Raw genomic sequence first — 52935 nt, forward strand, 5'->3', positions numbered from 1 at the left:
ATCAAGGCCGGCCGATTCAAGGACGAGATTGTTCCGGTCACCGTAAAGGGGAGAAAGGGCGACGTGATTTTCGACACGGACGAGTGCCCCGTACCCACGGACTACGAGACGCTGGCTAGAATGAAGCCCGCCTTCAAGGAAGGGGGGACCGGCACCGCCGGGAACGCGTCCATTATCAGCGACGGTGGCGCGGCGGTCGTGCTCATGTCGCGCGAGAAGGCGAAGGAGCTCGGCTGCACGGTACGCGCGACGGTGTGCGCGCAGGCGTCCTATGGGATCGACATGAAGTACGTGCTGGTCGCCCCCATCTGGGCGATCCCGAAGTGCCTCAAGAAAGAAGGCATCTCGAAAGACGATGTGGATCTCTGGGAAGTGAACGAGGCGTTCAGCGGATCGAGCGTCGCCGTCATCAGGGAACTGGGCCTGGACCAGTCGAAGATCAACGTGAACGGCGGGGCAGTCGCGCTGGGACATCCCATAGGCGCAAGCGGCTGCCGCGTGCTTGTGACCCTCATCCACGAACTGGAGAAGCGCGACAAGCACACGGGCCTCGCGACGCTCTGCCTGGGCGGAGGAGAGGCGGTGGCGCTGATTGTGAGACGCTAACTAGAAAGACGTGTAAGAATTGGAGATGGGGAGAGGGATGAGATCGGGGGGATGTCAAGAATTTGATAATTTGGTAATTAAAATCAGCCCCCGGAGCAATTCCGAGGGCTTTTATTAATTTAAGCACCAGCGCTCTGCCGCGGCCTTTCGCGGTTTCTGCCGGTCGAATATTCTCTTACAAGAATGTCCGCCGGAATGGCGAATTTTTCGACCAGAGCCCTGATCATCGTGATCGAGAGCGGGCGTTTTTTGGTCATCACGTCATGAACGCGGTTGCGCGGGCCTATCACGCCCTCGAGGTCTTTATTGGTAAGACCGTTCTGTTCCAAATAAAACTTGATGGCGCTGATGGGATCCGGCGTTTCAATCGGGAAATGCTCGCTTTCATATTCCCCGATTAACAGCGCCAGGATTTTTAATTCATCGGATTCCGGCGTCCCCTTCTTCGCATCCATGAGGCTGCCAAGGCGCTCCAGGGCGGCTGCGTAATCGCGTTTATTGTGTATTGCTGTTATATTCATGGCTAAATCTCCTCGGCGTTAATCTTGTCGTACTCGGTATGAGTTCCTAAAAACCTTATCCAAACTATCCTATGCTCGTAATTAACCTTTATGACGAGTCGGTAGTTACCTCCACAGATATCAAACACCGCTCTGTTCCCCGACAGGATGCACGCCTTTGTAAATTGCTTCTTGATATCCTTTGGGCTCTTCCAGTCGGCCCGTTTCGCGAACCCAACCCATGCGCGTAACGGCTCTTCGGTCTCTTTGTGATTCGTCCAGTATTTGCGAAGCGTACCTGCGCTGATTATTCTCATCACTTACAAGTACGTGTTTCAGACGCTAAATGTCAAACCAAAAGTTACCATAATGGTAACATTGTAATGCATGGTTTTAACCCCCCCTCCCCCGCTCCTTACACATTTATCTCCCACCATTGCCCCTGGAAATTTTTCCCCGGGGTTGACCGTTCCACCGGATTTCCGTACTTTTTTTAACTGTGCAAGGGGAGGGGAAACGATGAAGCATAAAATAGTGACGTACATATGGTTCGACAACGGCGCCGAGGAGGCGGTGAAGTTTTACAAGAAGGTGTTCGGGGACAATTTGAAGGTCGGGGGCACTACACACTATACGACCGAGACCCCGAGCAATAAACCCATAGGAAGCGTATTGACCGTGGAGTTCGAGCTTTTCGGACAGCGGTTCGGGCTGTTGAACGGGGGACCGTATTTCAAGCCGAATGAAGCCGTTTCATTCCTGATAGAATGCGAGGACCAGAAGGAGATCGACAAGTACTGGAACGCGCTGTCTGCCGATCCGGGCTCCGAGATGTGCGGCTGGCTCAAGGACAAGTACGGGGTCTCATGGCAGGTCGCCCCGAAGGCCCTGGAAGCCATGATCGCTTCGAAGGATACGGAAGCCGCGGCGCGGGCCATGAAGGCCCTGCTCGGGATGAAAAAGCTCATCCTCGCGGATTTGGAGAAGGCGTTCAAGGGCCCGGGTCACAGGCTGTCTAAGGCCGGCTGATCCCTGGAGCCACGCGGGCTTAGTCCGCGTAGCCCCTCTCCGTCTCGCGCGCGATGACCATGCGCTGCACCTCGGAGGTGCCCTCGTAGATCGTCGTCACGCGCGCGTCGCGGTAGATGCGCTCGATTTTGTTGTCGCGGATATACCCGTAGCCGCCGAATACCTGGAGCGCCTTGTAGGCGGAGCGGTTCGCCGCTTCCGACGCGAAGAGCTTCGCGATGGACGCCTCGCGCGAAAAGGGGAGCTTCCGGTCCTTCATGGACGCCGCCGACCACGTGAGAAGCCGCGCGGCCTCGCTGTCCACGGAAATGTCCGCGATCATATTCTGGATCGACTGATGGCGGATAATGGCCCTTCCGAACTGCTTGCGCACCTGCGCATACTCGCTCGCCTCGTGCAGCGCCGCCGCGATCATGCCGGTCGCCTGCGAGGCGATGCCGATCCTCCCGCTGTCGAGCGCCCCGAGCGCGGTCTTGAGCCCCATGCCGGGCCCTCCGAGCATGTAGCGCTCCGGAACCTCGCAGTCCTCCAGAATGAGCTCCACGGTATTCGACGCGAGGAGCCCCATCTTGTGCTCCTCCTTGCCGATCTTCAATCCCTTCGTGCCGGCGGGAATGAGGAACGCCGACGTCCCGTTCCTGTCCGCGGAGGTGCGCGCCATCAGGATGAAAACGCCCGCGTACGCGCCGTTCGTGATGAACATCTTCGTCCCGTTCAGGATGTAGCTCTTGCCTTTCTTAACCGCGGAGGTTTTTAAAGACGAGGGGTCCGATCCTGCCTCCGGCTCGGTGAGCGCGAACGCGCCGACATGTTCGCCGGATGCAAGGGGAACCAGGAACTCCATTTTCTGTTCCTCGGTGCCATAGTTGAGGATGGGATCGGTGCAGAGGTTCGTCACCGAGAGCGTGACGGCCACCGATGCGCAGGAAAAGGCGATCTCCTGGAGCGCGAGGCTGTAGCTCACCGCGCCTGCGGCGGAGCCGCCATACTGCTCCGGGACCATCATGCCGAAAAGCCCGAGCCCCCCGAGCTTCGCGATGATATCTTTCGGGTATTCGCCGCGCAGGTTGTACTCCTGGGCGATCGGCTCGATCTCGCCGCGGGCGAACTCGCGGATCATGTCCCGTATCATTATCTGTTCGTCGGTAAGCGGAAGTTTCATCGTTCTCTCCTATGGCGTGTACAGGGTGACGATGAGTACGGTCTTCGCCTTCCCGGGGTTCCTGAGCGAGTGACGGACGCTGGAATCGAAATGGAGCGTAGTGTCCTTTTTGAGATGGTGCTCCTTCTGCCCCACCTTCACCATGACCTCGCCCTTGAGCACGTAGACGAACTCCTCGCCCTCGTGCTGGTAGCGCTGGCCCGGAAGCTCCGAGCGCGGGGGGATGGTCACGCGAAACGAGCGCAGATGGCCCTTCATCGCGTTAGGCGTGAGCACCTCGTACTCGTAGGCCTGCTCGCGGCTCTTGAAGCCGCGAATCCGGTCCTTCTCGCGCTCCCGGTCCTTGCCAGTGTCCTTTTTCAGGAGTTCGCCCGGGTCTATCGTGAGCGCCCGCGCGATTTTCAGGATATCGCCCACCGGGGCGAAATCGGTGCCGTCCTCGATCCGGGCGAGGTGCGCCTCGGCGAGCCCGGTTTTCGCGGCCAGTTCCCCGATGCTCATCTTGAGCTTGCTGCGCCTGGTCTTGAGCGCGCGCGCAAGCGCGCCTCCGTGCGGTGCGGGTGTTGAATGCATGCGTACCTCCGCGTTTTCTGTTTCAATATGGGTGCGAAAAAAAAGGTGTAAGAATGGGGGAGAGGGGGATGGGATGAGATTGAGGAGATATCAGAATTATTAATAGCTAAGGCGATAGAATGTTTCCCCGGTCGCCGCTTCCCGATTCTTACGAAACGTTTCGCAATAAATTAGTTTGATGGTAAAATTATGCAAGCAATAAACTGATAGGGTTGTCGTGCGGGTTGCCTTGGGAACGGCGGCAGGATACCTTATTCAAGATGACGTCTCGATCAATACCGGGGAATGCGGGAGGGTGCACGATGCGGAACATCACGCCACATCTATGGTTCGACAAGGAGGCCGCGGAGGCGGCCGTGTTTTATTGTTCGGTTTTCTCAAATTCGAGGATTACGGGGATCACTACCATCCACGAGGTCCCGAGCCCCACGGGGGACAGCGATATCGTCTCGTTCGAGCTCAGGGGCCTGCCCTTCATGGCGATCAACGCCGGTCCCCTTTTCACCTTCAACCCCTCGGTGTCGTTTTTGGTGAATTACGACCCGTCGCGGGAACGCGAAGCCTCCGAAAATATCGATGCGGCGTGGGAAATGCTTTTACCGGGCGGGACGGTCCTCATGCCCCTGCAGGAGTACCCGTGGAGCAGGCGATACGGCTGGATAAAGGACAAATACGGGCTTTCCTGGCAGGTGACTCCCACCATCATGGCCGAAATGATGGCGAAGGGCACACCCGAACAGGTCGCCCGCGTCACCAGGGCGTTCCTTCCCATGAAGAAGTTCGATCTGGGCGCGCTGCAGAAGGCGTACGAAGGGCCGTGACCGGCGTTCCCCGTAGAGACGCGATTAATCGCGTCTCTACGGGGAATTCACACCGCGTCTCTACAGGGAATTCACGCCGCGTCCCCACAGGGAATTCACACCGCACGCGTTTCTTTTTTCAAGCGGGCGGTGAACCGCTTGAGGAATTCACGCGCATCGTCCGTCACCACGTAGTCCGATATGCCGTTGATGGGCGCGGAGGCGTCGTTGTTGATCGATACGATTATCTCCGAATCTACAATGGACGCCGTGTGTTGTATCTGGCCCGATATCCCGAATCCCAGGTAGAGCCGCGGGCGTATGGTCTTTCCCGTCTGGCCGATCATGCGCTCCTCGCCGCACCACCGGTTGAATACCGGCACCCGCGTCGCGCCGACCTCGCCGCCCAGGACATCCGCGAGATCGAACAGGCAGTCGAAGCCCTTTTTCGTCCCCAAGCCGCGCCCGCCCGCGACGACGACCGGGGCCTGCTCCAGCGGAACGCGCGGCTTGTCCCAGCGTGTGGGATTTTCCAAATGCGTGATTTTATAGTTAGAGAGATCGTAGTCGAAGGGGACGCGCACGACCTCCGATTTATTGCCGGGGAGCTCTTTCTTGTCAAACACCCCCTGCTGGACGGTCGCCATTTGAGGGCGCGCGTGCGGGCAGATGACGGTCGCGATCGCGTTCCCGCTGTAGGCCGGGCGCTTCATCACGAGGAGCCCCTTCCCGTATTCGTCCGAGTCCATGATCGAGAGCCCCGTGCAGTGCGAGGTGAGCCCGGTGGAGAAGCGCTGCGCGAGACGGGGCGCGAGGTCCGTTCCCGCCTCCGTGGAGGGAAAGAGCATGATCGAAGGGGCGTGGGCGCGGATAAGCCTTTCGATCATGTCGGGGAATATGGCGCCGTCGTAATGCTTAAGGGCGCGGTCGCTCGCGCAAAAGATCGCGTCGGGACCGAACCTTTCGATTACGGGAAGGTACCGCTCGGCGTCGAGCGCGAAGACGAGCGCGCACAGCCGGGACCCGAGCGTATCGGCGAGCGCGCGGCCTATGGTCAACAGCTCGCAGGAGCCCTCCAGCACGCGCTCGTGGTCCTGGATCTCGGCGAACACCCAGACGTCTTTTCCGTTATGTGCCATTGGTTTCAATTTCTCAGTAGATTGTGTTTTTTCAGTTTGTGTATCAGACCCTCGATCTTTTCGTCAAGGGTGCCCGGGAGCGCCTCGCGCCCGCGCGCGTGCGTGAAGAGCTCGGTGCCGATCACCATGGTGGGCGACCCCGCGGCCCCGTACTCGTCAGCGCTCCCGCCGATATCGGACAACCCCATGACGGCGATCTCCCTGCCCGTGCAGTTCTTGAGGTCCGCGAGGCGCGGCGCGCGCACCCGGTTCGCGTTCCTGCCGGCCGATACGAGCAGGGGCAGGGCGACGCGTATCTTCTGGTATTCGTGCCCGTAGAGCCGCTCGACGATCGCGTGCCCGTCCTCGATCCGGATGTCGTGAACCTGCGTGACGTGCGGGATGCCCAAAAATTCAGAGAGCTGGTAGCCCACGTGCGCCGTGTTGCCGTCGATCGCCTCGAAGCCGGTCACGACGACGTCGAACGCGCCGAGCTTCGTAATGGCGCGCGCGAGTATCTTGCTCGTCACGAGCGAATCGGAACCGGCGAAACACGGACCGCTCACGAGCACGCAGCGGTCCACACCCAGGGCGTAGGCCTCCGCGAGCACGTCGGACGCCTGGGGTGGTCCCATGCTTATCGCCGTGACGCTCCCGCCGCACGCGTCGCGGAGGGCGAGCGCCGCCTCGATCGCGTGGAGATCGTCGGGGTTCGTTATGTTCTCCGCGGACGCGCGGTCGAGCACGCCCGTCTTCGGATCGAAGGACGCGCGGTGCGTGTCGGGAACCTGTTTGATGCAGACTATAATTGATAGCATGGTGGCTGTTTTTAAATCTTCGAAAATTCCTTCACGATCGCGTTGCCGATTATGATTTTCATGACCTCGGAGGTGCCTTCGTATATCTGGGTAATCTTCGCGTCGCGGAAGAAGCGTTCCACCGGGAGGTCTTTTACATAGCCGTAGCCGCCAAACACCTGGAGCGCCTCGGTGCACGTGCGCATGGCGACGCCCGACGCGTAGAGCTTGCACATGGCCGATTCCACGGAAAAGGGGAGCCCCTTGTCTTTTAAACATGCGGCGCGGTAGACGAGGAGCCGCGCCGCGTCGAGCTCCGTGCGCATCTCGGCGAGCTTGAATGAAATTCCCTGGAATGAACCGATAGGCCTTCCGAACTGGGCGCGCTCGGTCGCGTAGGTCGCGGCGGCCTCGTACGCCGCCATCCCGATCCCCAGCGCCTGCGCCGCAATACCGATGCGCCCGATGTCGAGCGTCTGCATCGAAATACTGAAACCGTCCTCGACGCGGCCCAGTACGTTTTCTTTCGGGACGCGCACGTTGCTGAAAAAAAGCTCGGAGACCATGTTGCCGCGCATGCCCATCATGTCTTCGATTTTCCCCACCTCGAAGCCGGGCATTGATTTCTCGACTATGAAGATGGCGATGCCGCCCGTCTTCTTTCCGGGGTCCACTGTCGCGCCCACGAGGAAGACCTCGCCGGTGCCGCCGTTGGTGACGAACGCCTTCTGGCCGTTCAGCACGTAGCCGTCCCCGTCGGGAACCGCGGTCGTACGGATGGAAGCGGCGTCGGAGCCCGCCTGCGGCTCGGTGATCGTGAAGCCGCCCAGTTTTTTCCCGCGGGCAAGATCCGGTGCGAGGCGCTCGACCTGTTCCGGCGTTCCGAATTTCAGTATCGGCGCGAGGCATACGGAGTTGTGCACGGTCACGCCCAGGCCCACGGCGGCGCTCACGCGCGAGAGCTCCTCGATTACGATCGCGTAGCTTACCGTGTCGAGGTCCGCGCCGCCGAACCTCTCCGGCGCCTGTATCCCCCACATGTTGAGGCGCCCCATCTCGCGCACGACCTCCGGGGGAAGCGGCTTCGAATCGCGGTCGAGCGTGTTCGCCCATTCGTCGAGCGTCCCGGTCGCGAACTTCCGCACACTCTTGCGGATCATGAGCTGGTGCCTGGCAAGGGTGAAATCCATGACGATAGATATGAAGGAAGCGCGCCCGGGTCTGTCAAGCAATGAATTATTTTTTTGGGGTTGGGGGCCGATGCGCACTACGGCGGGGAAGAGCGCCTGGGGAAGGAGTGATGACGACGAGGAGGACGGGTACCTGGCGGATCGATCATTTTAAAAAAGGGTTGTTTTATTAAGAGCAATATTAAAGTTTTGTACAATGGTGCAATCATAAAATCACATATATAAGAGGTGTTGTCATGAAAACGGCCCATGACTTTTTTCACTCTTACCTGTCCGAAAACATATCAGACGCCGACACCCTTGAGCGGATGCGCAACGTCATCTCCGAATTCTCAACACGCGCCCCAAAAATCATCGTAATGAAATGTATCGACGGCCGGGTCCATGGGAGCAAGGCCAAGGGCTATCCCCCCACCACCGTCCGGTTCGGGCGTACCGACGGCAACAAGGTATCGCTCGATATGAGCAATTTCTGGTACTGGAACCGTATTGACCGGGTCGTCAAGGACGCCCACTTCAATACCCCGGAAACGCCGGCCCTCTTCATAGCCTTCATGCACCATTCACCGAAAGGCCACGGCTGCGCCTCGCATAACAGTGACGATGCAGCGGCCCTTGTATCGGTGGAAGAGCAGGTCGCGGCGGTCCGCAAAACATACAAAGAATCCGAGCTCTACGTCATGGGCGGCGATACCAACACCGACATCATGGCCGAAACGCTCATCTTTCCCGGCAGTTACCGTATCGATACGGAAAACATCATTCAGTACTGCAATTTAAAAAAACCGCGCGACGTGTTCCACGAGGCGTTCCTGAAAAACAAAATCGACGATGTCGCTACCTCAAGAAATGTGGACCACAAGACGCCGGATGATCTGCTTAACGGGATCAATCCGGAGTATTTCACAAACTTCCAGACCTGCCTCAACATGGAAAACTATCTTCTTCGCGAGATTACCACGATGCTCAACAAGGACCGGGGCGATCTCAAGCGGCTCATCCGACCGGACATCCTGGACTATATCTTCGTAACCCTTGATCGGGTCAAAATACCTAAAACGCTCGTCGGCCCCATCCTCTACCAGGTAATATGGAATATCACGTATGCCCTGTACCAGATGAAGCTCGTAGACCACCTCTCGCCGGAAGAGCTGGAACGCCATCTCGATCATGCCGAGGAGCTGGTCTGCTACGGCGACGGGTTCGAGACGCTTCCGCGCAATAAGGCCGTGCTGGTCAAGACCGGACGGGGGGACGACGTCGATGCGCTTAATGTGTCGATGAATGTGCTTACGAAAAACCGCAAGCGTTATCAACAGGACCACAAGCTCCTTGTGCATATAAACATCGAGGTGATGGGCGAGATGATGTCCTGGGACGATTTTAACGATAACGTCGGCTCCCGCATTCTTACCATGCGACGGAACGTGGATTTTGTTTTCGGAAACGACGTGGCGATCCTCACATCGTATTCCTACCGCGATCAGAAGCGTTTTTACCCGGTCAAGATTTCCAAGGACGATGCCCGCATAGTGTACCCCGCGGACGTTATCTCGGAGATCAATTCCTCGCTCAAGTTCAGCAACATTTCGCTTAAGGCCCAGGAGGCCATCTATAAAGCGAGTTTTATCGGTAAACTTTAATGCCTGTTGCCTCATGAATGCGGTTCGGCGGGAAGGGCGACGCACACCTCCCTTCCCGCTGTGTGCCCGGGAGCAGCCGGGGTACGATCGTAGTTACCTTCCCATGAATTTTAAAAGTCCGTTCACCACCGTGAGCGGATGTACTGGACATCCGGGTATGTAGAGATCGATATGGTGTTTATCCAGAAATTCGCGATTGAGCGCCGCCGATCCCTGGAATACGCCGCCGGATATCGCGCAACTCCCTGCGAGAATCACCACCTTCGGGTCCGGTGTGCACATATAGGCATCCTCCAGGGCCGGGGCCATGTTTTCCGAAATTGGTCCTGTGATCAGGATTCCGTCCGCGTGACGCGGAGAGGCTACGAATTCTATCCCAAAGCGTCCCATATCGAAGTTCGGATTGCCGCAGGCATTAAGCTCCCACTCGCACCCATTGCATCCGGCGGCGGATACCTGGCGAAGTTTGAAGGAGGCGCCAAACAGCCGTTTTATCTCCTGCCTCGCTTCGATGGCGCCGGAGAGGTACTCTTCCGCGTTTTTTGCGCCGTCCACCACCAGGTAATCCCTCGACGTTGACGCGATCTTGTGAAAAGTCGAAAACGTGATCGATTTTTCCGGGCACTCCCGCGCGCAGTCGCCGCAGAAGACGCATTTCCCCAGGTCGATCGCAAGCGGCCGCGCCGAAATCGCCCCCACGGGGCAGACCTCACGGCACGCGTCACACCTGCCGCATTTCGATCCATCCACGGCGGGGAGCCCTCTGAAGGGAGGGCGTATCTCGGCCCTGGTCACGTCAGGAATCGCCTGTTCGCCCTGGTTTTTCCTTATTTTCAGCGTATTAATCATGGTGCGCTCCTTACAGGTCGTTGCCGCAATACGAAAGATTGAAGCTCTTATTACAGAGCGGAAAGTCGGAGATGCCATTCCCGCGCAGCGCATAGGCCAGCCCGTACCAGTTCTGCAGGGACGGGTCTTTTATCTTGTATCGGACGATCTTCCCCTTTTTCCCGGTTACGGCGCAGTGTACGATTTCGCCGCGCCATCCTTCCGTCATTGAAACGACCAGGCTGTCGGAGGGAAGTTTGTGAAGCGGCGAGATGAGCGGCTTATCGTCCGGAAGCCCGTCGAGCTGTTCAAAGATGAATTCGATCGATTGTTTTATCTCAATGTAGCGCATATAGGAGCGGGCGAAGACGTCGCCGCTGAGCATAGTGCGCTTGTGAACGGGATAAAACCGATATATGCCAAAGGGATGATCGGCCCGCACGTCGAGTGACACGCCAGAGGCGCGTCCCGCGGGTCCTACAAGGCCCATTTTCGTAGCGGCCTCAAAATCAACCGTACCGGTATGGTCCAGGCGAGAGAGAACGCTCGCCATCTCGAACATCGCCTCACCCATGAGCTCCACGTCCCTGGAAACCTTGGTGAGTTTTTCCTTGAATTCCCTGACGTGATCCGGCTTAAAATCGAAGGCGACGCCGCCCTCGCGCACGAGTCCCCTGCCGAAGCGGCTTCCCGTGAGGCTAAGGAGGGTGTTGATCACCAGGGTGCGGGTTACGCCGAAGACCGCATTACCCAGCAGATAGGCGACGTCGTTCGCGATCGCGCCGAGGTCCCCAATGTGGATGGCCGCGCGCTCCATTTCCAGCGCAATGGCGCGGATCGCCTGCGCCCGCCGGCTTATCTCAACGTTCGACAGCGCTTCAATGGCGTCCGCGTACGCGGTGGCGTGACCGATCACCGTATCTCCCGCGATCGACTCCGCGAGATGGATGCCCGACCGGTCATAACGCTCGACCATGAGGCGTTCCACACCGCGGTGCTGGTAACCGAGCTGTATCTCGAGATGGTGCACGTCCTCACCCTGGCACATGAAACGGAAATGCCCGGGCTCGATCACACCCGCATGCACGGGACCCACGGCTACCTCGTGCACCTCCTCTCCCTTCATGGTGAAGAACGGATAACTCTCCATCGTTTTCTCATGGTCGGCGCGGTCATGCCCGTAGCGCACCCCCTTGAGCCAGGGATGCCCCTCCGGCGTTATGCCCGTGTCCTCGTAGAACTCCCGCTCGAAGATATGGAAACGCGGCGCCTCGGGGGTAATTGCCTGGTAACGGCGTTCCCTGCCCATCGCGCCGGATGATATATAAAGCCGGTTTGCTTCGTCGTCGGCGAGTACCGCGTACACTGTCTCCGTCCTGCCGTTCGGCATTCCAAAGAATGCGACGACCCTTCTGCCCTCGCGGCATCGCCCGACGATCTGGGCGCGAAGTTCGTCCATTGTCATTTCCGGAATGTCGGCCAGCCTTACAGGCCGATTATTTTTCGTATATATCCATTTCATGATTTTACAATCCCCCTGTTAAAGTAACGCCGCGGCTTTCTGGAAAAGGGCCTGCACGAAGAATGGCATGGACACGCCCATGGAGAGCAGAAGCGCAAGGAAGGCGAACTGCGGCAGGTATGAAAGCACCCCCGCGCCGTGCGCCGCCGGGCCGTCGGTGGAGGCGCCAAAGCTCATCCGCAGCACCGCTTTGCCGATTCCTGCCATGTTGATCGTCAGTAAAAGGAGAAAGAGGACCATGTGGACGAACATCCCCGCGTCAAACATCGACTTCGCCGCAAGGAACTCGCTCAGGAATATGGGAAACGGCGGGATGCCCACGATGCCGGCGAAGCAAAGCATCCAGAGCCACCCCGTTGCGGGTTCGGACCGGAGCAGTCCCCGTACGTCCTCGATCTGCTTGGATTTAAAGCGGTGCAGGATATTCCCCGAGGTGAGAAAGAAAGCCGCCTTGGTCAGCGAGTGCGCCGCCAGGTGGAGCATGGCGGCGAAAAGGCCCGCCCCGCCGACCCCGAGGCAAATGGCGATGATCCCCATGTTCTCGATGGAAGAATAGGCGAGCATTCGCTTGTAGTTTTTGATATTGATGATGTATACCGCGGAAACGAAAATCGAGATGAAGCCGATCACGAGCAGAAGGTTGTCTGCATACCATCGCATTCCCGCCAGACTCATGAGCTTGTTAATACGCGCGATACCCAATAATGCCGCATTGAGAAGCGTCCCCGAGAGGAGTGCCGAAACCGGCGAGGGCGACTCCGAGTGTGCGTCGGGCAGCCAGGCGTGCACGGGGGCGAAACCCACCTTGGTGCCGAACCCCACGAGCATTAATGGAAAGGATAGCTTCAGCCAGTAGGGGGTAATATTCCGCGCTCCCGCGTAAAGGTCGTCAAAGAAAAGAGAGCCCGAATCTCCCAGCCCCATCGAAAGGACGATGATGCCGACGAATGCCAGGGCGATTCCGATCGAACAAATAAACAGGTATTTCCAGGTCGCCTCGAGCGAGGCCTCCGAATGGCTGAAATAAATAAGATACGAGCTCGAAAGCGTCGTGGCCTCAACGAAGACCCAGAGGAGCGCGAGGTGCGTGGAAAGAATCACCCCGGTCATGGAGGCGACGAAAACCAGGATATTCGCGGTAAAAAGCGACTGGCTCTTGGCCGGGGCTTCATTGTTTTTCAGGTAGTCGACAAGAAATACCGCCACCCCGAGGAAGACGACGGCCAGGACAAGAAGAAAAAGTACGTTAAGATCGTCGATTCTGAAATACGGGGTGAACGATGCCGGGTTGAAATACAACAAAATAGAGACAGCCATGAATGCCGCCGCATAGGACACCGTCACGATGATATTCAGCGCCTTGTTCCTCACAACGAGAACTACTATAGAAAGCGCTATCGGGAGAAATAGTAAAGTTTCTATCATGGCCTTAATCCTTTAATTTCGCGAGCGTGTTGATGTGGGTGTCGGAGTACGAATCCTGCACTTTATTGATGAATAGCCCGAGCAGGTACACGGCGATAAAGATGTCCAGGAGCACGCCCATCGCGACGATGAAGGGCATTTCGCGCGCAATGGAAAGCGCCAGGAGAAAAATGCCGTTTTCGAGCATCATGTATCCCATTACGTGGGTAATGATTTTTTTGCGCGAGATAATTATGAACAGTCCCGTTACAATAGTGGAGATGGAAATGCCGAAGTAGAAGGGTCTGATATTACTTACCGTCCCCGCGGACCAGTAGGCGATGTAGAAACCGGCAGCGAAAATCGCGGTCGTGATCGCGAGGGATGAATGATTTGTTACATAGGGATCAATCTCGCGGTAGATGCCGTTTTTGCGGATTACATACATGAGAAAGATCGGAATCGCTATGGCCTTGACGACGAGCGTTTCAAATGAAAGGAATATCAGGTTCGGAAGGTTGGTCGTTCCGTAATCGAACAATACCAGGAGAAACAGGATTACCCCCTGTGCCGCTATCGCCTTGACATAGCTTTCAATGCGCGTGGTGACTGAAACGTACAACATGGTGAGTCCGAAAAGTATTATTATGAATTGGATCATTTGATGCCTCCCGCAATAAAAAGCACAACGGTTGAAATGATGATGGCCGAAATCGCGGTCATGAAGAGGAGAAACTGCGGCACATGCGTCATGCGCAACCGCGCTGTGACCGATTCGATGGTACCGATGACGACGGCCAGGAGCGCCTGTACGGCGATCATTAGGCCCAGGGAAGCCCACAGGGGAAAGGCTGCCGGGATTACGAGGTTCGCAATGAGGGCGCCTATGACGACCATCTTCATGCCCGCCGCGTACATGATGAATCCCATGTCGGGGCCGGAATTGTCGAGGACCATCACCTCGTGTATCATAGTGAGTTCAAGGTGGGTATTCGGGTCGTCCACGGGCACGCGGCATCCCTCCGCAAGGAGCATGATGAAAAGTGCGATGATCCCCAGTGGCAATACGAGTATGGCCACATCGCCCCCCTTGGCGATTTCGAATATTCGTTCGAATGACAATCCCCCGGATATGAGGCCCAGCGAGGCGATGATGATGAAAAATGCCGGCTCCACCAGCGCGGCAAAAGTCACCTCGCGGCTTGCCCCCATTCCCTCGAAACTCGAACCGGTATCCAGCGCGCCTACGACGGTAAAGAATCTCCCAATCCCGAGAACATATGCGAAGAGGATAAAATCCGCCTCGAAGGATATGACCGATTTCCCTCCCGCCAGCGGCGCGATGAGCCCAGCCGTAATGACGGCGGCGAACGTTACCGACGGGGCCAGGCGAAAGACGAAGGATGAAGTAGAGCTTATCACTTCACCCTTTTTCATGAGCTTCATGAAGTCCCTGAAAGGCTGCATGATAGACGGGCCCTTCCGCCCTGCCCAGCGGGACTTTATTCGATTTATAAACCCAAGAAATAAAAAGGGCATTATAAGAAGCAATGCTATGTTAATGATCGTTATCATCATTTCAGACCACCATGATCCAGAGAGTAATCGAGATGAGGAATACCAGGCCGTACAGGATGTACTGCTGGGTACTCCCGCTTTGAATCCAGGTAAAGGCATTCATGGACCGTTCGATCATCGAAAGGACGGGGTTGATGATTCCCCGCTCAAAGCGATCCTCCGCGTGGCTTTCAAAACCGGCTTCCCCGGGAAATAGTCCCTGCGGTTTCGTAAAGTGTATCTTCCAGGAAAAGAGCGGGCGGAAAATTCTTAAGAACGGCGCTGCGTAGGAAGAGGCGGTATACTGCATCCGTACGTTTCCGGCCTGGTATCCGCAGTCCCATGTTTTATACGTGTAGACGCTCCGCTTTCTAAGAAGCAGGGCTCTCAAGAAAAAGATTGCGGCGAAGAGGCCTATGAAGACTGCCAGCCCTTTCGAAACGCCTCCGAGGGTTATAAGATAGGGTGATGTGTCCAACGCTTTACCGCCTTCAGGCATAAGCTGCTGCGCCACGAGGGCGACGCCGGACAGGGCGTATTGCGGAAGAACGCCGATCAGGACGATCAGCCCCATCTGGATGGCCATGGCGGCCTTCATCGAAAAAGAAACCTCGACCGGAGCTTCATGATACTCGCTTCGGGGGCTTCCCAGGAATACGACGCCAAAGACCTTGGTGAAGCACAACAACGCCATGGCGCCGATAAACGCAAGGGACGCGAATGAGAAAACCATTGCGATTGAAAGCAGGGTGTTCCCGGCTGTGAGACCTTTCAACATCCCCCAGTAAATAAAAAACTCGCTCACGAAGCCGTTGAATGGCGGGAGCCCGCAAATAGCGATCGAACCCACCAGGAAGGCTGTGGCCGTAAATGCCATGAACTTAACGATGCCGCCCAGCTTTTCGATATCGAGGAGGTGCGTTTTTTGATACACCCCGCCAGTGGCGAAAAAGAGCAGCGACTTGAAAATCGAATGGTTGAGCACGTGCAATATCCCGCCGGAATATCCGAGAAGCGCGAGCGGGACGTTCCCGTAAGCGGTTCCCAGCATGCCCAGTCCGATGCCAATCCCGATGATACCGATGTTTTCAACGCTGTGATAGGCCAGGAGCCGCTTGATGTTGTGCTGGGCGATGGCGTAGGCGACGCCAAGGATGCCCGATATCACCGAAATGATCAGGACGAAATAGGCGATTTCGAAGGCCGGCGTCTGTATCAGAAGCACGGTCCGGAGAATCCCGTATATCCCGGTTTTGATCATAATTCCCGACATGAGGCCGGAAATGTGGCTCGGTGCGGCGGGATGCGCCTTGGGAAGCCAGGTATGAAAGGGGACGAAACCCGCCTTCGTGCCGAAGCCTATGAACAAGAGCACGAAGACCAGGCTCGCCAGCCCGCGGTGCTCCTGGAATACGGTGGTGAATGAAGCAAAATCGAAACTGCCCGATTGAAACGCGGCGGCGAGGAACCCGACCATGAGGAAAAGAACCCCGATATGCATGGCGATCAGGTAGTTGATCGAAGCCTGATACACCTCCTCGCTCTCGTTTTCAAACGCCACGAGAAAGAAAGAAGAAAGCGACATGATCTCCCAGGCGATGAGGAAGGCAACCGCGTTCTGAAGGGCGATTACGGAAAGCATCGAGGCGATAAGGGCGGCAAGGAAGAAGAAGTGCGATGTTGTTCCGTTCTTTTTCCCATAGTACGGCTTCATATACCCGATTGCGTATACCGTTCCCAGGAAGCTGATCCCGGCGATGACAAGGGAAAAAAAAGCTGCGAGCTTATCGATCACCAGTCTTACCGTGCCGGTGGGGTACGAAAGGACATATGCCGCCGTGATCGGACTTTCCTCGAAAAGCGCGTTAAGCGAAACCCATGCGATCAGCGCCGCGCCGCAGCCGGTTCCCAAAGCCACGGCCCAGCTCTTCAGCCGCTCGGGGAGAACCATGGAAACGAGGCCCCCGGCAAGTATAATGCCGATACCGGCTATGAACAGGTCCATCATCTCCATGGCTTACCTCTCCCTCCATTCCTTTTCAGCCCGTTCTATATAGTAGAGAACCACCTCTTTCTTCGGGCGATCCCGAAGCGTTTTCAGAAAATCTTCCTGCTTGCAGAGAAAAGAAATCTTCGACAGGATTTCCAGGTGCCGTTTCGCGTTAGACGAAATAATGATGAAAAGAGCCTGCACCGGCTCGCCGTCCAGGGCCCTGTAGTCGACGGGGTTTTTCAAAAAACATATGGACACGGATTCGTCGTCGATGTCCGATATAATCGGATTGCGCGGATGCGGTAGGGCGATCCCCTTGCCCACGGCGGTCGTCATCATTTCTTCCCGCTGAAGAAGCGACGCGAGCACCGTGTCCTTGTCAATGCTTTTCGGCAGGGGGATCGTATTTACTACGCCGTCGATCACCCCCCGAACCGTTGCTCCCTCGATGCCGTAATGGATATCGCCCCGCTTGATGAGGTCGATAAGGGACACCGGCCTTGTCGTCAGGGTGAGGTCCAGTATCTTTTCGGATACGGCAATGTCGTTTCTCAAGATCCATTCGTTCACTTCCGCCTTGTTAAAGAAGTACTGGTTTTTGATCTTGTACGACGGCATCTTTTTCTCGTTGATCCACTGCAGAATGGTCTTCTCCGGCACGTCGAACAGGTCGACGACGTCCTTCATTTTTAAATCCATCGTGCTCCTCTTCTCGAATCGTTATTGCTTATTTTTAATGATGTCTTTGAATGGAATAATCTTCCGATATTCCTCTTCATTGTTTTTCTTAGCTTCCCAAAGCGAGATGTCCGACTGCATCCCCAGCCAATATTCCACGGTGGTGTCAAAAAACCGCGCGAGCCTGATTGCCGTATCGTGAGTGATGGCCCGTTTTCCCAGGACCACCTCGTTGATACGCACTCTCGTTATTCCCAGGTGGTCGGCGAGATCCTGCTGGGTGATCCCCAGCGGCTCAAGGTATACTGACTTTAATACTTCGCCCGGATGCCGCGGGCGCCGGTCATTGCCGGAATCCTGGTTTTCCCTGTTTTTTTTCATCCACTCCCCGCGCGATCAATTTTGAGCGAGAATGTGCGGACATGTATCGAGCAACGTTGCATATTGCAAGCAAAATATAATGGCCCTCTTAGGGAATAATCCGGCGGAAATGAAACGCAATTAGTGCTTGATGGCCGGCGGGAGCGAATTTATAGTTCGATAAAAGGAGAACGTGGATGCTAGTAAACCTGCGAATACCTGCATCGCTGATGCCTTTTCTTTCCATGATTTTGAGCGGGCGCTTTTTTCTGAAAGATGCCATGAATTCATAAACACCAATGGAGCCTGTCAATGAAAAAAAATGCCGTGGATGCTTCCCTTACCATCGAGGAGAAGGCCCTGCTTTCCGCAATAGTTAAGAACAAGTACGAGGGCGGCAATAATTACCCGCGCGCCGCATGGGTCGAAATAATCTGCCCGGACAGAAAAGGCAAGGCCGTGCTGAGAGGCCTCTGCGAAAAGGGACTGGCTGAGACCGGCATGGGTGGCACGGTGGCGGGCGACTTCTATACCGCCTGCTGGCTGACCGGCGAGGGAGAAGCAGTCTATCGCGGTCTTGAACGTGAAACAGCCGACTAAAAATATCTTGCAGATGAATCAACATCGAATAGAATGCAGATATTCTAACCGGAAAGGAGAATTCAAATGTGGGAAAAAATCAAGGGGGCGATCATTCCCCATCTTGTCGGATTAGCGCTCATGGCGGGGGGATGGTTTATCAGCATCACCTACGTGGGCTTCAGGAGATTTGAATCCGATATACTTTTTACGAACATGACCGGACTGGGATTGCTCATGATAATTGTCGGGGCGTATTTCCCGGATGTATATATCGGTCTCAGGGAGAAGTTCAGGAAATAATGAAAACGTGCTTCACCGCAGCGTTCTGAAACATCGCGTGCCCGGTTCAGCTCCGGGGATGCCCCGCGCCCCGCACTTTACCGCCATCCGCAACACGCTCATACTCATGGTGTTCATCGATGTGGCGGCATTTTCGATCATCTTCCCGATTATTCCGGATCTCATGGAGTATTATCTGACCAGGATATTCGCGGCCGGGGTTGACGATCTCAGGCGGGTAACCGTCGCGGGCATATCGCTTTCCCGCGACGATGTGGCGGTTATCCTGGGGGGCCTCCTCACCTCGATATGGGCGTTCCTCCAGTTTTTTTCCGCCCCGCTCTGGGGACGGCTTTCCGATAAAATCGGCAGGAAAAAAATTCTCATGCTCAGCGCGACCGGCCTTTCCCTCGCCCACGTGCTCTGGGGCTTCGCGACATCGCTGCCGGTTTTCTTCGCGTACCGGATGCTGGGCGGGATCATGGGCGGCCACATCGGCGTCGCCCATGCCGCCATGGCCGATATCACCGAAAAAAAAGACCGCACCCGCTACATGGGGATGCTCGGCGCGGCGGCCGGCTCCGGGATGATAATAGGTCCCGTGATGGGCGGCCTCCTGGGTCACCCCGCCATGCAGGGGGTTATTTCCGATATTCCTTTTTTCCATCCCTTTTCACTCTGCGCATTTGCGAGCGCCCTGCTCTTCGCCGTGAACGCGCTCTTTCTGATCCGCATGCCGGAGACGCGCAAAAATCATCGCATGGACGAGGCCGTGGAATATACGGGGCTCAACCTCCGGCTGGACGTGCCCATTCCCGGCTTCAGGCTCCTTGCGCTTCTTAATTTCATTTATTGCTTTTCGCTGGCGGGCGTGGAACTGCTCCTCCCGTATTTCTACAAGCAGCGGTACGATCTTCCGCCGTCATCGATCGGCATGGTTTTCCTTTTTATCGGCAGCGTGATGGTGGCCGCCCAGATCATGCTGATACCGTTTCTCCTGAGGCACATGTCCGAGAAAACCATGATACTCGCGGGGTTTATGATTATCCCGGTCCCGCTGGCGCTCTGCGTGAATGTTGCGCCCGAAATGGCGTATTCACTGGCGTACATATTTCCGGTCGCGCTCGGCGCATCGGTGATCGGTCCGGCCGTCATGGGGACGACTTCGCACCTGGTGCCGCCCGACAGGCAGGGGCATTCTCTTGGCATTCTCACCTCATACGGCTCGCTGGCATACGCCACCGGTCCGCTGATCACATCCGCCCTTTACGGCGCAACGGGACTTGACAGCGCCGCGATCATTTCTTCCTGCCTGTTTCTTCTGGGCGCGGGGCTCGCGACGAGAATCGGGGGAACGCAAAAATCGTCAACTGCATGACCGGTGGGCGAATCCGCGTTACAGGATGAAATCCGTGGACAGGAAGTTGGACTTCCTGTTGCGCACGATGTCCCGGATGATGTCGTTGTTAAGCTCGCCGCCCTTGGCCGCGACGACAGCCCTGATGGAGAACACCCTCAGCGCGTCCGTCACGGAGAGCGTTCCCTCGGCCGAATCCTTCCTGCCCCCGAAGGGGAACGTGTCCGGGCCCCGCTGGCACTGGCTGTTGATGTTCACGCGGCAGACCTGGTTCACCAGGGGGTCGATAAGCCTCGCCATCGTGTCGCTGTCCCTCCCGAAAATGGAAAGCTGCTGCCCAAAGAACGACCCGATGACGTACTCGATGGGATCTTCGATGTCGTCGAAGGGGACGATGGGCACTACCGGGCCGAATTGCTCCTCGTGGTACACCCGCATCGTTTCGTTTACCGGGTAGAGCGCCGCGGGACGGAAGAGTGTCCCGGCAAAAGTTCCCCCCGCGCCGTTGGCGATCTTTGCGCCTTGTTCGACAGCGTCGGCGACGAGCCCCGCCAGGTAGCCCGTCTTGCCGGGCTCCGGGAGCGGGGTGATCGAGACCCCTTCCTCCCAGGGCATGCCCGCCTTGAGCGAATCCAGCGCCGCGCAGTACCGCTTTAAATAGTCGTCGGCGATATCCCGGTGGACGAAGATGATCTTGAGCGCCGTGCAGCGCTGGCCGTTGAACGAGAGCGAACCGGTGATCGTTTCGCGCACCGCCAGGTCCAGGTCGGCGTCGGGGAGGAGGATCGCGGGATTTTTCGCCCCCATCCCGAGCGCGCACCTGAGACGGTGGGGTTTCGGATGCTGCGTCTTTAAAATATCGGCCACCCGGTGCGAGCCGATAAAGGCGAGCACGTCGATCCTGCCCGATTTCATGAGGGGGGTTACCACCGTGGCGCCGTCGCCGTAGATGACGTTGATAACACCGGGTGGAAACGAATCCCGGAAGGCCGTGAGCAGCGGCTCGTACAGGAGGACGCCGAACCGGGGCGGTTTTAGGATCAGGCTGTTTCCCATGATAAGGGCGGGGATGAGGGTCGTGAACGTCTCGTTGAGCGGATAATTGAAGGGCCCCATGCAGAGCACGACCCCCAGGGGCGCCCGGCGGATCTGGGCGACGATGCCCTCGGTTATGGTGAATCGGGACGATACCCGGTCCAGCTCCTTGAGCGCGTCTATCGTGTCGACGATATAGGCGACGGTCCGGTCGAATTCTTTGGCCGAATCGGCATGGCTTTTGCCGATCTCCCACATGAGGAGCCGTATAACCTCCTCCCTTTTTTCCTTCATCCTGTCCGCGAAGGCCTGGACGCAGCGTATCCGCTCTTCCACCGCCATGGTAGGCCACTGCCCGCGGCCGCTGTTGTACGCGAGGACCGCGGCGTCAAGCGCCTCCATGGATTCCTTCTCCGTGCAGGAGGGGAAGCTGCCGATAACACGCGGCTCGAGCGTCTTTCCGTTTCTCATGCACACTGGGGAACAGACCTCCTCGGCGGGTCCGTTCCAGGGTTTCAGCTCGCCGCCGCACAGGTAGTGCCGCTGGTGGAGCGGGGCGATGTCGTGCTTTTCCGGAACGTCCTCGATTCGGGGAAATAAATCGGCCAGGTCCATGGTATCCTCGTGGTGGTGGAATATGGTGCGCACTTCAAGTAATGAGGGCGGGGAGCGGCAATATCAAGAAAAATTACGCAGGTTACTATATCACCGAACCCCCCAAAATTATTTCCCTTGCTTTCGCCTCTAAATTATCCTATACATGCTTCACTACCATTCTGCAGGGAGGAACAATGAAACGATACCTTGGAGCCTTTGTCGTCGCATGCGCGATCTTTGTATGCGGGGATCTCTTCGCATGGGACAACCACATGATGTTTTCGAAGCTTATCTTCTCCCGCGACACCGGATTAAGCGAGAAGGTCAAGGCCGAAAGCCTCCAGGCGTTCATCGAGGCCGAGAAGAAGAATATCGCCGCGATGCTCGGGGAGGACGAGGCATGGCTGCGTGCCAACCTCGCATCCTACGCCCCGCTGCCCGATTCCCTCGTGTTCAAGGGATCTGCATCCGGTGAGGCCCTGCGCAGGGAATTCTTCCAGGCCCTGCGCATAAATCCCGGGCTTCCCTGCCCGCTGTACCTGCAGCTCATGCCCGGTGAGCGCCACACCCGCGCCGCGCTTCCCCATCGCGCGGTCGCGACCTATGACTTCGATATTCCCAACCCGCCGTTCGAGAAGCTGAACGAGGGGGAGATGCTCGGTTCCGTGGACGTGCTGGCGACCGCCACCGATGAACCGGACTACGGCCTGGACCTGGGCTTATACGAAGACAACAATACCGCGTGGGGAAAAACCTACGGGTTCGGAACCCAGCCCTTCGGGAATCCCGTCTATGCATTCGGGACGCAGGCGCCTTTTCACATGGCGTTTTACCATGAAAACTTCATCATCAACCTGGCGGCCTCGTTCATCAAGCGGGCAAGCGTCGAATACCGGTTCCACGAATTCAGTTCGCTTGCCGCACTGGCGTTCAAGACGGGGCACCCGTATTGGGGATACCGGTTCGCCGGCTGGGCCCTGCACTACGTTCAGGACGCGGCGCAATTGTATCACGCGGTCATGCTTCCCGGCATCTCCACGTACAGGCTCCTCAGGGCCGTCATCCTCAAGGACGACCAGGACAAGAATCTGCTTCTCTCCGAGGTATCCAACAAGCATGTCGTCTACGAGGACTACCAGTACGACGCCATGAAAGCACTTACCGGAAGCGGGGATTTCAAGAACTCGATCCTCGCCGCCCTGACGGACGTGAACCACGACAAGGAGGTTCCGGAATTTTACGAACAGTATATGAGGGATGTCGTGACCGCCGGGGTCGCGGGCAGAAGATCCCGTACCGATACCACCATCGTACGGTCGTTCCCGGCCCGTTACATCTCCGACCCGTCCTATATCTACGCCACCACGGAACCGGGCATCGACCTGTACGCGTTCCTTAAAGCAGCGCCCGAAAAGCAAAAAGAAATGGACGCGGAATTGAGCCTCGTCTTTCGCGACATGGGCTCCTATTCAAGGAAATATATTTCCTGGCTCAAAGCCGGTCGCCCCGCGGGCGGCGCGGGCGGCGGATCGCTGACATGGATGATCGGGGCCGCGGCGGTTCTTGTGCTCCTGGCGGCGTACCTCGTGATGCGCAGGCGGAAGGCCGCGTGAGATCGTACGGCGCCTCCTTCTGTTCGAAGCTACCCGTTACCCACATCATCAAAACCGCCTCCGGAGGCCCCCTAAATCCCCCGGAGGGGGACTTCAGCAACCTGCAGAAAATGCATTTTCCATCCTTGGCAGATGTCGTTGCCCCCCACCGGGGGGTATGGGGGGCGTTTTATTTTACTTGCGGGCAATGGGTAGCTGTTCGAAGGGGGAGGCGCCTGGCCGCATCGACGCCGCTAGGTAAAGTTATCGGACAGGCTGCTTATTAAAGAAGGTATGCCGAAGGAGGGACTTGAACCCTCATGGAGTTGCCCCCGGCGGATTTTGAGTCCGCTGCGTCTACCAGTTTCACCACTTCGGCGTTGGGTGTTTTCTATTCGGGTTGGGGGAGGTCGTCGACCTCGATGTACTTGCCCTTGGCGCGGGCGACGATCTTGCCCATCTCGTTCTCGATCTCCGCGCGATTTTCTATTATACGCTTGTTCTTCTTGACGTACCAGCCCCGGATATAGAGGTTTTCCTTGATGAAGGCCGGCTGGAGATAGCGGATGGTGAGCTCCCCCGTGAGTGTCATGATGTCCATGTACTTGTTCACGGTGATCATGGTCTCGTCCAGGAGCGAGGCTATGACGCCCGCGTGGATGATATTGGGCGGTCCCTCCAGGGTCTGGACGGCCGCATACTCCCCATACGCGGTTTTCGTGTCTTCATCGAATTTGAGTTTGAGCCTGAGGCCGCACTCGTTGTCGGCGCCGCAGCCGAAACATGTCTTATCTTCAAATTCAATCATAGCGCGCATCCTTAAATAATGGACTTTTTTTGTCAAATACTTTTTGACTACCGAGGGGGAGACGCACGGGCCCCGATTGTACGCGGCGCATGCCTTATTTCCCGGCGTTCTTGCTGCCAATCTTGGCGAGCAGCATATCGATCTCTTCCTGGTCGAGCCATTCGTCGACATGCGTGGGCTTGTTCCCGGTCACCATCAGGAACATCTCCATGGCCATGATGAGGTCTTCCTTCGTGAGGACCCCCGTCGTGACCAGGATCTCGCCGATAAGCCGCTCCGGGTTGTCTTTCTGCAATGCAAGCGCCTCGTCCAGCTGTCCCCTGGAGATGAGTCCGTTCTCCATGAGGAATTCGCCCACCCTGACGTCTTTATGCTGCCCGTTAGTTTCCATGGAACGCTCCGGTTGATCGTGTCCGGGACCGAGTTGCGTGACGCGCATGCACCGGCGCATGGCTGAGACCATAGACGCCGGCGGCTCCTGCTCACACAGACTGAAGTATATTCAGTCAATTTTCGAAAGTCAAGTTTAAAAATTATTGACTGATAACACATTATGGTCATATTTACACGAGGCTGTGAAGCGCGCATTTTCCCGGATTCGTGCGCGGGACAGGCCGGCAGGGGATATGAAGAATCGCATTCCAGGCTTACAACGTATGGCGCCGATGCTCGTGCTCGCGTGCGCTCTGCTCGCAGCAGGCGCGCATGCGGCGAGGGTGGAGCCCGCGTACGTGGGCACGCCGCGCTGCAAGGTCTGCCACGATTCCGAAAACATAGGAAACCAGTACCGCATCTGGGCGCTCTCCCCGCATTCGAAGGCCTACCAGATACTCGCCGGGGAGCGGGGCAAGGCGGTGGCGGCGCGGAACGGGGTCGAAAACGCGCAGGAAAACGCGGCCTGCCTCAAGTGCCACACGACGGGAGGCGGCGAGAGCGGGAAGACCATCCCCGAGGGCGTGGGCTGCGAGGCCTGCCACGGTCCCGGGAGCCTCTACAAGGATTTTTCGAGCCACGCGACCATGGGAAGCGGTGAGCGGCCCTACCAGAAGTCCGTGTACAGAAGGGCGATCGCGCTGGGAATGAAGCCCGTGCTGGGACCCGACGCGGTGAAGGCGCGCGAGAAGCTCTGCACCGCGTGCCATTCGATCGAGCGCCCCTGCGCCCCCGAGGACGGCGAGCTGCGCAAGCGCCAGCAACTCCCCCTGCAGGCCATCGCCGACATCCCGTTCAGCCACCCCGTCCGCAGGTAGGCTTTTTCTCCTGGTCGATCCCCATCCAGCGCAGGCCTTGGGCTCTCAGGAGCAGGGCCTGCAATTCCCGGTTAATGTCGCATAACGGAAGATAAGCCTCGTCGGACATCGCGTTTTCCATGGAGAACGCGTCCATCCCCATGGTATGGTATATCCGCGCGAGCGGCTCGCGCACGAGGTGGATGTTGCCGGTGAACTCGATCTCGCGGTTGAGGCGGTCGACGAGCACGAAGAGCTGCTTGCGGAAAAGCAGGTTCGCGAGGTATCCCAGTATCTCGCGAGGGGACATGACCGCGCGCGCGATCCGGTTGAGGCCCGATATCAGCTCGTGCACGTACAGGCCCTCGCGCATGTCCTTGTACGGGTAGAAGGGGACGCGTTTCGCGTCCCCGCCCGCGAGCGCCCTGCGGATGAACGATGCGAGGTCGAGGCCCGGCGCCCCCATACTCAACAGCACGCCCTGGAAATCCCGACCCTGGATGCGGGCGAAAAGATCATCGGCCCCCGCGCACACGACGGCCTCGCAGCCGAAGCGTTCGATCACCTCCGTGAGCACCCGTGCGAAGCAGGGGTCCGGTTCCAGGATCGCGAACGAGCCGCAGGCAGCGCCGGGTTTTTCTGCGATCGCGGCGAGAATATCGGCGAGGTTGGCGTCGGGTTGGGGACGCAGGAGGTCGGCGATGCCGTTCCGGAGCATGAACGCGCACAGGTCGTCGGCGGGAAGCGGGGAAAGGAGCACGGTCCGCGCCCCCGCTTCCCTCAAACGGCTTGCCGTGTCCTTGTGGGTGCCGGTCTCTTCCCGCATCTCGAAGAGCGCGAGAGAACCGGCGGGTAGCTCTCCGGGAACGGACGGCAGGTCGCCCGGCGCGGGGTCGAGCGCGGACACGGAGAAGCCCGCGCGGGAGAGGCGATCGCCCAGCGCGGGGTTGTTCCGGGTTATGAGCAGGATGTCTCTCATGTGCGGTACGCGCGCGCGCGAAGGATGTGAATTCGAAGCGATCCGCGGCGCCGGGTTTGCGTGCACCACGGGGGTGACTGCGCGGTGACGCCCTGCAATCCCCGAATGTGCGGCGGGCGTTTCACTTCCGGCAGACCCGCGCATCGGCGCCCGATATTTTTAAAATCACGTTCGATAACCGCGCGTTCCGGCAGTGCGGGAGAAGCGAGTGAAAAAACACGGCCTTATGCGGGTTATTCTCAACCACGATCCGGTCCCCTGCGCCGGTCACCGCGAAGGAAAAAACGCTCGGCATGGTGAATGATAGCATGGATGCGGTTCCTTTTTTTATTTTTCCGGGATGATCCACGTATCTATAGAGAGGAAAGCGCTATGTCAATGAGAAAATCGACCGGGCATCGAGGCTGCATGGCACGGTTTTCGAATTGACTTTCGCCGCGACATGCGTCCTCATGAGCGGCAGCACTACAGTGGAGGTTTATTCGTGGACAGCGTTAAAAAATATCTTTTCGTCGAGAAGCTTCTTCCCCGCGTCTCCCAGGCGGGATTTTTCATCACGGCGTTCGCCTGGTTCATGCGCGCAAGCGCCGTACTCACGGGCCTGGGCGTTCTCGCGGTGTGGGTTTTGCTCTGGGCCCGTATCGGGGACCTCGACTGGCTGGGGATTATCGGCGGCGTGCTGGGGCAGATACTCATCCTGGTGTTCGGGTATACGGCCGTGCACATCCAGCTCCTGCGCGCGCGGGACGTCGCGGCGCTCCCGCACGCGGCGGATTACCGGGTGATACCCATCGTCGTCATCTTCATGAAAACCTGCGGGGAGGTGCTGGCCGCCTTCTTTTTAATCGGAGGAATGGTCCTGGGAATCTTCGTATGGTGCGCGGGAATGATCCCGGCGCGCCTGCCGGGATTCGGGTATTCCGGCACCGGGGCGATGGGTGGTTTCATGTTCATACTGGTGGGCGTGGTCCAGGGTTTCCTGGTGCTGTTCTTCGCGCACTTCATCGCGGAGCAGACCGGTGTGTTCGTCGATATAGCGCGGAATACGAGGAAGGAGGACCGGCCATGACGGGAGCGGGCAGGCTGGGATCATTCGCGCTCAACTCGCTCGACAGCGCCCTCACCGCGCTCTCGGGCGCGGCGGGGGGACTCCTGCTCGTTCAGTTCCCCCAGTTCCTCGCACAGTACCTGCAGCGGCTGGGCGGCCATATCGACGAGGCGACCCTCTCTGCCGCGAAATTCAAGCTTCCCGAGCTCGCCGCCCGGGCCCAGGAGCTCAAGGCCGGGCTCGACGCGATATCGGACGCCCCGGTCTTATGGAAGCTTGCGTCTTTCATTTATCACGCCCAATGGGATATCGCGAAGGCAGCGTACAAGAATTTTACGCCCGGCATGACCTTCAACGACGCGGGCCTGCTCTACTTTCTGTGCGGCCTGGCCGCGGGGCTGGTCCTGTACGGCGCGCTCAAGGCGCTCGGGAAAAAAATGCTGGCGCCGGTATTCACCGGAAAAACGGCACGGGCGCGGGGCGCCGATTAGCCGGGTTTCCGGTATGTGCGCTTCAGCCTTGAATACGAGCTGCCCGCATTCCAATTATTTATTTGCTTTTTAAACCGGACGGGTATAAAAAACATTACCGATTCGGCTTCCCTTGACCCGGGGGCGCCGGGGATTCCGGCACAGGACCATGTCCATTACATCCCCCGCGCATGCCGTTCGCGGCCCGTGCGGGGAAAAAAATTCGACCAGGAGAAACCATCATGAAGCGAGGCATTCGACTCCTTATCCCCCTGTTCATCCTAATGCTGGCGGCAAGCGCCGGCCCCGTCACCGCCGCGGATATGTTCGTCAAGGACGTCGACCACGACGGCTTCCCGGACGACCTGGAGATCAAAACTAAGAACGATCCCAAGGTGAACGAGGCGCTTAAAAAAAGCACGGCGGGCGGGAAATGCGGTGTCATAAAAACGGACCTTTTAAAGATCGGCGCGGCGCAGAACGTGCTCTTGATAGTAGACGTATCGGGCAGCATGAACGAGGCCATGAGCGGCTCCACCCGCATGGAAATCGCGAAGAGGATCATGACCAAGTACGTTGACGCCCTCCCGGCTTCCATGAAGGCGGGCCTCATGACCTACGGCAACGCCGACTGCGGTGACGAGAGCATACAGCTCCTGGTTCCCCTTGCCCAGTACAACCACGACGCCCTCAAGGCGCAGATCGCGGCGCTCGAGCCGCGGGGCTCCACGCCCATAGCGCTTGCGATTGCGAAGGCCATGGAGTTCCTCAAGGGGCTCGAGCGAGAGAACAACAGCATGATTATCGTAAGCGACGGCCAGGAAAGCTGCGGCGGGGATCCCATCAAGGCGATCACCGACCTGAGGGAAAGCGGCGCGAGCCCGGAGGTCACGGTTATCGGTCTCGGGGTGGATGCGAACACGCGCAAGCAGCTCGCGAAGATCGCCGCGTCGTCGGAAGGCGTCTACGAGGACGTAAAGACCGAAGAAGACCTCGTGAAGGCGTTCGGCAATTTCTTCAAGAAGCTCTCGGGCATGTACAAGGATATCGTGTGTATCGTGCGCCAGTACAACGTTTACCTTTCCAACGAGACCGACCAGTTCAACACGAGCAAGAACTATATCCTGAAGGCCTCCACCATGTCCAAGGACGACACGCTCACGGCCGCTTTAAAAAATGTTCAGGCGCGCATAGAGCAGAACCATGCGGACCGGGTGGCCGCGCAGAACAAGCTGAACGAGATGATAAAGAACAAGCTCGACGAAATGGAACTGTCGACGAAGGCGTTCATCGGCACCAAATAAAGTTCCCGTGACGGGACGGGCGCCGCGCCGGGATGGGCGCTGCGAACGCACCGTGTTAATCTACGCGAATGGCCTTCGGCCGCGCTGAAACACGGCGCGGCCTTCCCATTTAAAAGATGTAACGTAATGAATATGCTTCCGCGGAGGCGTGCGAGAGATGGCGCTCGATCGATGGAAAACCCTGTCCACTAAGCTGGTAATAAGAAATCCCTGGTGGAGCTATATCTTGGATACCGTGCGGGGCGCGGGAGGACGAGAGGGAGAATACCATTTCGTCCGCACCCCCGGTTCCGTGATAATCGTTCCCGTGCGCGACGACGGCGCGATCGTCATGGTGCGCCAGTACCGGTACCTCATGGAGCGCGAGAGCCTGGAATTCCCCGCGGGCGGCATGAAGGAAGGGGAGGCCCCCGCGGAGCGCGCGCGCCGGGAACTGATTGAGGAAACGGGAATGGATGGGAGTATCGAATTCGTTGGAAGGTTCAATCCCTGCAAGGGAATTATCGATGAATGGTCCCACGTATTCATCGCACGGGACCTGATGCCGTCGAATGAATTCCACAAAGATGATTCCGAAGAGTTCGAGATCGACGCGCATCAACCAAGTGAAATCGATCGCATGATCCGGGAAAATGAAATCGCGGATGGAATGACTATGGCCGCATGGGCCATGGTCGCGGGAAAAGTGTAATAGGTTTACGCGTACTTTCTAAATACGCCTGCCAGCTTTCCCAAAATTTCCACTGTTTCCGGTATGATAGGTTTGTAAGCCTTATTTGCGGGCAGGAGTTGAATGGCGCCTGCCGTTTTTTTAAAAATTTTGAGTGTCGCCTCGTCTTCGAGGAGAGCAGCCACGATCTCCCCGTTCACCGCGGTATTCTGCTTCTTGATGATCGCGAAGTCGCCGTCGTGTATTCCTTCCTCGATCATCGAATCGCCCTTGATCTTGAGCGCGAAGAATTCCCCGGAGGTGAACATCGAGGCGGGAAAATCAAGGTATTGTTCGATATTTTCCTCCGCGATAATGGGCGAGCCGGCGGCGATCCGGCCAACGAGCGGTACCTGGATGGAATCTGGCACGATTACACGGGCCGGACCGGCAAGCTCGATTGCCCGGGACTTGTTCTGGGCGCAGTTGATGTATCCTTTCTTTTCGATGGCCTTGAGATGGTCATAGGCGCCTTTCACGGTTATGGAGAATCGGTCCCCGATCTCCCGTACCGTGGGAGGATACCCGGATTCCCTGATGCTCTGCTTAATAAAGGAAAGTATCTCGTCCTGGCGGTCGGTGAGCTCTTTCATGGGTATCCTCCTATAGTCTAACTAAACATTAAACTAGCATACACCGGTATAGATGTCAAGCAATTATTTCTCCGGGTCCGTGATTTTTTAACCCGGTAGTAACCCGGCGCGATCAATTGAATAATTCTTGCGAAAAAAAACAGATTGTGCGTATCCTTATTCGCGGCAAGGAACCCTGCCTTAAAATACATTATCGAGGTGTTGGAATGAGAAACAGGAAATTATTGTTTTTAATCGCGTCCTTCACGGTCTTCGCGTTCGTCGTTTCCTGCGGCGGCGTCAAGACGCTTCGTTCCATACCGCGGTCCGAACGCAAGGGACTGGCCGCCCTCAACTTCATGAACAACACGCAAAAGAGCCGCGCCGAGGAATTCCAGCCCTGGGAGGTGGGCCTCTCGTCAATGCTCACGACCGACATCGAATCGATCGGGATGTTCAACATCATCTCCAAGGAACGCATGAAGGACGTGATGAAGGAGCAGGAGATCCAGATGACCGGTCTCGTCGAGGAAAAGGACATTGTCAAGGTGGGCAAACTGGTAGGCGCCAGCTACATTCTCGCGGGCTCCTTCACCGAGATGAACGGGATGATGCGCATCGAATCGCAGGTGTACTCGGTGGAAAAGGGCATACAGCTTGGAACGGCTGCCGTGACCGGAAAGACGGGCGATTTCTTCGAGCTGGAGAAGCAGCTGGTCACGAAGGTCACCGATTTCCTCAACGTGATACTTACGGAAAGCGAACAGGTCATCATCAAGGCCAAGGTCGAGACGAAATCGGTCGAGGCCTCCCTCTCCAACTACAAGGGGGAGATTGAGCTCATGAAGGCGAAGGAGCTTGAGGACACAGGAAAAAAGGACGAGGCACTGAAACTCAAACAGGTGGCGAAGGAGGAGTTCCAGAAGGCCCTCAAGGAAGACCCCAACTATGAAAAGGCGAAGCAAAACCTCGCCAAGATCGTGAGCGCGATACCCGTTACGCTGTAACCGGTCCGGTCACATCCCGGCGTCCGGACCCCGTGGCGGTGCGCCGGGAAAAACCTGCTTCGCTGAATTTTGTATCCCTTCCATGAAACCGGCAATTCCCTGCTGGTGAAACCGGCCGGTGTGGTCGATAATCAAACGAGGGCGCGGGTCACACGAGCGGCGCGCGGGCGATTAATCTTGACTTTTGGCATTTTTGAGCCCACACTATAGCACTTATCGCATTATTCCGGGGGAAAGCCATGAAAATAGTGGTGCCGCTGGCCGAGGGCTTCGAGGAGATTGAGGGAGTGACCATTATCGACGTGCTGCGCAGGGCCGGGCTCGACGTCACCACAGCGCACGTGGGAAGCAACCCGGTGAAAGGCTCCCACGGAATTTCCGTTACGGCCGACAGGCCGTTGTCCGAGCTCAAGGCGGTCGACTTCAATTGCATCGTACTCCCGGGCGGAATGCCGGGAAGCGAGAATCTCAGGAAGAGCGATACGGTCATTTCTTTCATCAAGCATATATTCTCGAAGGGCGGAATAACAGCGGCCGTGTGCGCGGCCCCGATCGTGCTCGCCCGCGCGGGGGTGCTGTACGGAAAGAGGGCGACGTGCTTCCCCGGTTACGAGGCGGAGTGCGAGGGCGCGACCATGACGGGGGCCCCGGTCGAGCACGACGGTACCGTGATCACCGGGTGCGGGGCGGGCTGCGCGCTTCCCTTCGCGCTCGAGGTGGCGGGGGCGCTCGCGGGCGAAGCCGTAAAGAAAGAATTGATCGGCAGAATGCGCGTGTACTGGATGGAGTGAGCCGTGGCGGTTGTAGAATCGAAAAAAAGCGTTTTCAGGGCGGGGGCGTACGTCTACATCGAGGGTGATGAAGACAGCGATGAGATATTCATCGTGGAACGGGGCGAAATCGAGCTCAAGACCGCCGGCGAAAAGATAAAAAAATTCAACAGCGTCATCCGCCCGGGCGAGGTGTTCGGCTTCACTACCGCCCTGTGCCGGCGGCCGCGCATGGATTCGGCCAGGGCGCGGCGCGATTCGATCGTCATTGCCATACAGCGCGACAAGTTCATCGAGATGGTCCAGAGCAATCCCCCCGTCGCGCTTAAAATCGTGAATTACTTCGCAGGGGAACTGAGGGCGTACAACGAGATGATGTTCTCGCTGGACGACGAGGACCGCGACATCCTTCCCGACGAGACCCGCCTCTTCAACCTGTGCGAGTACTACTACGACAAAGCGGCCTACCAGTATGCGCAGTATTCCTGCCAGCGCTACCTTGAGCTTCACCCGGACGCGCCCAACTCCGCGTCGGCGCGCACGATGATCAAGCAGATCGAGCAGGTGGACAACCGCATGATGCTGGAGCCGGTGAAGACCGGCATCTACAAGCTCTACGCCGACAGGCAGATGATCTTCTCCGAGTACGAGCAGGGGAACGAGCTTTATATTATTAAAGAGGGGAAGGTCAAGATCATCAAGGTGAGCAGCGACGAGGAGATCATGCTTTCCGTGCTCAAGGAAGGCGATATTTTCGGCGAGCTTGCGATAGTCTCCAACAAGCCGCGCAACGCCTCCGCGATCGCGTGGGGGAAGACGACCCTGCTTCCCATAGCCAAGGAGACCCTCCCCGTACTTTTAAAGAAATCACCCGGGATGATCAACCGCATCTTCATGGCGATCAGCCAGCGAATCTGGTTCACCTACATACGGCTCGAATCGCGGGTATACTCGAAGCCCGTCACGCGCGTCTACGTATTCCTGGAAAACAAGCTTCTCGAGGAACACCACTCGCTCAAGGACACCCAGCCCGTCACGCTCAACTTCGGGATCGACGAACTTTTCCGCATGATGGGGATTTCCCCTTCCAATCCGGGGCCGGTCGTGAACCTGCTTATGGACGACAACAACCTGAATTTCAATTTCGGACAGATCACCATAGAGAACCCGACCGTGCTTTCCATGAAGGCGAAATTCCTGCGCTCCCGCGACCATATCGTCACGGGCGATGAGGGAGAGGAGCAGCCCAGGAACCAGCGCGCCCGCACCGAGCAATCCTCGTCAGGCGCGATGGAATCGGAGGGACTCGAAGCGACGTATGATGAGATCCTTCCGCCCGAGAAGCCCGCGAAAAGCACGCCTACCCCGCGCCCCGAACCGGTCGCGGAATTCGAACAGGAAGAGGATAAAAAGCCTGCTCCCGCGAAGAAGGAACAGGCTCCGCCGACCGGGGAAGCCGGAGACGAGCTTAAGCTTGTTTCGGATGAGATTTCTTTTGATATGTAAAAGGCCGTAATGAGGTCAGCGGGTCGGGGAAGAGAGCACGGTGATGTTCCTGATCATGCGCACGGTTCGGGAGTGCTTCCCGTCCGCGGTTTCGAGCTTTGTTTCGGTCATGTCCGCTTCGATTGCGATTAAGCCACCCTGCCGCGCCGAAAGCTGTTTCGCTTCCACGGGCGCCACTTCGTAGCTCGCGCCGTTCTCCGCCCTGAAAACGAGCTTCGCGAAGGGGGCGTTGCCCGCCATTGCAAAATGTCCCTTCAGTGAAACGCGCTCGCTGCCGGCCGGTTGCGCCGAGCAGCACGCGAGAATTAACGGCACGAGAAGCGCAAGCGCCGATATCAGCTTTGTTCCATGAAGGCGCATCAGGTTATTTCTCCGGTTCCTCTTCGGGGGAGGAATCTTCGTCGGCGAGCGGTGCGAAGAATAATGCGGGCCGGCGCGAATGCGGCGGAAGAAGATCGATCTTCCGGGGCTGTGCCGATATCGTGAACAGCCGGTCTCCAGCGAATTCTATGGCCTGTGCGCTTTCAATAAGTGAATCCTCTGAAAACACGATCGGCATGGACGATGTGCCGGAGGTTGCGGTTTCAGGGTAATAATTCCGATACGCGGCGACAAAACGGTAGCTTGCCGGGATATTGTCAGATACATTGAAATCTTCCCCTGTTCCGGCTGCGCCGACACCAAGATAAATGAAACCAGCAACTGCGCTACCTGAAGAAAATACACCCGCATTCTGTTTAATAGCGCCCGCTCCGCTTAACAGCCCACTTGCGCCGGAGGGCAGGCTTTGATTGATTCCACTCAATCTTCCATTGTATGAATAGAGTGTCCCTGCAACCCCGCTATTCGTCGCATACCACCGGAGTACCAGCCTGTTGAATCGTTCCTGATTGGTGGTCCCCCATGATGAACCCCCGAGCGTAGCGTCCTGGCCCATTGCGGTTTCAATTGCCCGGTAATCGACGTATTGATTATTGTATATCGCCTTGTAAATGTCATCGCCGCCGGCTGATTGCGCGTTCAGGAATTGAAAGAAGAGATAAGATTTGTCGTAGTTAGGAAGCGAATTGTCATAATCCCAATAAAAGAGGGGATGCCTGTTGATCGGGTGCGCCACGGTATCATAAGCGTTGTATTCGCCGATCCTGTCCGTCAAGGGCCCATAGCACAAATGGTTCGCCGCCTCCGCGAGTCCCTCGTCGATCCATGTGTCCATGAGGTCGGTTTTGTTGGCGTATGCATTCGCGAAGTTCACCATGTGCTGAAATTCATGCGCGATCGTGCCCTTCGCCTCGGTTTCAATGTCCTGCGGGTCGCAGTCGATGTACATGATCTCGCCCTGGTTCGAATGCATGGCGGGGTAGGCCTGCTGGACCGATTTATTGCTGTACTCGTCAATGCTGAAAAAATATCCGCCGATATACGAGCTGCTCAACATATAATAGTTCTCATCCCGGATATTATAAATCAGGAGCTTCATCTTGCCGTTGTGGTCGACGTCCATGGGTTCCGCGAAATAGGTCGTGACCTTGTCGTAGATATTATTCTCAAACTCATCCGCGAGCGCCTGAGCTTCGCTCATGCTTACACCGTTGACGCCGATCATTTCCTCGGTAACGTTCGTATCGACGAGCACAATCGCATGTGCGGTCTCCGCGTATTTTTCCGTAGTTATCGTGTACCAGGCGTTCGGATCGGTGTCGTAAGACATGGTCGTATCGAACACCCAGTAGACATTGTCGTCACCCTTGGAGGATTCCGGCTGGCAGGAAGCGAACAGCAGGGTTGCGGCAGAGAGCACTATGATCATTCGATGGGCGAATCGGCGCATAAATCTTTTCCTCTTTACTTGGCCATAAACCACGCGGGGCAGCCATACAGCCGCCCTGAGCGTATATAACAGTATACAGTGAAAACTGGCAAAGAGGTAATTATTTCCCTCTACCGCATAATCGCATTCGGATCAACCGCGGTCCCGCCCTTGCGGATCTCGAAGTGCAGGTGCGGGCCTGTCGAATAGCCCGTCGTGTCGACCATGCCGATCTGCTCGCCCTTGGCGACCTTCTGCCCCGGTTTCACGATGTACTTCTGGAGGTGGCCGTACAGCGATGTCACGTCCTTGTCATGCTGGATTATGATCATGTTGCCGTAGCCATACTGGTTGAACTCCGCCTGCAGCACCTCGCCCGCGGCGGTCGCGGTGACCTTGGTGCCGTTCGGGGCCGCGATATCGATCCCCGAGTGGAAGCTGTCGGCCTTTTTCGAAATGGGGTCCACGCGGTAGCCAAACGCGCTCGACTGGAATCCTGTGGTGGGCACCGCGTAATCGCCGGCGGTCACCTTGGTCCCGGCGGCGGGCTTGCCCGTCTCCTTGGGTTTTTCCGCGGGCTTCTCCTTGGATAGAAAGGCCCCGAACACCCACCCCTCGTCCTCGTTATCGTTGGCCCGGCGTACCATGTACCACGGCGCCGTCGCCCCGTCGATCGTCTCGGTATCGGTGGACTGGACGATCACCTCCACCTGCTCGGCGAAATCGAACATGCCGATTATCTTGCCGCTGGTGCTTCCGTCGGTGCGGAAGCGCACCTTCTCGTCGTTGACGAACGCGAACACGCGCGGGGGCACGACCTGGTTGGAGTGCACGTCCTCGGTCTTGGATATGTCGGTCACGTCGTCGATGTTTATCGGCGCATCGACCTTGACCTTGGTCTTCTTGAGCCTTCCGTTTATCTGTTTGATGTATTCGCGCATCTTGCGGAGGATCGCCTCCTTGCGCTCGATGTCCGATGCATACTGCTGCTTCACCATGGATTTCCCGGCCTTTTTCTGCTGCTCATACGCGTCGTCGGAGAGGCCGGGGAGCGTGGCGCAGAACAGTATGGTGACGGCGGCCAGTATTATCCTCTTCATGGTGTTCCTCCTGGATGCGTAAATTATTTGACGCCCGCGTGGAAGGGCGTACTATGCTGTAGTTCGAGCCGGGTATCGGGCTATCTGTTTTCTCCGGACTTCATGAAGCCGAAATGTATCGCAGGCGAAAAACATTGTCAACCTTTTCCGACAGGCGGGTAATCCCTTGAAAACGCGCGTGGTACTCCTCCTGGAGCAGGGGATCGGCTGCGCCGGCGATATCCAGGCGATCCTTGCGGCATGGTCCGATATCGCGGTCATCCGGGTCGGGAGCGTCGAGGAGGCAACGACGGCGGCGCGGGGGACCGATATCGGCCTCCTGGTGGCGCCCGCTTCCCTGCCGGACGGGATGACCGGTTGCCGGCTCGCGTCTCATCTCGGGGGAGGGCAACCGCTTCCCGCCATTCTCATCGCCGGTGAGGCGGATGATGACGCCCGCGGCGGCGCCGATGCGCCCTGCGAAACGATTCCGGGCTGCCCGCTCGACGAGGACAGGTTCCGCCGGGCGCTCGATTCCGCCCTCGCGCACGATACCCCCCGCCGCGCGCCGGATCACGATCCGGAGATGCTGATCAAAACCGCCGAATCGAGCCCGTTCCCCGTCATCGTACTGGACCGGGAAGGCCTTGTCGTCCACGCCAATTATCTCGCCCGGCGCCTGCTCGAGCTTCCGCATGACGGGCCAAAGGCGCGCCTTCATGAATCCCCCGGCTGGAAATTCATGGATTTCAACGGCAACCCGTTGGGCGACGAGATGCTGCCCTTCCTTGTCGCGGCGCGGGGCGTCCCGGTCTACGGCGCGCGGGTCGCGGTGGGAACCCCCGGGGGACGGCGACTCTTCCTGTCCGTGAATTGCCTGCCGTCGGATACCGCGGAGTGCGGCGCGGGGCGCGTGATGATGTCCCTGAACGATATCACCGAGTGGGTGCGCATCGACACCGTGATCAAACACCAGAACCAGCGGCTCGCGATGCAGAACCTGGAGCTGCAGACGGCCATGTACGAGCTCGACCGCAGGGAAAAGATGCTTGCGCTTTCGGAGGAGAAATTCGCGAAGGCTTTCAAGCTCAACCCCGTGATTATGACGATCACGAGGCTTTCGGACGGGCTGGTCGTGGAGGTGAACGACGCGTTTTGCGCACAGCTCGGATATTCGCGCGAGGGGGTCATCGGTAAGGACGCCCATGAGCTTGGGTTTCATGCGCTCACCCCCGGGCGTGAGTGGCTGGTCGATACGCTGAAAAACGGCGGAAGCGTTATCGAACAGGAGCTCCATGTACGGGCGGCTGCCGGTGAGACGCACACGGGTATGTATTCGGCGTCGCTCATGGACATAGGGGGCGAGCCTCATATCGTGTCCATGTTCAGGGACATCACCGCGCAGAAGGAGGCGGAGGCGAAGCTGGAGCGCGAGATGGCGATTCTCGAGGCGCTCACCCTGCTCTCCGGAACCCTCATCGCCCGCTCCTATACCATTCCCGACGTCGCCGCCATGGTGCTCAGGAACGCGCGCTGGCTCACGCTCAGCGAGCACGGTTTCGTGTCCCAGACCGATCCCACGGGCGGAAAGTGTATCGGTCACGCGCTCGTCACCGGGATAGAGGGCGGATGCGGCGTCGCGGAGGGGGCAAGGGCGTTCGAGTTCTGCCCCGGGCCCGACGGGACCTATGCGGGACTGTGGGGACACGCGCTGAACACGGGAAAGGCGTTTTTTACGAACGATCCGGCCGGGCATCCCGCGCGCGGCGCCTGTCCCCCGGGGCACGTGCCTGTCGGGAATTTCATGGGCGTACCGGTGATGCTGGGCGACGAGATCCTTGGGGAAATCGCGCTCGCGAACTCGACACGCGGATACACCACGGACGATCTCGAGGCGGTCAAACGGCTCGCGCAGCTTTACGCGTTCGCCATTCACCGGCTGCGCGCGGAAGAGCGCGTCACGAGCTCATTGCGCGAGAAGGAGGTGCTCCTCAAGGAGGTTCACCACAGGGTGAAAAACAATCTCCAGATCATCCACAGCCTCTTCAGCCTGCAGGCGCGCACGAACAGGAACGCGGAAGTGACCGACGTGCTCCGTTCCTCGCAGAACCGCATCCGGACCATGTCGCTCATCCACGAGAAGCTGTATAAGTCGGGGGACTTCGCCCGCATCGACCTGTCGGATTACGTGAGGACCTTCGCCGGGGAGCTCCACGCCGCCCATTCGGGAATCGGCGCGCGCGTTTCGCTTAAAATCGACGCACTGCCCGTGAGCGTGGAGCTCGCCATCGCGATTCCCTGCGGGTTGATAATGAACGAGCTCATTTCGAACGCCTTCAAGCACGCGTTCCCCGAGGACTGGCCGGGTCAGGCCGAGATTCGCGTAGATCTGAAGATGAACTCCGATGATATGATCGAGCTCACCGTCGCCGATAACGGGTGCGGCATGGCGCCGGGCATCGAATTCATGTCAACGGATACACTTGGGCTCAAGCTCGTGAGCATACTTGGCGAGGAGCAGCTCAAGGGAACGCTCGTTCTGGTCAGGGACAGCGGAACCGCGGTGACCCTTCGTTTCAAGGCGGACTGACGCGAAGGCTAATCCTTCCCGGAACATTCCTTCCTGCGATCGAGGTATTCGGTGAGCGATACCTGCTTCAGGTAGCATTCGTCCCGCACGTAGCGCAGTATGGGGATGAACATTTTGGGCTGTACGTACCCGGGGACCAGGGTTATGAGCTCGCCCTTCTTGTCCATGAACGCGACGGTCGGCAGTCCCTGTACCCCCATCATGGACGCGAACGCGGAGGGCGCAAAATTCCTGTTTTTCGCCTTGATCCTGTCGGTCGATTCGACGTCCACGCGCACCGGTATAAAATTCCCGGCAATCATCGCCGCCGTCTCGTCGTCCCCGAAGGTCTCCCTGTCCATGACCGTGCACCAGTGGCACCACGAGGCGTAGAAGTCGATTATCATCGGCTTCCCTTCAGTGCGCGCCCTATCGGCCCCCTCGTTATACGACATCCATTTGACCTTCGAGTCCGTGCCCGCGTCCTTCCCGCAGCTCCCGGCGCCGGCTGTCACGAAGAGCAGCGCGGCCAGCGCAATCAATGTTCTTTTCATCGGGTGATCCCCCGTGTTGAATGGAAAATATTTCAGTTGTTAAGAAAATAATGAAAATAAGCCCCGGAAGTCAACAGCGATATTCCCCGGGCGGGCATAAATTACGGGAATGATCTTTTTCTCCCTAAAATCATATTGACGAATCGCGCTGCCTGTGCAGACTGAGAACTACCAGCGGCAAAAACGCCCCCCGCCTCGCCGGCGACCGGGCGCACGCGCATATTTTACCCTACACGGAGACAGGTCCCTATGGAGCATGATACGGCGTGGGTCAGTTTCGACGTCATGGAGCGATTCATGGCCGACGCATTAGTCGCGGCGGGCGTACCGCCGGAAGACGCTGCCGTATGCGCCGAGGTGCTCATCACCGCGGACGCGCTGGGGATCGATTCCCACGGAGTAAACCGCCTTAAGCCCATTTACATCGACAGGATCAGGGCGGGCATCCTCAATCCGCGGACCACGTTCGAGATCGTCAGGGAAGGGCCCACGACCGCCGTCGTGGACGGCCACGACGGGATGGGGCACGTGATCGCGAAGCGTGCCATGCGCATGGCCATGGACAAGGCGCGCGAGTTCGGTATGGGCATGGTTGCGGTAAGGAATTCGTCGCACTACGGCATCGCCGGCTACTACGCGCTCATGGCGGTCAAGGAGGACATGATCGGGATCACCGGTACGAACGCGCGTCCCTCCATCGCCCCGACCTTCGGCGTGGAGAACATGCTGGGCACGAACCCGCTCACCTTCGGCATACCGTCGGACGAGGACTTCCCCTTCCTGCTGGACTGCGCCACCTCCGTGAGCCAGCGCGGGAAGATAGAGGTATACGGCCGGCAGGGGAAGGACGTGCCCCCCGGCTGGGTCATAGACGAGAAGGGCGAGACCCGGACCGATACGCACGGCATCCTGGACGACCTCACGAAGGGCGCGGCGGCGCTGGCACCGTTAGGCGGTATTGGAGAGGAGGGCGGCGGCTACAAGGGCTACGGGTACGCGACCGTGGTGGAGATACTTTCCGCTGCCTTGCAGGGCGGGCCGTTTTTGAAGATGCTCACCGGGCTCCGCGAGGGGAAAAAGACCCCGTACAGCCTGGGCCATTTCTTCATCGCGATAAACGTATCGTCCTTCATCGAGCCCGCCGAGTTCAAGAAAACCACGGGCGACATACTCAGGGGGCTTCGCTCCTCGAGAAAAATGCCGGGCCAGGAGTGCATCTATACGGCAGGCGAGAAGGAGCACCAGGCCTGGCTCGAGCGCAAGGGCAGGGGCGTTCCCCTGGGCGAGGAGCTCCGGCGCGAGATCACCGGTCTGCGGAACGAGATGGGACTCACCGGCTACCGCTTTCCGTTCGAACAATAGAAGGGCGTGGGCGAGGTAAGTATTTAATGCGTGACCATGATCATTCCCACCTGCGCGAGGGGGAGCGCTGCGAAGAGTGCGACGCGAGGGAATTCCCCGGCGAGATAACCTTCAAGGCCGTATATAAGAACCTTCCCTACGTACTGGACGTCATCAGGAATATTTTCAGCGAAAACGGGCTCATGCCGCAGATAGAGACAAAGCTCAGCCGCACCAGCAAGTACATATCCTTTACCTTCTCCGCGCGCTTCGAGAGCGAGGCGCAGCTCAACAAGGTGTGTTCCGCTATCTCCAGGGTGGAAGGATTCACCACGATGTTCTAGCGCTCACGTCGCGCGACCCAGCGCTATCCCCGCGAGCGCGCCCGTGCTCCATGCGAACTGGAGATTGTAGCCCCCGCTGTCGCCGTCTATGTCGAGAAGCTCCCCCGTGATGTAAAGCCCCTTCACCCGCCTGGATTCCATCGTCGCGGGATTGATCTCGTCCACGTCCACGCCCCCCGCGGCGACCACTGCCTCGGCGAAGGGGCGCGGGGTGCCCGGCGCGACGCGCACATCCTGGAGCGCGCGTACGATCCGCGCGCGCGCTCCGGGGGAGAGCGAATCGGCGCGGGCCTGCCCGTCCAGTCCCGCGAGGGAGAGGAAGATCTCGGGCATGCGCTCTTTCAGTATGCCGAGAAGGCCGAAGGCGAGGGTGCGCTCCCCGTCCGCCAGCACCGTGTCCAGCAGCTCCGCAAGACCCGCGTCGTCAGTCGCGGGGAAGAGATCGATCGCGACCTCGGGCGTTTCGCCCGCGAGGACTCGTTCGTTCACGGCGCGGGACACATCGAGCGAGGCCGGTCCCGAGATCCCGTATTTCGTAAAGAGGAGCTCCCCATTGGATTCCGCGATCGTTTTCCCGCGCGCGCGCACGCTCACCCCGCAGTCCCACTTGATCCCCTCGAGCCGGTGCAGCGCCTTGAGCGGTATCGAGATCGGAAGGATGGCGGGAAAGGGCTCGTACACCCGGTGCCCCAGGGAGGAGGCGAGCTCGTAGCCCGCGGTGGACGCGCCCAACTGCGGGGCGGCGCAGCTTCCCGCGGCCAGGACGACTGCGTCGAACTCGAGCTCCTCGAGCCCGGAAGTCACGAGCAGGAATTTCCCGTTTCGCGGCTGGATCGAGTCGACCTTGCGGTGAAGATGTATATCGGCCCCCAATCTCCCGATTTCCCAGATAAGCACGCGCTGCACGGAGGACGCCTGGAGGGACGCCGGGTAGAGTTTTCCGCGCTCCCCCTCCACGAAGGGAATGCCGATCGACCGGAAGAACTCCGTGGTTTCATCGAGCCCGAAGCGCGCGATGACATTGCCGGCGAACCGGGGATTGTGCCCGTGGTAGCGGTCCGCGTCAAGTTCGCGGTTGGCGATGTTGCAGCGCCCGTTGCCGGTCGCGAGGAGCTTTCGCCCCGCGGATTTCTGCCGCTCGAACACGGTCACGCGGCATCCGCCGCGCGCGCAGAAGTGCGCCGCGATGAGCCCCGATGCCCCTCCCCCGATTATCGCTACGCGTTTCATCGCTTTCTCCGCTCCTGGATTTTCCTGCCGGAATGGATTTTAAGGAAACGCGTGCCGCCGTCAAGAAGTAAGGAAAATGTTGATATTTTTAAAAAGGACCGCTACTGTGCCCTCGCGCAATCGTAAACCGGGCGGTCGAATACAAGGTGACGGATTTTGCTGTTTTGTCTATCCTGAAAATGACTGCGCGGTACGTTCCATTGCGAGGTTTATTTGATGAAAAAAATTCTTGAAGCGTTGTACAGCCTGCTGTTTTTCTTCATCTTCGCTTTTTATACGGCGTTCTTCGGAATCATTTCACACGTGTCCATTCTGTTCAGCCCGCGGGGAAAGGTCGCGCACTGGTGCATGCGTATGTGGTCCCGGTGCACCCTGGCAACATGCAGGGTCACGGTGCGCGTGGAGGGGTTGGAAAATATCGCCCGCGACCGCGTCCAGATATTCGCGTCAAACCACGCGAGCCATTTCGACATATTCATCCTGAGTACGGTGATCCCGGTCAGGTTCGGCTGGGTCGCCAAGGCCATACTTTTTAAAATTCCGTTCATAGGCTGGCACATGTGGCTGAACGGCTATATCTCCATCAATCGGACCAATCGGACGAAAGCGATCAAGAGCATGGACCTCGCGGCGGAAAAGGTAAAGAGGGGAAACCGGATCACGATTTTTCCCGAGGGAACGCGCAGCCGCACCGGCGTGCTTCAGCCCTTCAAGAAGGGGCTTTTCCACCTATGCGTGCAGACCGGGGTTCCCATCGTGCCCATCTTCATCAGGAATTCGTACCACATACTCCCGCCCGGATCCATGATCCTGCATCCGTCCACGGTGTACGTGAAAATAGGCGAGAAGATGCCCACTGCCGGATACTCGGTGGAGAAAATAGAAATAATCATGAGCGATCTCCGGAAGCGCATCGAAACCCTGGAGAAAGAGGCGGCGGAAATGGAAAAGAGGTTCGGGGGCTGATAATACCGTATGTGCAACGGCGCCGGCAATTGTTCGGCGGGGTCGTTTGTCCATACGGCCGAAAATCCATAGTAGAGACGTCCCGGCGGGACGTCTCTACTACAGGTTTTCGGTTGCATCCACAAACAACCCCGCACCATTCAATCCAGGGCGTTAATGACCTTCGACACCGCCTGCGACTTGTTCAGCGCGTAGAAGTGGAAACCGGGCACTCCCCAGGACTTGAGCTCCCGGCACTGGATGATCGAGTACTCGATCCCCACCTCGCAGACGTCGACGATCGAACCGCACGTGACGAGCCTTTTCATGAGCTCGTTCGGGATTTTCGCGCCGCACATGCGCGTGACCTTCTCGATGTTCGCTTGGTTGGTGACGGGCATGATGCCGGGGATCACCGGGACCGTGACGCCCATGCGGCGCACGCTGTTCATGAACTCGTAGAAATCGTCGTTGTTGTAGAAAAGCTGGGTGATGACGTAATCGGCCCCGGCGTCCACCTTGCGCTTGAGGTTCTCGAGATCGGCCTCCATGCTGGGGGCTTCCAGGTGCTTCTCGGGGTATCCCGCGACGCCAATGGTAAACCCGTTGATCGAGCGGATGAAGGTCACGAGCTCGTTTGCGTACGGGAACCCGTCCACCGGTGCGACGAAGTGCTCCTGTCCCTTCGGGGGATCGCCCCTGAGCGCGAGGATGTTCGATATGCCCTTCGCCTTGACATCGCCCAGGTAGCGTGCGATCTCGTCCCTGCCCGCGCCCACGCAGGTGAAGTGCACAAGGGGCGTGATGCCCAGTGTGTCGCGTATCTTGAGGGAAAGCTCCAGGGTGCGTGACTGGGTGGATCCCCCCGCCCCGTACGTCACCGATATGAACCCGGGCTTGAATACCGCGAGCTCGCCCAGGGCCTGCATGAGGTTGATCTCGCCCTGTTCCGTCTTGGGCGGAAACAGCTCGAATGAAATCACGAATCCTTCTTTATATAATTCGGGTATGCCCATGCCGCCGGGGTTCCTCCTTAAACTGGTTGCAATGGAGAACCCTAGACCTGGGCGTGCCGGCTTTCAACTGTTTTTTGATCGAGCGCGGGCAAAATAGGAGGGCCGTGGCGTATCCTGGGGCGGTTTTCCTGGTTGACGCACCCGGGAAATTGACGTATGCTTCGACGGATATGCACCATGGCTTCCCAATGCACGGCCGCGCAAGAAGGAATGCCGCCCGTGGATTCGGCAGCGACGCGATTAATCTTGACAGCGGGGGGTGTATGTGCCCCCAATGATTGAGCGCTCACTCAAATTTTCAATGCGCGTTCGGCAGGAGCGGGAGGAAGAATGGGGAGGAAAGTTATGAGCCAGGCCGGATCGATCGGCGACATCTCACGGCAAAACATACTTATCGCGAACCGGATCAGGATGATCATAATCATCGCCCTGCTTGCAGTTGTCGCGGGCTCAGCGGAAAGCAACATGCTGGTCATCAACATCGCCTATTTCAGCGGCTTGGGGATCTATTTCGTAACCGCCGTGGTGAACTATGCGTTGACGCGCCGCGGGCGCGGGGGCGCGGCGCTTCAGTTTGTCACGATGGCGGTCGAGATGAACATCGTGACGCTCATCAAATCCGCGTACGCGTTCACCGACAAACCTTACCTCGTGGTGAACGAAAGCATCGTCTTCTCGGTCTATTTCCTCTTTATCCTCCTCACCCTGCTCCAGAACAGCAGGGCCCTCACCGCACTCGCGGGAGGGCTCGCGGCGCTCGAGTACTCGGCGCTTATCGCGTTCTGCGTAGTGGTCATGGGAGTGCCCTGGGCCGTGGGAAATCCAATTCCGGGACACGCGGTGATAGACGATGAGATAGCGAAGCTCATACTCATCGGGGGCTTTACGGCTGTGTGCGCTACGGTGCTGAAAAACCTGCGCGGTTTTTCGTTCAAGGCCGAGGAGAATGAGCGGATCGCGCGATCGCGCTCGGCGCACCTGGAAGGGATAATCGCCTCCGCGACCGGTATGAACGAGTCGCTCACCGGCGTGAGCAGGGACCAGAAATCGGTCTGCGACACATTCTCGCAGCTCTCGCAGGATCAGGCGGCGATGAGCGAAGAGCTTTCCTCGGTGTACGAGGAGCAGGTCGCCTCGATAGAGTCGATCAACCGGAACATGACGGCGCAGAGCGCCGAATCCGAGAAATCCGCGGCGCTCATCGCGACGCTCAGGGAAAGCGAGCGAAGGGTGCTCGACCTGAGCTCCGCGGTACTGGCGGACATAGGACGCGTGGCCGCTTCGTCCGAAAGCACCTCGCGCATACTCTCCCAGATGGGCGGCATGATGCAGCTCCTCCGCGAGGGTGGGCAGTCGATCACCGCGTTCATCTCGGTCATTAACGATATCACCGACAGGATCAACCTGCTTTCGCTTAACGCCGCGATCGAGGCCGCGCGCGCGGGCGAGCACGGCCGCGGCTTCGCCGTCGTCGCCGACGAGATCGGCAAGCTCGCGGAGGCGACCTCCGACAATTCCAGGGAGATATCGGCCCAGCTCGAACGCATCCGGGCGGACATCGAGCGCGGCGGCGCGCTCGTCAACGACACCCGCTCCGCGGTGGACGAGGTTATCGCGCTCATAGGGGCGAGTAACGAGAAGATAGACGAGGTGCGCGAGGCGATGACGGCGCAGAACGGCGCGATAGGCGCGGTGGAGGAGCAGTCCGCGATCCTGGGCTCGCTTTCGCGATCGATTTTATCGGCGACGGACGAACAGCGCTTTTCGATGGAGGAAAGCATGGCGACCGTCCAGAGGATCGCGGAATTGGCGCAGACGATAGGGTCACACACGCAGCAGATGCTCGAATTCGCCCGGGTGATCACGGGCGGAACCGAGGAGCTGAGCGCGCTCATTACGACCGGCGCGACGGAATAAATAAAAACGCCCCCCGCCAGGCGGCGCGGGAGGCGGGAACCGGGGGAACGCCCCCGGGGCCGCGGACCGGTGTATCGGCCCCCGGGCCCCCTGCCGCTACTCTTCCAATCCCACGCGCTCGACCTTGTTGAGGTCCCTCACGTAGAAAAACGACCCGATGAAAAATACCACTGCCCCGAAAAGAGAGAAAAGCGGGAGGAATTTGAACGCGGTAAGGAGATCGTAGCGGTCCGATATGTACCCGACGAATATGGGTGCCAGGCTGTAGCCCAGGAGCATCATGAAGAACTGCGCCAGGCTGTAGGAAATCGCGCGAAGGCCGGGGTGCACGACGTCCTGCGTGACCGCGGAGCCGCCCGCGGCGAACATGGGCGCGGTGAATCCGAAGCAGATGAGGAACACGTATTGCGCGGTCCCCTCGAGGAAGAAGAAGCCGATAAAAAGGAACAGCCCGGTGAGGAGCGATGTGACGGCCGGCACGCTCATGCGCGCGTTAGGATACTTGCGGCGAAGCTTGTCGGTGACTAACCCGCCTATGGGGGCGCCGAAAATCGCGAGGAGGAACACCACCGAGGTCTTCACGCCCGCCTTGTCCATGGGAAGCCCGTCCATCCGGTTGAAGTACGAGGGAAGCCAGTTCATAAGCGCCGTGGTGACGAAGGTGTTTCCGATGTAGCCCAGGTACGTGAACAGCACCGAGGGTGTGTGCAGGAATTCCCTGGCGATTTCACCCGGCTTCATCTTCACGTGAACCGCGTTGGCACCCGTGCCGGACTTTCTCGTGATCTGCACCGTCTTGTAGTCCTTCACCCAGAAAAAGAGCAGGGCGACGATAAGCCCCGGCACCGCGAGCAGGCCGAAGGCGTAGCGCCAGCCCAGGCTCTCCGCGATCACCCCGCCCAGTATCACCCCGATCGCGGTGCCCATGGGAATGGCAGCCGTGAACAGCCCGTTCATGGTGGCGCGCTTTTCCTCGGGGAAATATGCCGCGATCATCGCGTGACCTCCTGAGGTGTACGCTGCCTCCCCGACGCCGATAAGCGAGCGCGCGGTGAACAACTGCGTGAAGCTTTTCGTCAACGCGCACGCCGCCGCGCCGATGCTCCAGAGCACCGCCATGATGCCTATTGCTTTTTTCCTGCTCCACCGGTCGACAAGCAGTGATACGGGAAAGACGAACAGGGTCATCATGAGCGTCACGATCGAGGCGAACCAGCCGCATTCGGCGTCGGTGAGGGCCCACTCGACCTTCAGGTACGGGAAGATGGCGGCGACAACCATCCGGTCCACGTAATTGAACAGGTAGAGCAGGAACAGCAGGAGGAACACGTACCGTGCGTATCCCGGTGAAACCTGGAAGTCTTTCGCTTCGTTCAGGCGTGCGGCTTTTTCCATGTAAACGCTCCTCGATGGGTTTTATGGACGGCTTCCGGCATTATTCCCCGGGGGGAGGCCGGCGCTTCGAAAAATGCGCATTCTTCCCCCTTGTGCCCTTAAAGGGTACCGTGCGAACGCACGTTGGAAGATGAATGCTTATCGCCGCCGCGGCGACCGCGGTGGCGTGAGGTACGGCGGCGCCCATTCCCCGCCGCATCCGGTTCAAACCGGGCTCGCGGGGCCGGCACGTGTAGAGCAAGATGATTTCATTGATATACAACGTAATCCATAAATCAATCATTATTTTTATTTCCCCGCCGCCGTTACGTGTTACCGCCCGTTTTCTTTTTCCCGGAATTTCCAGCCGCGTGTTGCCGCCCGGACGCGGCGCGCGCTCCCGCGCCGGTAACCGCCGCCGGTTTGCCGGAAAGCCGATCGCGGGCATAATGTTACACGCCCGTAATATTGGGGGCGTGTGAGCGCGGATTTTCCCGCGATATAAGCGACGCTAACGGCCGCGCGGCCGCCGGGGCCTTGCGGAAAAATATTTAACCTCATGGAAATATATTACCTGAAGGTAAAATAGGCCCCGATTTTCCACGCCGCGACCCGCGAACGTTGACAGGTTTTGTGCGTGTGCTAAAACCACAGTATGGAAATTTATTTCATTGAAACCGGATTGAAAAGCGCGCGGAACGCGCCGCGACCCCGGTCGAGGAGGATGCCTATGAGCGTGAATGCGGGCTTGTGCGTACTAATCAATTAATAACAGGAGGATTCGAACGATGAAGATGAGGAAGTTATTGTTGCTGGCATGCGTCGCGATCATCGCACTCATGCCGCTCATGGCGCTCGCCGAGGACGCGGCGAAGCCGAAACAGGACGCGGCCGCGGCGGTGCAGCCGTCCGCGCGGGCCGTGGATCCAAGCGGTTCAAAGACCGGAAACGCCGCCGACGTAACCGCGGCGAAACCGGGAAATCCCACGATAGCGGAAATCGCCGACGAGGTGGGTAAGAGCAAGGTAGCCGTGAACATGGTCTGGGTGCTGATCACGGGCTTTCTGGTGATGTTCATGCAGGCCGGGTTCGCGATGGTCGAATCGGGACTCACCCGCGCGAAAAACGTGGCGCATACGATGGCGATGAATTTAATGATCTACCCGCTGGGCATGCTGGGCTTTTACCTGTGCGGATTCGCGCTCATGTTTGGCGGGGTGGGGGCGCTGGGAACCCTTGGGGGATTTGACGGGCTTTCGAGCGAATTCACGGTGACCCTCTTCGGGAAGGAGTTCGGTCTTTTTGGAAGCAAGGGTTTCATGCTGACGGGCGTGTACGACGTCGCGGTGTTCGCGATGTTCCTTTTCCAGATGGTATTCATGGACACGACGGCGACCATTCCCACGGGCTCCATGGCGGAACGCTGGAAATATTCCTCGTTTTTTGTTTACGGGCTGCTGGTGGGCACCATAATATACCCCATCTACGGCAACTGGGTATGGGGAGGAGGCTGGCTCTCCGCTCTTGGTAAAAATTTCGCACTGGGTCACGGGCATGTCGACTTCGCGGGCTCCTCGGTTGTTCATATGACCGGGGGCGTCCTGGCGTTCGTAGGCGCAAAGATGCTGGGCCCGCGTATCGGCAAATACAATGCCGACGGCTCGCCCAACGCGATCCCCGGCCACAATATCGCAATGGCCGTTATCGGCACCTTCATACTCGCATTCGGCTGGTTCGGCTTCAATCCAGGCTCCACGCTGGCGGGTACGGACCTGAGAATAAGCGTCGTGGCGGTGAATACGATGCTGGCGTCCGCGACGGGCGCGGTTGCCGCGACGCTGTGGATGTGGCTGGTCAGGACCAAGAAGCCCGATCCCAGCATGATGTGCAACGGTCTGCTGGCCGGGCTCGTGGCGATTACCGCACCCTCGGCGTTCGTGAGTGCGGGAAGCGCAGCGATTATCGGACTTGTCGCGGGCGTGCTTGTAATCGAAGCGGCGTTCTTTATCGAACGAAAACTCCGCGTGGACGACCCGGTGGGCGCGGTCGCCGTGCACGGCGTGAATGGCGCATGGGGCGTACTGGCAGTGGGCCTCTTCGCGGACGGGACCTACGGCGAAGGGCTTAACGGCGTCGCCGGCACCGTGAAGGGTCTTTTTTACGGCGATCCCTCCCAGTTTGTGGCCCAGTTGATCGGCATGGGCGCGAACATCCTGTATGTGGGATTGTTGGGCTATATCGTATTTAAGCTTATCGATCTCGTTATTGGGAACAGGGTAAGCCCTGCGGCCGAGGTAGACGGGCTCGATATACCTGAAATGGGTGTATCCGGATATTCCGGGATCAAGCTCGATAAGTTCTCGGAGACCCCGTTCTCCAAGGGCAGCGCGCCCGCAAAGGCGCAATGAAGGAAGGAGGCATACAATGAAAAAAGTGGAAGCGATCATACGCCCCGAGAAGCTGGATGACGTGCTCCAGGCGCTGGACGGAGTCGGATACACGGGCATTACCATGACCGAGGTAAGGGGTCACGGCAGGCAGAAAGGCATCGTGCAGCAGTGGCGCGGTGAGGAGTACAAGGTTTCGATGCTCAGCAAGATGAAGATCGAGATAGTGGCGAAGGACGCCGATGCGGAAAAGATCAAGATCGCCATCATCACGGCCGCCCGCACCGGGGAGATCGGGGACGGGAAGATCTTCATCTACAAGATCGATGAAGTCGTAAAGATACGCACCTCCGAATCCGGCGACGCCGCAGTTTAAAGCGGTCATTGCCGGAATGGTGAGTCGCGGCGGGCAGGGGCCCGCCGCGATTTTTTTTGTGCGCGGTTTGTAAGGATTGTATGAATAAACGGAGTTTTTGGAAAAAATTAATTGCCAAACGCCTTCCCGCATTGTATTATGTCTCTTGAGAATATGCTTAACCTAAACGGCAATAAGATCTTCGTTCTCGACACCAACGTCGTCCTGCACGATTTCCGGTGCATCTATTCGTTCCAGGAACACAATGTCGTCATCCCCATCACGCTCCTAGAGGAGATCGACCGCTTCAAGCGGGGCAACGAAATCATCAATTTCAACGCGCGCGAATTTTCGAGGGAGCTCGACGCGCTCATCGACGGCAAGCTGCTGAACGAGGGGGTACTTCTCGGTTCGGGGGGATTCCTGGTCGTCAATACGAACATCGTCAAGGACGAGCACCTGAGGAGCATATTCTGGGAGGACAGTCCGGATCACCGGATACTCTCCCTCGCCTACAATCTCTCGCGCGAGTACGGGGCCGACCGCGTCTTCATGGTTTCCAAGGACATCAATCTCCGCATGAAGGCGAAGAGCATAGGCGTGCAGGCGGAGGACTATGAAACGGGAAAGGTCAAGGACATCGACGATCTCTACACGGGGAAAAACATCGTCGAGCACATGAGCTCATCGGTCATCGACCGTTTCTACAAAGAGGGATTCGTTCCCATCGAGGAGTTCAACCTGGCAGACCCCCCGTGTCCCAACGAATATTTCATCATGAGGAACGGTACGAAGAGCGCGCTTTCGACGTTCAACCAGGAGGCGCATGCATTCCGGCTCGTGGAAAAGCGGCGCGCGTACGGCATCCACCCGCGCAATTCCGAGCAGACCTTCTCGCTGGACGCACTCATGAACCCGGAGATTCGGCTCGTCACGCTTTCCGGAAAAGCGGGGACGGGGAAAACGCTCATGGCGCTCGCGGCCGCGCTCGAGAAGCGCCGCGACTACAAGCAGATACTCCTCGCGCGCCCGGTGATCCCCCTCTCCAACCGCGATATCGGCTACCTCCCCGGGGACATCAAGGACAAGCTTGACCCTTACATGCAGCCTCTGTTCGACAACCTGTCCGTCATCAAGAACCAGTTCGAGGAGGATTCCCCCGATTACCGCCGGATAAACGACATGGTGCACAACGAGAAACTGCTCATCATGGCGCTCGCGTATATCCGCGGCCGGAGCCTTTCGAAGGTGTACTTCATCGTGGACGAGGCGCAGAACCTCACGCCGCACGAGGTCAAGACCATCATCACGCGCGCGGGGGAGGGGACCAAGATCGTCTTCACGGGCGATCCCTACCAGATCGACACGCCCTACCTGGATTCGCGCTCGAACGGACTCACCTACCTCATCGACAAGATGCGCGGTCAGGGCCTCTACGCCCACGTCACCCTCGAGAAGGGCGAGCGAAGCGAGCTCGCGGAGCTCGCGACAAACCTGCTATAGAAAGCGCGGATTCGAATCCGCGCTTTCAGGGTACCCCCGACCGTCACGCCCCCCTGACCCCAGAAATATATTTCCTTGCCCCCTCCGGGGGTACGGGAGCGGGAGTATCACATTTCCCCCAGATTCACGAACGCCTTATAGGGACACGACTGAACGCACACGCCGCACGAGGCGCAGTGCTCCCGGCTTATCGCCGGGGCGAGATATCCCTGCTGGGTGATCGCGGCGTGCGGGCAGCGTTTCACCATGGGACATGGGTGGTTCTGGGGACAGCGGTGGGGATCGACTGTTATCATTGCGTTTCTCCGAAAGATCAGGCACCGGGCTCGCCGGTGATCATTTTAGCGATGCGATGGAAATTTTCCGCGATGGTCTTCGCGCTCTTGCCGGTCTTGAGCTCGCGCGCCGCGATGAGGCGCATCGCCCTAAGGAGCGTTTCGGCATCGGGATTTTCGAAGCTGCCCCCGGTGGAGGCGATGGTCTCGCGGAGAAGCGATTCCGCGGCGGCCGGGCGATTCGCGGGGTCGAGTTCCTGGTTTACGTGGTCCGCGAGACACGAGAGTATCTGGTCCCTGAATCCCCGTGAAGCGGACAGGCGTGCAATGCTGTTGGAAGATGGCATGGTAAATCTCCTTGAAAATAATATTACAATAATATCTTAAATACTGTAATACGCCCACTATTTTTTCCGGTCAGGGAAAATCTCCTGTATCGGCGAAGGGGTCGTGTTTCCAAGCGCTTATTGCCGCAGAGTTAATTGCCTTGAGGTGGATTCCGATACGTCGAGGGTGTGAATTATATTCCAGGGAAACGCGGTGTGGGGACGCACCTCGCTCCGGTATTTCTGGTGTGTACAGGTTTGTAATGCTTAGACGGCGCTGGTGCGGCGATGGATTCTTCCCTTCAT

Annotated in this window: 53 protein-coding genes and 1 tRNA gene (1 of these 54 cut by a window edge); 23 read left to right on the plus strand and 31 right to left on the minus strand. The window is 58.2% G+C overall.

The annotated features are described in order from the left end of the window. Positions 1–606 carry the 3' portion of an acetyl-CoA C-acetyltransferase gene (locus tag EPN93_18675; GenBank protein TAL31049.1) on the plus strand. The gene continues 567 nt to the left of window position 1, outside the view, so the window shows 606 of its 1173 coding nt (coding positions 568–1173); the start codon falls outside the window, past its left edge; it ends in the stop codon at positions 604–606. A 119-nt stretch (positions 607–725) separates the two neighbouring features. Here EPN93_18675 and EPN93_18680 read toward each other — a convergent pair whose 3' ends face one another. Both EPN93_18680 and EPN93_18685 read right to left on the minus strand, forming a co-directional pair. Next, entirely contained in the window at positions 726–1127 is a 402-nt protein-coding gene (locus tag EPN93_18680) for a transcriptional regulator (protein ID TAL31050.1), read from the minus strand. A gap of 2 nt (positions 1128–1129) precedes the next feature. Then, a complete protein-coding gene (locus tag EPN93_18685; protein ID TAL31051.1) occupies positions 1130–1423 on the minus strand; it encodes a type II toxin-antitoxin system HigB family toxin in 294 nt (97 codons plus the stop codon). Positions 1424–1625: 202 nt separating this feature from the next. Here EPN93_18685 and EPN93_18690 point away from each other — a divergent pair, with 202 nt between their 5' ends. Then, positions 1626–2135 (plus strand): VOC family protein, encoded by a 510-nt coding sequence (locus EPN93_18690; protein ID TAL31052.1) that lies wholly within the window; start codon positions 1626–1628, stop codon positions 2133–2135. A gap of 19 nt (positions 2136–2154) precedes the next feature. On the opposite strand, the gene EPN93_18695 is transcribed toward EPN93_18690, so the two are convergent. Together EPN93_18695 and EPN93_18700 are read right to left on the minus strand one after the other, a co-directional pair. Further along, positions 2155–3297: an acyl-CoA dehydrogenase gene (locus EPN93_18695; protein TAL31053.1), complete on the minus strand. Its 1143-nt coding sequence runs from the start codon at positions 3295–3297 to the stop codon at positions 2155–2157. A 9-nt stretch (positions 3298–3306) separates the two neighbouring features. Continuing rightward, on the minus strand, positions 3307–3870 hold the full coding sequence (locus EPN93_18700; GenBank protein ID TAL31054.1) for an XRE family transcriptional regulator: 564 nt from the start codon (positions 3868–3870) through the stop codon (positions 3307–3309). Between the two features lie 302 nt (positions 3871–4172). Between EPN93_18700 and EPN93_18705 the strand changes: the two genes are divergently transcribed. Beyond that, on the plus strand, positions 4173–4691 hold the full coding sequence (locus EPN93_18705; protein TAL31055.1) for a hypothetical protein: 519 nt from the start codon (positions 4173–4175) through the stop codon (positions 4689–4691). Between the two features lie 95 nt (positions 4692–4786). Here the strand turns inward: EPN93_18705 and EPN93_18710 are convergent, their stop codons facing one another. The 3 genes from EPN93_18710 to EPN93_18720 are packed head-to-tail and all read right to left on the minus strand — an operon-like array spanning position 4787 to position 7775. Beyond that, positions 4787–5809, minus strand: coding sequence for an electron transfer flavoprotein subunit alpha/FixB family protein (locus EPN93_18710; GenBank protein ID TAL31056.1), 1023 nt, complete (start codon positions 5807–5809; stop codon positions 4787–4789). A gap of 5 nt (positions 5810–5814) precedes the next feature. After that, positions 5815–6606: an electron transfer flavoprotein beta subunit/FixA family protein gene (locus EPN93_18715; protein ID TAL31057.1), complete on the minus strand. Its 792-nt coding sequence runs from the start codon at positions 6604–6606 to the stop codon at positions 5815–5817. A gap of 11 nt (positions 6607–6617) precedes the next feature. Continuing rightward, a complete protein-coding gene (locus EPN93_18720) occupies positions 6618–7775 on the minus strand; it encodes an acyl-CoA dehydrogenase (GenBank protein ID TAL31101.1) in 1158 nt (385 codons plus the stop codon). A 236-nt stretch (positions 7776–8011) separates the two neighbouring features. Between EPN93_18720 and EPN93_18725 the strand changes: the two genes are divergently transcribed. Next, positions 8012–9418, plus strand: coding sequence for a hypothetical protein (locus EPN93_18725; protein ID TAL31058.1), 1407 nt, complete (start codon positions 8012–8014; stop codon positions 9416–9418). Between the two features lie 93 nt (positions 9419–9511). Here EPN93_18725 and EPN93_18730 read toward each other — a convergent pair whose 3' ends face one another. The 8 genes from EPN93_18730 to higA are packed head-to-tail and all read right to left on the minus strand — an operon-like array spanning position 9512 to position 17781. Further along, positions 9512–10267, minus strand: a complete 756-nt coding sequence (locus EPN93_18730) for a 4Fe-4S dicluster domain-containing protein (GenBank protein ID TAL31059.1) — start codon at positions 10265–10267, stop codon at positions 9512–9514. A 10-nt stretch (positions 10268–10277) separates the two neighbouring features. Then, the gene (locus EPN93_18735; protein ID TAL31060.1) at positions 10278–11768 is read right to left on the minus strand and encodes a hydrogenase; all 1491 of its coding nucleotides are present in this window, start codon (positions 11766–11768) and stop codon (positions 10278–10280) included. Positions 11769–11786: 18 nt separating this feature from the next. Next, positions 11787–13193, minus strand: a complete 1407-nt coding sequence (locus EPN93_18740) for a hypothetical protein (protein ID TAL31061.1) — start codon at positions 13191–13193, stop codon at positions 11787–11789. 4 nt (positions 13194–13197) lie between these two features. Then, entirely contained in the window at positions 13198–13833 is a 636-nt protein-coding gene (locus tag EPN93_18745) for a hypothetical protein (GenBank protein TAL31062.1), read from the minus strand. Next, positions 13830–14750 carry a hydrogenase gene (locus tag EPN93_18750; GenBank protein ID TAL31063.1) on the minus strand — a complete coding sequence of 307 codons (921 nt, stop codon included), beginning with the start codon at positions 14748–14750 and terminating at the stop codon, positions 13830–13832. The genes EPN93_18745 and EPN93_18750 overlap by 4 nt, the downstream gene beginning before the upstream one ends. A 1-nt stretch (position 14751) precedes the next feature. Continuing rightward, complete coding sequence (locus tag EPN93_18755; protein ID TAL31064.1) at positions 14752–16743, minus strand: hydrogenase; 1992 nt, start codon at positions 16741–16743, stop codon at positions 14752–14754. 3 nt (positions 16744–16746) lie between these two features. Next, positions 16747–17421, minus strand: a complete 675-nt coding sequence (locus EPN93_18760) for a helix-turn-helix domain-containing protein (GenBank protein TAL31065.1) — start codon at positions 17419–17421, stop codon at positions 16747–16749. 21 nt (positions 17422–17442) lie between these two features. Then, on the minus strand, positions 17443–17781 hold the full coding sequence (gene higA / locus EPN93_18765; protein ID TAL31066.1) for an addiction module antidote protein, HigA family: 339 nt from the start codon (positions 17779–17781) through the stop codon (positions 17443–17445). A gap of 291 nt (positions 17782–18072) precedes the next feature. On the opposite strand from higA, the gene EPN93_18770 reads away from it, so the two are divergent. The 3 genes from EPN93_18770 to EPN93_18780 all read left to right on the plus strand — a co-directional run bounded on the left by EPN93_18770 (position 18073) and on the right by EPN93_18780 (position 19999). Further along, positions 18073–18360: a hypothetical protein gene (locus EPN93_18770; protein TAL31067.1), complete on the plus strand. Its 288-nt coding sequence runs from the start codon at positions 18073–18075 to the stop codon at positions 18358–18360. A 66-nt stretch (positions 18361–18426) separates the two neighbouring features. Continuing rightward, positions 18427–18642, plus strand: a complete 216-nt coding sequence (locus EPN93_18775) for a hypothetical protein (protein ID TAL31068.1) — start codon at positions 18427–18429, stop codon at positions 18640–18642. Continuing rightward, complete coding sequence (locus EPN93_18780) at positions 18605–19999, plus strand: MFS transporter (GenBank protein ID TAL31069.1); 1395 nt, start codon at positions 18605–18607, stop codon at positions 19997–19999. The genes EPN93_18775 and EPN93_18780 overlap by 38 nt, the downstream gene beginning before the upstream one ends. An 18-nt stretch (positions 20000–20017) precedes the next feature. Here EPN93_18780 and EPN93_18785 read toward each other — a convergent pair whose 3' ends face one another. Then, entirely contained in the window at positions 20018–21628 is a 1611-nt protein-coding gene (locus tag EPN93_18785) for an NADP-dependent glyceraldehyde-3-phosphate dehydrogenase (GenBank protein ID TAL31102.1), read from the minus strand. A gap of 176 nt (positions 21629–21804) precedes the next feature. Here EPN93_18785 and EPN93_18790 point away from each other — a divergent pair, with 176 nt between their 5' ends. Next, the gene (locus EPN93_18790; GenBank protein ID TAL31070.1) at positions 21805–23223 is read left to right on the plus strand and encodes a hypothetical protein; all 1419 of its coding nucleotides are present in this window, start codon (positions 21805–21807) and stop codon (positions 23221–23223) included. Positions 23224–23497: 274 nt separating this feature from the next. On the opposite strand, the gene EPN93_18795 is transcribed toward EPN93_18790, so the two are convergent. The 3 genes from EPN93_18795 to EPN93_18805 all read right to left on the minus strand — a co-directional run bounded on the left by EPN93_18795 (position 23498) and on the right by EPN93_18805 (position 24401). After that, positions 23498–23581 (minus strand) — tRNA-Leu (locus EPN93_18795). Between the two features lie 12 nt (positions 23582–23593). Beyond that, positions 23594–24019: a PaaI family thioesterase gene (locus tag EPN93_18800; protein ID TAL31071.1), complete on the minus strand. Its 426-nt coding sequence runs from the start codon at positions 24017–24019 to the stop codon at positions 23594–23596. Positions 24020–24104: 85 nt separating this feature from the next. Next, positions 24105–24401 (minus strand): hypothetical protein, encoded by a 297-nt coding sequence (locus EPN93_18805; GenBank protein TAL31072.1) that lies wholly within the window; start codon positions 24399–24401, stop codon positions 24105–24107. A gap of 235 nt (positions 24402–24636) precedes the next feature. Here EPN93_18805 and EPN93_18810 point away from each other — a divergent pair, with 235 nt between their 5' ends. Next, entirely contained in the window at positions 24637–25260 is a 624-nt protein-coding gene (locus EPN93_18810) for a hypothetical protein (GenBank protein TAL31073.1), read from the plus strand. Here EPN93_18810 and EPN93_18815 read toward each other — a convergent pair. Further along, entirely contained in the window at positions 25238–26218 is a 981-nt protein-coding gene (locus EPN93_18815; GenBank protein TAL31074.1) for a hypothetical protein, read from the minus strand. The genes EPN93_18810 and EPN93_18815 overlap by 23 nt on opposite strands. A gap of 121 nt (positions 26219–26339) precedes the next feature. Then, the gene (locus EPN93_18820; GenBank protein ID TAL31075.1) at positions 26340–26528 is read right to left on the minus strand and encodes a hypothetical protein; all 189 of its coding nucleotides are present in this window, start codon (positions 26526–26528) and stop codon (positions 26340–26342) included. 563 nt (positions 26529–27091) lie between these two features. On the opposite strand from EPN93_18820, the gene EPN93_18825 reads away from it, so the two are divergent. The 3 genes from EPN93_18825 to EPN93_18835 all read left to right on the plus strand — a co-directional run bounded on the left by EPN93_18825 (position 27092) and on the right by EPN93_18835 (position 29731). Further along, entirely contained in the window at positions 27092–27757 is a 666-nt protein-coding gene (locus tag EPN93_18825) for a DUF2937 family protein (protein TAL31076.1), read from the plus strand. A gap of 170 nt (positions 27758–27927) precedes the next feature. Further along, entirely contained in the window at positions 27928–29040 is a 1113-nt protein-coding gene (locus EPN93_18830; GenBank protein TAL31077.1) for a VWA domain-containing protein, read from the plus strand. Between the two features lie 157 nt (positions 29041–29197). Next, complete coding sequence (locus EPN93_18835; protein TAL31078.1) at positions 29198–29731, plus strand: NUDIX hydrolase; 534 nt, start codon at positions 29198–29200, stop codon at positions 29729–29731. Positions 29732–29736: 5 nt separating this feature from the next. Here the strand turns inward: EPN93_18835 and lexA are convergent, their stop codons facing one another. Beyond that, on the minus strand, positions 29737–30342 hold the full coding sequence (lexA, locus tag EPN93_18840; protein TAL31079.1) for a transcriptional repressor LexA: 606 nt from the start codon (positions 30340–30342) through the stop codon (positions 29737–29739). Between the two features lie 206 nt (positions 30343–30548). Between lexA and EPN93_18845 the strand changes: the two genes are divergently transcribed. From EPN93_18845 to EPN93_18855, 3 genes are all read left to right on the plus strand, one after another. Further along, the gene (locus EPN93_18845; protein TAL31080.1) at positions 30549–31328 is read left to right on the plus strand and encodes a hypothetical protein; all 780 of its coding nucleotides are present in this window, start codon (positions 30549–30551) and stop codon (positions 31326–31328) included. Positions 31329–31567: 239 nt separating this feature from the next. After that, positions 31568–32119, plus strand: coding sequence for a DJ-1/PfpI family protein (locus tag EPN93_18850; protein ID TAL31081.1), 552 nt, complete (start codon positions 31568–31570; stop codon positions 32117–32119). Positions 32120–32122: 3 nt separating this feature from the next. Continuing rightward, a complete protein-coding gene (locus tag EPN93_18855) occupies positions 32123–33604 on the plus strand; it encodes a cyclic nucleotide-binding domain-containing protein (protein ID TAL31082.1) in 1482 nt (493 codons plus the stop codon). A 15-nt stretch (positions 33605–33619) separates the two neighbouring features. Here EPN93_18855 and EPN93_18860 read toward each other — a convergent pair whose 3' ends face one another. The 3 genes from EPN93_18860 to EPN93_18870 form a co-directional block, all read right to left on the minus strand. After that, a complete protein-coding gene (locus EPN93_18860; protein ID TAL31083.1) occupies positions 33620–33964 on the minus strand; it encodes a hypothetical protein in 345 nt (114 codons plus the stop codon). Positions 33965–33968: 4 nt separating this feature from the next. Then, positions 33969–35435, minus strand: coding sequence for a hypothetical protein (locus EPN93_18865; GenBank protein TAL31084.1), 1467 nt, complete (start codon positions 35433–35435; stop codon positions 33969–33971). A 110-nt stretch (positions 35436–35545) separates the two neighbouring features. Then, entirely contained in the window at positions 35546–36514 is a 969-nt protein-coding gene (locus EPN93_18870) for a hypothetical protein (GenBank protein ID TAL31085.1), read from the minus strand. A gap of 166 nt (positions 36515–36680) precedes the next feature. Here EPN93_18870 and EPN93_18875 point away from each other — a divergent pair, with 166 nt between their 5' ends. Continuing rightward, complete coding sequence (locus EPN93_18875; GenBank protein ID TAL31086.1) at positions 36681–39083, plus strand: PAS domain S-box protein; 2403 nt, start codon at positions 36681–36683, stop codon at positions 39081–39083. Between the two features lie 8 nt (positions 39084–39091). Here EPN93_18875 and EPN93_18880 read toward each other — a convergent pair whose 3' ends face one another. Next, a complete protein-coding gene (locus tag EPN93_18880) occupies positions 39092–39616 on the minus strand; it encodes a DUF255 domain-containing protein (protein ID TAL31087.1) in 525 nt (174 codons plus the stop codon). A 249-nt stretch (positions 39617–39865) separates the two neighbouring features. Between EPN93_18880 and EPN93_18885 the strand changes: the two genes are divergently transcribed. Further along, positions 39866–40978: an Ldh family oxidoreductase gene (locus tag EPN93_18885; GenBank protein ID TAL31088.1), complete on the plus strand. Its 1113-nt coding sequence runs from the start codon at positions 39866–39868 to the stop codon at positions 40976–40978. A 26-nt stretch (positions 40979–41004) separates the two neighbouring features. Further along, positions 41005–41301, plus strand: a complete 297-nt coding sequence (locus EPN93_18890) for a DUF493 family protein (GenBank protein ID TAL31089.1) — start codon at positions 41005–41007, stop codon at positions 41299–41301. A 3-nt stretch (positions 41302–41304) separates the two neighbouring features. On the opposite strand, the gene EPN93_18895 is transcribed toward EPN93_18890, so the two are convergent. After that, positions 41305–42531, minus strand: coding sequence for an NAD(P)/FAD-dependent oxidoreductase (locus EPN93_18895; protein TAL31090.1), 1227 nt, complete (start codon positions 42529–42531; stop codon positions 41305–41307). A gap of 216 nt (positions 42532–42747) precedes the next feature. On the opposite strand from EPN93_18895, the gene EPN93_18900 reads away from it, so the two are divergent. Then, positions 42748–43497, plus strand: a complete 750-nt coding sequence (locus EPN93_18900; protein ID TAL31091.1) for a 1-acyl-sn-glycerol-3-phosphate acyltransferase — start codon at positions 42748–42750, stop codon at positions 43495–43497. 140 nt (positions 43498–43637) lie between these two features. On the opposite strand, the gene metF is transcribed toward EPN93_18900, so the two are convergent. Further along, entirely contained in the window at positions 43638–44492 is an 855-nt protein-coding gene (gene metF, locus EPN93_18905; GenBank protein TAL31092.1) for a methylenetetrahydrofolate reductase [NAD(P)H], read from the minus strand. Positions 44493–44822: 330 nt separating this feature from the next. On the opposite strand from metF, the gene EPN93_18910 reads away from it, so the two are divergent. After that, on the plus strand, positions 44823–46409 hold the full coding sequence (locus EPN93_18910; GenBank protein ID TAL31093.1) for a hypothetical protein: 1587 nt from the start codon (positions 44823–44825) through the stop codon (positions 46407–46409). Between the two features lie 96 nt (positions 46410–46505). Here EPN93_18910 and EPN93_18915 read toward each other — a convergent pair whose 3' ends face one another. Then, positions 46506–47804 carry an MFS transporter gene (locus EPN93_18915; GenBank protein TAL31094.1) on the minus strand — a complete coding sequence of 433 codons (1299 nt, stop codon included), beginning with the start codon at positions 47802–47804 and terminating at the stop codon, positions 46506–46508. A 773-nt stretch (positions 47805–48577) separates the two neighbouring features. Between EPN93_18915 and EPN93_18920 the strand changes: the two genes are divergently transcribed. From EPN93_18920 to EPN93_18930, 3 genes are all read left to right on the plus strand, one after another. After that, the gene (locus tag EPN93_18920; protein TAL31103.1) at positions 48578–50191 is read left to right on the plus strand and encodes an ammonium transporter; all 1614 of its coding nucleotides are present in this window, start codon (positions 48578–48580) and stop codon (positions 50189–50191) included. Between the two features lie 16 nt (positions 50192–50207). Further along, entirely contained in the window at positions 50208–50546 is a 339-nt protein-coding gene (locus EPN93_18925) for a P-II family nitrogen regulator (GenBank protein TAL31095.1), read from the plus strand. Between the two features lie 153 nt (positions 50547–50699). Next, entirely contained in the window at positions 50700–52028 is a 1329-nt protein-coding gene (locus EPN93_18930; GenBank protein ID TAL31096.1) for a PhoH family protein, read from the plus strand. Positions 52029–52135: 107 nt separating this feature from the next. Here EPN93_18930 and EPN93_18935 read toward each other — a convergent pair whose 3' ends face one another. After that, positions 52136–52324 carry a 4Fe-4S ferredoxin gene (locus EPN93_18935; protein TAL31097.1) on the minus strand — a complete coding sequence of 63 codons (189 nt, stop codon included), beginning with the start codon at positions 52322–52324 and terminating at the stop codon, positions 52136–52138. A gap of 17 nt (positions 52325–52341) precedes the next feature. Next, positions 52342–52650 (minus strand): hypothetical protein, encoded by a 309-nt coding sequence (locus EPN93_18940; GenBank protein ID TAL31098.1) that lies wholly within the window; start codon positions 52648–52650, stop codon positions 52342–52344. Positions 52651–52935: the final 285 nt, after the last annotated feature.

This window comes from Spirochaetota bacterium (genome assembly GCA_004297825.1).
Classification (GTDB): Bacteria; Spirochaetota; UBA4802; order UBA4802; family UBA5368; genus FW300-bin19.

Excerpts from the sequence above, each read along its gene's own strand:
- EPN93_18680 (TAL31050.1), bottom strand. The coding sequence starts at position 1,127 with ATGAATATAACAGCAATACACAATAAACGCGATTACGCAGCCGCCCTG.
- EPN93_18685 (TAL31051.1), bottom strand. The coding sequence starts at position 1,423 with ATGAGAATAATCAGCGCAGGTACGCTTCGCAAATACTGGACGAATCAC.
- EPN93_18690 (TAL31052.1), top strand. The coding sequence starts at position 1,626 with ATGAAGCATAAAATAGTGACGTACATATGGTTCGACAACGGCGCCGAG.
- EPN93_18695 (TAL31053.1), bottom strand. The coding sequence starts at position 3,297 with ATGAAACTTCCGCTTACCGACGAACAGATAATGATACGGGACATGATC.
- EPN93_18700 (TAL31054.1), bottom strand. The coding sequence starts at position 3,870 with ATGCATTCAACACCCGCACCGCACGGAGGCGCGCTTGCGCGCGCGCTC.
- EPN93_18705 (TAL31055.1), top strand. The coding sequence starts at position 4,173 with ATGCGGAACATCACGCCACATCTATGGTTCGACAAGGAGGCCGCGGAG.
- EPN93_18710 (TAL31056.1), bottom strand. The coding sequence starts at position 5,809 with ATGGCACATAACGGAAAAGACGTCTGGGTGTTCGCCGAGATCCAGGAC.
- EPN93_18715 (TAL31057.1), bottom strand. The coding sequence starts at position 6,606 with ATGCTATCAATTATAGTCTGCATCAAACAGGTTCCCGACACGCACCGC.
- EPN93_18720 (TAL31101.1), bottom strand. The coding sequence starts at position 7,775 with ATGGATTTCACCCTTGCCAGGCACCAGCTCATGATCCGCAAGAGTGTG.
- EPN93_18725 (TAL31058.1), top strand. The coding sequence starts at position 8,012 with ATGAAAACGGCCCATGACTTTTTTCACTCTTACCTGTCCGAAAACATA.
- EPN93_18730 (TAL31059.1), bottom strand. The coding sequence starts at position 10,267 with ATGATTAATACGCTGAAAATAAGGAAAAACCAGGGCGAACAGGCGATT.
- EPN93_18735 (TAL31060.1), bottom strand. The coding sequence starts at position 11,768 with ATGAAATGGATATATACGAAAAATAATCGGCCTGTAAGGCTGGCCGAC.
- EPN93_18740 (TAL31061.1), bottom strand. The coding sequence starts at position 13,193 with ATGATAGAAACTTTACTATTTCTCCCGATAGCGCTTTCTATAGTAGTT.
- EPN93_18745 (TAL31062.1), bottom strand. The coding sequence starts at position 13,833 with ATGATCCAATTCATAATAATACTTTTCGGACTCACCATGTTGTACGTT.
- EPN93_18750 (TAL31063.1), bottom strand. The coding sequence starts at position 14,750 with ATGATGATAACGATCATTAACATAGCATTGCTTCTTATAATGCCCTTT.
- EPN93_18755 (TAL31064.1), bottom strand. The coding sequence starts at position 16,743 with ATGGAGATGATGGACCTGTTCATAGCCGGTATCGGCATTATACTTGCC.
- EPN93_18760 (TAL31065.1), bottom strand. The coding sequence starts at position 17,421 with ATGGATTTAAAAATGAAGGACGTCGTCGACCTGTTCGACGTGCCGGAG.
- higA (TAL31066.1), bottom strand. The coding sequence starts at position 17,781 with ATGAAAAAAAACAGGGAAAACCAGGATTCCGGCAATGACCGGCGCCCG.
- EPN93_18770 (TAL31067.1), top strand. The coding sequence starts at position 18,073 with ATGAAAAAAAATGCCGTGGATGCTTCCCTTACCATCGAGGAGAAGGCC.
- EPN93_18775 (TAL31068.1), top strand. The coding sequence starts at position 18,427 with ATGTGGGAAAAAATCAAGGGGGCGATCATTCCCCATCTTGTCGGATTA.
- EPN93_18780 (TAL31069.1), top strand. The coding sequence starts at position 18,605 with ATGTATATATCGGTCTCAGGGAGAAGTTCAGGAAATAATGAAAACGTG.
- EPN93_18785 (TAL31102.1), bottom strand. The coding sequence starts at position 21,628 with ATGGACCTGGCCGATTTATTTCCCCGAATCGAGGACGTTCCGGAAAAG.
- EPN93_18790 (TAL31070.1), top strand. The coding sequence starts at position 21,805 with ATGAAACGATACCTTGGAGCCTTTGTCGTCGCATGCGCGATCTTTGTA.
- EPN93_18800 (TAL31071.1), bottom strand. The coding sequence starts at position 24,019 with ATGCGCGCTATGATTGAATTTGAAGATAAGACATGTTTCGGCTGCGGC.
- EPN93_18805 (TAL31072.1), bottom strand. The coding sequence starts at position 24,401 with ATGGAAACTAACGGGCAGCATAAAGACGTCAGGGTGGGCGAATTCCTC.
- EPN93_18810 (TAL31073.1), top strand. The coding sequence starts at position 24,637 with ATGAAGAATCGCATTCCAGGCTTACAACGTATGGCGCCGATGCTCGTG.
- EPN93_18815 (TAL31074.1), bottom strand. The coding sequence starts at position 26,218 with ATGAGAGACATCCTGCTCATAACCCGGAACAACCCCGCGCTGGGCGAT.
- EPN93_18820 (TAL31075.1), bottom strand. The coding sequence starts at position 26,528 with ATGCTATCATTCACCATGCCGAGCGTTTTTTCCTTCGCGGTGACCGGC.
- EPN93_18825 (TAL31076.1), top strand. The coding sequence starts at position 27,092 with ATGGTGCGCGGGAATGATCCCGGCGCGCCTGCCGGGATTCGGGTATTC.
- EPN93_18830 (TAL31077.1), top strand. The coding sequence starts at position 27,928 with ATGCCGTTCGCGGCCCGTGCGGGGAAAAAAATTCGACCAGGAGAAACC.
- EPN93_18835 (TAL31078.1), top strand. The coding sequence starts at position 29,198 with ATGGCGCTCGATCGATGGAAAACCCTGTCCACTAAGCTGGTAATAAGA.
- lexA (TAL31079.1), bottom strand. The coding sequence starts at position 30,342 with ATGAAAGAGCTCACCGACCGCCAGGACGAGATACTTTCCTTTATTAAG.
- EPN93_18845 (TAL31080.1), top strand. The coding sequence starts at position 30,549 with ATGAGAAACAGGAAATTATTGTTTTTAATCGCGTCCTTCACGGTCTTC.
- EPN93_18850 (TAL31081.1), top strand. The coding sequence starts at position 31,568 with ATGAAAATAGTGGTGCCGCTGGCCGAGGGCTTCGAGGAGATTGAGGGA.
- EPN93_18860 (TAL31083.1), bottom strand. The coding sequence starts at position 33,964 with ATGCGCCTTCATGGAACAAAGCTGATATCGGCGCTTGCGCTTCTCGTG.
- EPN93_18865 (TAL31084.1), bottom strand. The coding sequence starts at position 35,435 with ATGCGCCGATTCGCCCATCGAATGATCATAGTGCTCTCTGCCGCAACC.
- EPN93_18870 (TAL31085.1), bottom strand. The coding sequence starts at position 36,514 with ATGAAGAGGATAATACTGGCCGCCGTCACCATACTGTTCTGCGCCACG.
- EPN93_18880 (TAL31087.1), bottom strand. The coding sequence starts at position 39,616 with ATGAAAAGAACATTGATTGCGCTGGCCGCGCTGCTCTTCGTGACAGCC.
- EPN93_18885 (TAL31088.1), top strand. The coding sequence starts at position 39,866 with ATGGAGCATGATACGGCGTGGGTCAGTTTCGACGTCATGGAGCGATTC.
- EPN93_18890 (TAL31089.1), top strand. The coding sequence starts at position 41,005 with ATGCGTGACCATGATCATTCCCACCTGCGCGAGGGGGAGCGCTGCGAA.
- EPN93_18895 (TAL31090.1), bottom strand. The coding sequence starts at position 42,531 with ATGAAACGCGTAGCGATAATCGGGGGAGGGGCATCGGGGCTCATCGCG.
- EPN93_18900 (TAL31091.1), top strand. The coding sequence starts at position 42,748 with ATGAAAAAAATTCTTGAAGCGTTGTACAGCCTGCTGTTTTTCTTCATC.
- metF (TAL31092.1), bottom strand. The coding sequence starts at position 44,492 with ATGGGCATACCCGAATTATATAAAGAAGGATTCGTGATTTCATTCGAG.
- EPN93_18910 (TAL31093.1), top strand. The coding sequence starts at position 44,823 with ATGGGGAGGAAAGTTATGAGCCAGGCCGGATCGATCGGCGACATCTCA.
- EPN93_18915 (TAL31094.1), bottom strand. The coding sequence starts at position 47,804 with ATGGAAAAAGCCGCACGCCTGAACGAAGCGAAAGACTTCCAGGTTTCA.
- EPN93_18920 (TAL31103.1), top strand. The coding sequence starts at position 48,578 with ATGAGGAAGTTATTGTTGCTGGCATGCGTCGCGATCATCGCACTCATG.
- EPN93_18925 (TAL31095.1), top strand. The coding sequence starts at position 50,208 with ATGAAAAAAGTGGAAGCGATCATACGCCCCGAGAAGCTGGATGACGTG.
- EPN93_18930 (TAL31096.1), top strand. The coding sequence starts at position 50,700 with ATGCTTAACCTAAACGGCAATAAGATCTTCGTTCTCGACACCAACGTC.
- EPN93_18935 (TAL31097.1), bottom strand. The coding sequence starts at position 52,324 with ATGATAACAGTCGATCCCCACCGCTGTCCCCAGAACCACCCATGTCCC.
- EPN93_18940 (TAL31098.1), bottom strand. The coding sequence starts at position 52,650 with ATGCCATCTTCCAACAGCATTGCACGCCTGTCCGCTTCACGGGGATTC.